This is a genomic window from Pyrococcus yayanosii CH1 (assembly GCF_000215995.1).
GTDB classification, from domain to species: domain Archaea; phylum Methanobacteriota_B; class Thermococci; order Thermococcales; family Thermococcaceae; genus Pyrococcus; species Pyrococcus yayanosii.
This window is the reverse complement of the sequence record NC_015680.1, coordinates 595,874-652,614: the sequence shown is the minus strand read 5'-3', so window position 1 is coordinate 652,614 and position 56,741 is coordinate 595,874. Positions and strand designations below refer to the sequence as shown.

General features: G+C 52.7%; 52 protein-coding genes, 2 tRNA genes and 2 pseudogenes (2 of these 56 running past the window's edge). 36 read left to right on the top strand and 20 right to left on the bottom strand.

Annotation, left to right across the window (positions count from 1 at the left end):
• A protein-coding gene (gene malP, locus PYCH_RS03705) for a maltodextrin phosphorylase (protein WP_013905499.1) crosses the window boundary here: on the top strand, nt 1-2,374 show its 3' portion. The gene continues 137 nt to the left of window position 1, outside the view; the window shows 2,374 of its 2,511 coding nt (coding positions 138-2,511); its start codon lies off the left edge, out of view; its stop codon occupies nt 2,372-2,374.
• On the opposite strand, the gene dph5 is transcribed toward malP, so the two are convergent.
• Complete coding sequence (gene dph5 / locus PYCH_RS03700; RefSeq protein ID WP_013905498.1) at nt 2,369-3,166, bottom strand: diphthine synthase; 798 nt, start codon at nt 3,164-3,166, stop codon at nt 2,369-2,371. The two genes, malP and dph5, sit on opposite strands and share 6 nt — an antisense overlap.
• Before the next feature lie 96 nt (nt 3,167-3,262).
• Here dph5 and PYCH_RS03695 point away from each other — a divergent pair, with 96 nt between their 5' ends.
• Together PYCH_RS03695 and PYCH_RS03690 are read left to right on the top strand one after the other, a co-directional pair.
• Nucleotides 3,263-4,405 carry a M20 metallopeptidase family protein gene (locus PYCH_RS03695; RefSeq protein ID WP_013905497.1) on the top strand — a complete coding sequence of 381 codons (1,143 nt, stop codon included), beginning with the start codon at nt 3,263-3,265 and terminating at the stop codon, nt 4,403-4,405.
• Nucleotides 4,406-4,524: 119 nt separating this feature from the next.
• Nucleotides 4,525-8,742 carry a S8 family serine peptidase gene (locus PYCH_RS03690; protein ID WP_013905496.1) on the top strand — a complete coding sequence of 1,406 codons (4,218 nt, stop codon included), beginning with the start codon at nt 4,525-4,527 and terminating at the stop codon, nt 8,740-8,742.
• A 54-nt stretch (nt 8,743-8,796) separates the two neighbouring features.
• On the opposite strand, the gene pyrI is transcribed toward PYCH_RS03690, so the two are convergent.
• Both pyrI and pyrB read right to left on the bottom strand, forming a co-directional pair.
• On the bottom strand, nt 8,797-9,252 hold the full coding sequence (pyrI, locus tag PYCH_RS03685) for an aspartate carbamoyltransferase regulatory subunit (RefSeq protein ID WP_013905495.1): 456 nt from the start codon (nt 9,250-9,252) through the stop codon (nt 8,797-8,799).
• Nucleotides 9,253-10,179, bottom strand: a complete 927-nt coding sequence (gene pyrB, locus PYCH_RS03680; protein ID WP_013905494.1) for an aspartate carbamoyltransferase — start codon at nt 10,177-10,179, stop codon at nt 9,253-9,255. It lies immediately after the preceding gene.
• Between the two features lie 99 nt (nt 10,180-10,278).
• On the opposite strand from pyrB, the gene PYCH_RS03675 reads away from it, so the two are divergent.
• The 3 genes from PYCH_RS03675 to PYCH_RS03665 are packed head-to-tail and all read left to right on the top strand — an operon-like array spanning nt 10,279 to nt 12,745.
• Nucleotides 10,279-11,433 (top strand): CGP-CTERM-anchored Cys-rich protein, encoded by a 1,155-nt coding sequence (locus PYCH_RS03675; RefSeq protein WP_013905493.1) that lies wholly within the window; start codon nt 10,279-10,281, stop codon nt 11,431-11,433.
• Nucleotides 11,430-12,320, top strand: coding sequence for a thiamine-phosphate synthase family protein (locus tag PYCH_RS03670; RefSeq protein WP_013905492.1), 891 nt, complete (start codon nt 11,430-11,432; stop codon nt 12,318-12,320). The genes PYCH_RS03675 and PYCH_RS03670 overlap by 4 nt, the downstream gene beginning before the upstream one ends.
• 11 nt (nt 12,321-12,331) lie before the next feature.
• Entirely contained in the window at nt 12,332-12,745 is a 414-nt protein-coding gene (locus PYCH_RS03665; RefSeq protein ID WP_013905491.1) for a secondary thiamine-phosphate synthase enzyme YjbQ, read from the top strand.
• Here PYCH_RS03665 and PYCH_RS03660 read toward each other — a convergent pair.
• The 3 genes from PYCH_RS03660 to PYCH_RS03650 are packed head-to-tail and all read right to left on the bottom strand — an operon-like array spanning nt 12,742 to nt 14,574.
• Nucleotides 12,742-13,506 (bottom strand): MBL fold metallo-hydrolase, encoded by a 765-nt coding sequence (locus tag PYCH_RS03660; protein ID WP_013905490.1) that lies wholly within the window; start codon nt 13,504-13,506, stop codon nt 12,742-12,744. The two genes, PYCH_RS03665 and PYCH_RS03660, sit on opposite strands and share 4 nt — an antisense overlap.
• Complete coding sequence (locus PYCH_RS03655) at nt 13,503-14,159, bottom strand: M48 family metallopeptidase (RefSeq protein WP_013905489.1); 657 nt, start codon at nt 14,157-14,159, stop codon at nt 13,503-13,505. Before PYCH_RS03655 ends, PYCH_RS03660 begins: the two co-directional genes overlap by 4 nt.
• Nucleotides 14,140-14,574 carry an OsmC family protein gene (locus tag PYCH_RS03650; protein ID WP_013905488.1) on the bottom strand — a complete coding sequence of 145 codons (435 nt, stop codon included), beginning with the start codon at nt 14,572-14,574 and terminating at the stop codon, nt 14,140-14,142. Before PYCH_RS03650 ends, PYCH_RS03655 begins: the two co-directional genes overlap by 20 nt.
• 56 nt (nt 14,575-14,630) lie before the next feature.
• Between PYCH_RS03650 and PYCH_RS03645 the strand changes: the two genes are divergently transcribed.
• On the top strand, nt 14,631-15,464 hold the full coding sequence (locus tag PYCH_RS03645) for an SPL family radical SAM protein (RefSeq protein WP_013905487.1): 834 nt from the start codon (nt 14,631-14,633) through the stop codon (nt 15,462-15,464).
• Nucleotides 15,465-15,478: 14 nt separating this feature from the next.
• On the opposite strand, the gene PYCH_RS03640 is transcribed toward PYCH_RS03645, so the two are convergent.
• From PYCH_RS03640 to rqcH, 3 genes are all read right to left on the bottom strand, one after another.
• On the bottom strand, nt 15,479-16,237 hold the full coding sequence (locus PYCH_RS03640; protein ID WP_148236190.1) for a hypothetical protein: 759 nt from the start codon (nt 16,235-16,237) through the stop codon (nt 15,479-15,481).
• A gap of 149 nt (nt 16,238-16,386) precedes the next feature.
• The gene (locus tag PYCH_RS03635) at nt 16,387-16,833 is read right to left on the bottom strand and encodes a hypothetical protein (RefSeq protein WP_013905485.1); all 447 of its coding nucleotides are present in this window, start codon (nt 16,831-16,833) and stop codon (nt 16,387-16,389) included.
• Nucleotides 16,830-18,776: a ribosome rescue protein RqcH gene (rqcH, locus tag PYCH_RS03630; protein WP_013905484.1), complete on the bottom strand. Its 1,947-nt coding sequence runs from the start codon at nt 18,774-18,776 to the stop codon at nt 16,830-16,832. Before rqcH ends, PYCH_RS03635 begins: the two co-directional genes overlap by 4 nt.
• A gap of 188 nt (nt 18,777-18,964) precedes the next feature.
• On the opposite strand from rqcH, the gene PYCH_RS03625 reads away from it, so the two are divergent.
• Nucleotides 18,965-20,659, top strand: a complete 1,695-nt coding sequence (locus PYCH_RS03625) for a 1,4-alpha-glucan branching protein (RefSeq protein ID WP_013905483.1) — start codon at nt 18,965-18,967, stop codon at nt 20,657-20,659.
• A 5-nt stretch (nt 20,660-20,664) separates the two neighbouring features.
• Here the strand turns inward: PYCH_RS03625 and PYCH_RS03620 are convergent, their stop codons facing one another.
• Genes PYCH_RS03620 through PYCH_RS03610 form a run of 3 tightly spaced genes read right to left on the bottom strand, consistent with a single transcriptional unit; the run spans nt 20,665 to nt 23,141 of the window.
• Complete coding sequence (locus tag PYCH_RS03620; RefSeq protein WP_048058190.1) at nt 20,665-21,585, bottom strand: D-2-hydroxyacid dehydrogenase; 921 nt, start codon at nt 21,583-21,585, stop codon at nt 20,665-20,667.
• Nucleotides 21,586-21,589: 4 nt separating this feature from the next.
• Nucleotides 21,590-22,234 (bottom strand): TIGR00153 family protein, encoded by a 645-nt coding sequence (locus PYCH_RS03615; protein ID WP_013905482.1) that lies wholly within the window; start codon nt 22,232-22,234, stop codon nt 21,590-21,592.
• Nucleotides 22,206-23,141 carry a 2-dehydropantoate 2-reductase gene (locus PYCH_RS03610; protein ID WP_048058358.1) on the bottom strand — a complete coding sequence of 312 codons (936 nt, stop codon included), beginning with the start codon at nt 23,139-23,141 and terminating at the stop codon, nt 22,206-22,208. The genes PYCH_RS03615 and PYCH_RS03610 overlap by 29 nt, the downstream gene beginning before the upstream one ends.
• 95 nt (nt 23,142-23,236) lie before the next feature.
• Here PYCH_RS03610 and amrS point away from each other — a divergent pair, with 95 nt between their 5' ends.
• The 4 genes from amrS (at nt 23,237) to PYCH_RS03590 (ending at nt 28,072) form a co-directional block, all read left to right on the top strand.
• On the top strand, nt 23,237-24,283 hold the full coding sequence (gene amrS / locus PYCH_RS03605; protein ID WP_013905480.1) for an AmmeMemoRadiSam system radical SAM enzyme: 1,047 nt from the start codon (nt 23,237-23,239) through the stop codon (nt 24,281-24,283).
• A 1-nt stretch (nt 24,284) separates the two neighbouring features.
• A complete protein-coding gene (locus tag PYCH_RS03600; RefSeq protein ID WP_013905479.1) occupies nt 24,285-25,091 on the top strand; it encodes a hypothetical protein in 807 nt (268 codons plus the stop codon).
• A 185-nt stretch (nt 25,092-25,276) separates the two neighbouring features.
• Entirely contained in the window at nt 25,277-27,340 is a 2,064-nt protein-coding gene (locus tag PYCH_RS10140; protein WP_013905478.1) for an S-layer protein, read from the top strand.
• A 45-nt stretch (nt 27,341-27,385) separates the two neighbouring features.
• Nucleotides 27,386-28,072 (top strand): hypothetical protein, encoded by a 687-nt coding sequence (locus tag PYCH_RS03590; RefSeq protein ID WP_013905477.1) that lies wholly within the window; start codon nt 27,386-27,388, stop codon nt 28,070-28,072.
• Here PYCH_RS03590 and PYCH_RS03585 read toward each other — a convergent pair.
• Nucleotides 28,043-29,083, bottom strand: coding sequence for a deoxyhypusine synthase (locus PYCH_RS03585; protein WP_013905476.1), 1,041 nt, complete (start codon nt 29,081-29,083; stop codon nt 28,043-28,045). The genes PYCH_RS03590 and PYCH_RS03585 overlap by 30 nt on opposite strands.
• 94 nt (nt 29,084-29,177) lie before the next feature.
• On the opposite strand from PYCH_RS03585, the gene PYCH_RS03580 reads away from it, so the two are divergent.
• From PYCH_RS03580 to PYCH_RS03545, 8 genes are all read left to right on the top strand, one after another.
• Complete coding sequence (locus PYCH_RS03580) at nt 29,178-29,987, top strand: FKBP-type peptidyl-prolyl cis-trans isomerase (RefSeq protein ID WP_013905475.1); 810 nt, start codon at nt 29,178-29,180, stop codon at nt 29,985-29,987.
• Between the two features lie 23 nt (nt 29,988-30,010).
• Nucleotides 30,011-30,907 (top strand): hypothetical protein, encoded by an 897-nt coding sequence (locus tag PYCH_RS03575; RefSeq protein ID WP_013905474.1) that lies wholly within the window; start codon nt 30,011-30,013, stop codon nt 30,905-30,907.
• A 5-nt stretch (nt 30,908-30,912) separates the two neighbouring features.
• Entirely contained in the window at nt 30,913-31,500 is a 588-nt protein-coding gene (mrtA, locus tag PYCH_RS03570; RefSeq protein WP_013905473.1) for a CPBP family archaeomyxosortase MrtA, read from the top strand.
• A complete protein-coding gene (trmY, locus tag PYCH_RS03565; RefSeq protein WP_013905472.1) occupies nt 31,500-32,108 on the top strand; it encodes a tRNA (pseudouridine(54)-N(1))-methyltransferase TrmY in 609 nt (202 codons plus the stop codon). Before mrtA ends, trmY begins: the two co-directional genes overlap by 1 nt.
• A 78-nt stretch (nt 32,109-32,186) precedes the next feature.
• The gene (gene psmB / locus PYCH_RS03560; RefSeq protein ID WP_013905471.1) at nt 32,187-32,801 is read left to right on the top strand and encodes an archaeal proteasome endopeptidase complex subunit beta; all 615 of its coding nucleotides are present in this window, start codon (nt 32,187-32,189) and stop codon (nt 32,799-32,801) included.
• Between the two features lie 10 nt (nt 32,802-32,811).
• On the top strand, nt 32,812-34,758 hold the full coding sequence (locus PYCH_RS03555) for a beta-CASP ribonuclease aCPSF1 (RefSeq protein WP_013905470.1): 1,947 nt from the start codon (nt 32,812-32,814) through the stop codon (nt 34,756-34,758).
• A 4-nt stretch (nt 34,759-34,762) separates the two neighbouring features.
• Nucleotides 34,763-36,094 carry a pyridoxal-phosphate dependent enzyme gene (locus tag PYCH_RS03550; protein WP_013905469.1) on the top strand — a complete coding sequence of 444 codons (1,332 nt, stop codon included), beginning with the start codon at nt 34,763-34,765 and terminating at the stop codon, nt 36,092-36,094.
• A 33-nt stretch (nt 36,095-36,127) separates the two neighbouring features.
• Nucleotides 36,128-36,213 (top strand) — tRNA-Ser (locus PYCH_RS03545).
• A gap of 11 nt (nt 36,214-36,224) precedes the next feature.
• Here PYCH_RS03545 and map read toward each other — a convergent pair.
• Complete coding sequence (gene map, locus PYCH_RS03540) at nt 36,225-37,112, bottom strand: type II methionyl aminopeptidase (protein WP_013905468.1); 888 nt, start codon at nt 37,110-37,112, stop codon at nt 36,225-36,227.
• Between the two features lie 150 nt (nt 37,113-37,262).
• On the opposite strand from map, the gene asnB reads away from it, so the two are divergent.
• Nucleotides 37,263-38,711 (top strand): asparagine synthase (glutamine-hydrolyzing), encoded by a 1,449-nt coding sequence (asnB, locus tag PYCH_RS03535; RefSeq protein WP_048058189.1) that lies wholly within the window; start codon nt 37,263-37,265, stop codon nt 38,709-38,711.
• A gap of 56 nt (nt 38,712-38,767) precedes the next feature.
• Here the strand turns inward: asnB and PYCH_RS03530 are convergent, their stop codons facing one another.
• Nucleotides 38,768-39,679: a DNA-methyltransferase gene (locus PYCH_RS03530; RefSeq protein WP_013905466.1), complete on the bottom strand. Its 912-nt coding sequence runs from the start codon at nt 39,677-39,679 to the stop codon at nt 38,768-38,770.
• Nucleotides 39,669-39,830, bottom strand: coding sequence for an AbrB/MazE/SpoVT family DNA-binding domain-containing protein (locus PYCH_RS09600; protein ID WP_013905465.1), 162 nt, complete (start codon nt 39,828-39,830; stop codon nt 39,669-39,671). Before PYCH_RS09600 ends, PYCH_RS03530 begins: the two co-directional genes overlap by 11 nt.
• Before the next feature lie 234 nt (nt 39,831-40,064).
• On the opposite strand from PYCH_RS09600, the gene PYCH_RS09765 reads away from it, so the two are divergent.
• The 9 genes from PYCH_RS09765 to PYCH_RS03490 all read left to right on the top strand — a co-directional run bounded on the left by PYCH_RS09765 (nt 40,065) and on the right by PYCH_RS03490 (nt 49,571).
• Nucleotides 40,065-40,613 carry a hypothetical protein gene (locus PYCH_RS09765; protein ID WP_158306785.1) on the top strand — a complete coding sequence of 183 codons (549 nt, stop codon included), beginning with the start codon at nt 40,065-40,067 and terminating at the stop codon, nt 40,611-40,613.
• Nucleotides 40,614-41,066: 453 nt separating this feature from the next.
• Nucleotides 41,067-41,471, top strand: a complete 405-nt coding sequence (locus PYCH_RS03525) for an ArsR/SmtB family transcription factor (protein WP_013905463.1) — start codon at nt 41,067-41,069, stop codon at nt 41,469-41,471.
• Nucleotides 41,468-42,754 carry a DMT family transporter gene (locus PYCH_RS03520; RefSeq protein ID WP_013905462.1) on the top strand — a complete coding sequence of 429 codons (1,287 nt, stop codon included), beginning with the start codon at nt 41,468-41,470 and terminating at the stop codon, nt 42,752-42,754. Before PYCH_RS03525 ends, PYCH_RS03520 begins: the two co-directional genes overlap by 4 nt.
• Before the next feature lie 31 nt (nt 42,755-42,785).
• Nucleotides 42,786-43,442 (top strand): DUF4097 family beta strand repeat-containing protein, encoded by a 657-nt coding sequence (locus PYCH_RS03515; RefSeq protein ID WP_013905461.1) that lies wholly within the window; start codon nt 42,786-42,788, stop codon nt 43,440-43,442.
• The gene (locus tag PYCH_RS03510; RefSeq protein WP_013905460.1) at nt 43,432-44,094 is read left to right on the top strand and encodes a DUF4097 family beta strand repeat-containing protein; all 663 of its coding nucleotides are present in this window, start codon (nt 43,432-43,434) and stop codon (nt 44,092-44,094) included. Before PYCH_RS03515 ends, PYCH_RS03510 begins: the two co-directional genes overlap by 11 nt.
• A gap of 63 nt (nt 44,095-44,157) precedes the next feature.
• Complete coding sequence (locus tag PYCH_RS03505; protein WP_048058188.1) at nt 44,158-45,390, top strand: MFS transporter; 1,233 nt, start codon at nt 44,158-44,160, stop codon at nt 45,388-45,390.
• A gap of 60 nt (nt 45,391-45,450) precedes the next feature.
• The gene (locus tag PYCH_RS03500; protein ID WP_013905458.1) at nt 45,451-46,872 is read left to right on the top strand and encodes a TldD/PmbA family protein; all 1,422 of its coding nucleotides are present in this window, start codon (nt 45,451-45,453) and stop codon (nt 46,870-46,872) included.
• A gap of 10 nt (nt 46,873-46,882) precedes the next feature.
• The gene (locus tag PYCH_RS03495) at nt 46,883-48,205 is read left to right on the top strand and encodes a TldD/PmbA family protein (protein WP_013905457.1); all 1,323 of its coding nucleotides are present in this window, start codon (nt 46,883-46,885) and stop codon (nt 48,203-48,205) included.
• A gap of 85 nt (nt 48,206-48,290) precedes the next feature.
• Nucleotides 48,291-49,571: an MFS transporter gene (locus PYCH_RS03490; RefSeq protein ID WP_013905456.1), complete on the top strand. Its 1,281-nt coding sequence runs from the start codon at nt 48,291-48,293 to the stop codon at nt 49,569-49,571.
• On the opposite strand, the gene thyX is transcribed toward PYCH_RS03490, so the two are convergent.
• Nucleotides 49,568-50,287 carry an FAD-dependent thymidylate synthase gene (thyX, locus tag PYCH_RS03485; protein ID WP_013905455.1) on the bottom strand — a complete coding sequence of 240 codons (720 nt, stop codon included), beginning with the start codon at nt 50,285-50,287 and terminating at the stop codon, nt 49,568-49,570. The genes PYCH_RS03490 and thyX overlap by 4 nt on opposite strands.
• A 68-nt stretch (nt 50,288-50,355) precedes the next feature.
• On the opposite strand from thyX, the gene PYCH_RS03480 reads away from it, so the two are divergent.
• Together PYCH_RS03480 and PYCH_RS03475 are read left to right on the top strand one after the other, a co-directional pair.
• Nucleotides 50,356-50,433: transfer RNA gene (locus PYCH_RS03480), tRNA-Arg, on the top strand.
• Between the two features lie 126 nt (nt 50,434-50,559).
• Nucleotides 50,560-51,003, top strand: coding sequence for a Tfx family DNA-binding protein (locus PYCH_RS03475; protein WP_013905454.1), 444 nt, complete (start codon nt 50,560-50,562; stop codon nt 51,001-51,003).
• Nucleotides 51,004-51,043: 40 nt separating this feature from the next.
• Here PYCH_RS03475 and PYCH_RS03470 read toward each other — a convergent pair whose 3' ends face one another.
• From PYCH_RS03470 to PYCH_RS03460, 3 genes are read right to left on the bottom strand one after another with little or no spacing between them, the layout of a single operon-like run.
• A complete protein-coding gene (locus PYCH_RS03470) occupies nt 51,044-51,652 on the bottom strand; it encodes an indolepyruvate oxidoreductase subunit beta (RefSeq protein WP_013905453.1) in 609 nt (202 codons plus the stop codon).
• Nucleotides 51,649-53,583, bottom strand: coding sequence for an indolepyruvate ferredoxin oxidoreductase subunit alpha (iorA, locus tag PYCH_RS03465; protein ID WP_013905452.1), 1,935 nt, complete (start codon nt 53,581-53,583; stop codon nt 51,649-51,651). The genes PYCH_RS03470 and iorA overlap by 4 nt, the downstream gene beginning before the upstream one ends.
• A gap of 51 nt (nt 53,584-53,634) precedes the next feature.
• Entirely contained in the window at nt 53,635-55,002 is a 1,368-nt protein-coding gene (locus PYCH_RS03460; RefSeq protein WP_013905451.1) for an acetate--CoA ligase family protein, read from the bottom strand.
• Nucleotides 55,003-55,208: 206 nt separating this feature from the next.
• Here PYCH_RS03460 and PYCH_RS03455 point away from each other — a divergent pair, with 206 nt between their 5' ends.
• The 4 genes and pseudogenes from PYCH_RS03455 to PYCH_RS10330 all read left to right on the top strand — a co-directional run.
• Nucleotides 55,209-55,787, top strand: coding sequence for an energy-coupling factor ABC transporter permease (locus tag PYCH_RS03455; protein ID WP_048058187.1), 579 nt, complete (start codon nt 55,209-55,211; stop codon nt 55,785-55,787).
• A pseudogene (locus PYCH_RS03450) lies at nt 55,784-56,031 on the top strand (PDGLE domain-containing protein). The gene PYCH_RS03455 and the pseudogene PYCH_RS03450 overlap by 4 nt, the downstream one beginning before the upstream one ends.
• A gap of 1 nt (nt 56,032) precedes the next feature.
• The gene (locus PYCH_RS10315) at nt 56,033-56,191 is read left to right on the top strand and encodes a hypothetical protein (RefSeq protein ID WP_013905448.1); all 159 of its coding nucleotides are present in this window, start codon (nt 56,033-56,035) and stop codon (nt 56,189-56,191) included.
• Nucleotides 56,136-56,741: pseudogene (locus PYCH_RS10330) on the top strand (ATP-binding cassette domain-containing protein) (it continues 536 nt past the right edge of the window). Before PYCH_RS10315 ends, PYCH_RS10330 begins: the two are co-directional and overlap by 56 nt.

Below are 56,741 nucleotides of genomic sequence, written 5' to 3'. Positions count from 1 at the left end.
TGAGGAGCACTGGAGGGAGTATAAAAATCCCGTCAAGCTCCTCCTTGAAATACCGGAATCCAAGCTAAAGGAACTCTCCCGCGACGACTCCTTCCTCGACCTCTACGAGCTCGTTATGGAGAGATTCCAAGGCTATATTAAGGAGAAGACGACCTGGTTCTCAACGAACTATCCCAAGTGGGATAAGCCGATAGTATACCTCTGTATGGAGTATGGCATAAGCAAGAGCCTGCCCATTTATTCGGGTGGCCTGGGAATACTGGCGGGGGACCACCTTAAGACCGCGAGCGACCTTGGCCTTCCCTTCACTGCCATAGGGCTCCTCTACAAGCACGGCTACTTCCGCCAGGAGATAGATAAGGACGGCCGACAGATAGAGGTCTTCCCGGAGTACAATCTAAGTGAGTTACCCCTCAGGCAGGTTCTCACCGAGAATGGCAGGCCACTTCTCATCGAAGTTCCCATAGAGAACAGAACCGTCTATGCAAGGGTCTTCCTCGTCGAGGTTGGCAGGGCGAAGCTCTATCTTCTCGACACCGACGTGCCGGAGAACAACGAGGAGGACAGGAGGATATGCGACTACCTCTACAACGCTGAACCCGACAAGAGGATAAAGCAGGAGATACTCCTTGGAATCGGCGGCATGCGCCTCCTAAGGGCCCTTAAGATAGAGCCGGGCGTCGTGCACCTGAACGAGGGTCATCCGGCCTTCGCAAACTTCGAGAGGATAAGGTGGTTCATGGAGAAGGGCCTGAGCTTCGAGGAGGCCCTTGAAGTTGTCAGGGGGACAAGCATATTCACAACCCACACGCCCGTCCCTGCTGGTCACGACGTCTTTCCCGTGGACTTCGTCAGGGAGAAGCTCGCCAAGTTCTTTGAGGGCCTGCCTGCTGAGAAGTTCCTCGACCTCGGGAGTGCCCGGGAGAATGATTCGGTATTCAACATGACCGTTCTGTCAATAAAAACCTCTAACTTCGTCAATGGAGTAAGCAAGCTCCACGCTCGCGTGTCGAGGAAGATGTGGGCGGAGCTCTGGGAGGGCGTTCCGGTAGATGAGATCCCAATAGAGGCCATAACCAACGGTGTCCACACGGCTACCTGGGTTAATGAGAACATCGCCAGGCTTTATGACACCTACATGGGCAAAGTGTGGAGGGAGCACGTAAACCTCGAAGGAACATGGTACGCGGTGGAGAGAATACCAGATGAAGAGCTCTGGGAGGCACACCTTAAGGCCAAGAAGGAACTCATCGACCTTATAAGAAGGAAGATCATGAGGAGAAACGAGCGCCTTGGGCTTGATGAACCCCTGCCCACCATAGATGAGAATGCCCTAATTATCGGGTTTGCTAGGCGCTTCGCGACCTACAAGAGGGCCATCCTCCTATTCACCGATCTTGAGAGGCTTAAGAAGATCCTGAACAACCCGGAGAGGCCTGTTTACATAATCTTCGGCGGTAAGGCCCACCCAAGAGACGAAGCCGGAAAGGAGTTCCTCCGTAGAGTCTACGAGGTCTCGAGGATGCCCGAGTTCAGGGGCAAGATAATCCTTATTGAGAACTACGACATGGGAAGCGCCCGTATTATGGTTGCAGGCGTTGACGTGTGGCTCAACACCCCTCGCAGGCCCCTTGAAGCCAGCGGAACGAGCGGGATGAAGGCGGGCCTTAATGGCGTGATAAACCTCAGCATCTTCGACGGTTGGTGGGTGGAAGGGTATAATGGAAGGAACGGATGGGTAATCGGAGACACTACGACGGAGCCAGAGACCGAGGAGGACGATTATCGGGACGCGATGAGCCTCTACGACCTCCTCGAAAACGTCATAATCCCCCTCTACTACGAGAACAGAGAGGCCTGGATAAGGATGATGAAGGAGAGCATCAAAAGCATAGCGCCGAGGTTCAGCACATATAGGATGGTGAAGGAGTATATGACGACGTTCTACTCAAAGGCTATGGAAATGGGCATATACCTCATGAGAGACAACTTCAGGTGGGCAAAGATACTCGCCCAGTGGAGAAAGAAGGTTGTGGAAACCTGGAAGGACGTGAAGATAGAGGACGTCAGGGTGGAAGAAAAGAAGGCCATCGAGGTCATTGTTAGGCTGGGTAGTCTAACCCCAGACGACGTTAAGGTCGAGCTCTACTACGGACTAACCGACGAGGAACAGAGGATAACCGTTCCTAACATCGTGGAACTCAGAAACGTCGAGGCTCTGGGAGACGCCCGCTATAAATACAGGTATAAGGGCAGGGCGCTGGCGAAGCTCGGTGAGCCCTGCTGGCACTACGCCATTAGAGTTTACCCACACCATTCCATGATACCCCAGCGCTTTATTCTCGGTGGCTTCGTGAAGTGGAGGCCTCTATAGCCTCTTCTCCAATATTTCTTCTGGGGCACCTGCAAAGGCCACGAGGTATTCCGCCTCAACTATGTGGAGACGGCCGGGTACTATAAGAACGTGTGGGGGCGAACCGAAGTCCTCACCGATTAAATCCTTCACATATCCGGCTCTGAGCGTTGGGTTTAGGGAGCCTGCCCTTGCCAGAATAACTACTAGGGTGTCCGGTGTGAATACGCCGCCTTTCTTCATTTCCTCCACCCTGAGGAGGATCTCCATGGCCTCGTTGGCCCTCATGTAGCGGTTCTGCTCAGCCTTTATGTCAAGGAACAGGAGCGTGTGGAGTCCCCTTTCTTTGTTCTCCTTTATCACGTCGTAGTGGCTCGTGGGGAACCAGTTCTTCTCAGGATACGCCACGGTGGCGCTCTTCCCGAACTTGTATATCTGAAGGCCGGTTATGGCAACGGCCGAATAGATGCTTGGGGCGTGGATTACGTAGCTCTCGACACCCATTTGCTTCGCCCTTATCCTCAGTTCCGCGTGGGTCGTAGCGACCATGGGGTCGCCTGCCGTCAGAAAAGCCACGTCTCCCTCTTTTGCCTTGGGTAAAACTATATCCTCAAAGTGAAGCTCCACTTCCTCCCTGCTCAGAACCCGTATGGGCTTCCCAATTAGCCTTTCGATTCTCTCTAGCGTCGTTCCGGCCATGAGGGAGGTGTAGAACTCGGCGAATATGTAGTCGCACTTCCTCGCGGTCTCGATGCCCTTCAGCGTTATATCGCTCTCATCGTAGAGGCCGAGCCCTATGAAGTAGAGGGCCATCTCGCACCACCCCACAACCCTAGCCACCGACGTTTAAGGATTTTGGGCAGCGTTAGATATTTCAATTATTATGAACATGTTTAGATGGTGATGGCAATGAACTTCGACCCCCTGAAGGAAGCCCTTGCCATAAAGGACCAGATAATAAGCTGGAGAAGGGACTTCCACATGCACCCCGAGCTCGGCTATGAGGAGGAAAGGACGTCAAAAATTGTGGAAGAGCATCTGAGAGAGTGGGGCTACAGGATTAAGAGGGTCGGCACTGGCATAATAGCCGAGATCGGCGAGGGAAAGGTGGTTGCCCTCAGGGCCGACATGGACGCCCTGCCCATTCAGGAAGAGAACGACGTTCCCTATAAATCCCGGGTTCCTGGGAAGATGCACGCCTGTGGTCATGATGCCCATACCGCCATGCTCCTTGGAGCTGCAAAAATAATCGCGGAGCATTCCGATGCCTTGCCAAACAGGGTTCGCCTGATATTCCAGCCGGCTGAGGAGGGAGGCAACGGGGCCCTGAAGATGATTGAGGCTGGAGCCCTGGAGAATGTCGAGGCTATATTCGGCATTCACGTCTGGGCGGAGCTAGAATCGGGCCTCATCGGCATTAGGGAAGGCCCCTTCCTCGCTGGTGTAGGCAAGTTCTGGGCTAAGGTTACGGGCAAGGGCGGACACGGTGCAGCCCCCCACCTGTCAAACGACCCGATTCCGACAGCAGCTGAAATGGTTTTGGCACTTCAGAGGATAGTGAGCAGGGAAGTGGACCCGCTTAAGAGTGCCGTAGTCACGGTGGGTAGGATAAGTGGCGGGACAGCCTTTAACATCATACCGGAGAGCGTCGAGCTCGAGGGCACCTACAGGTTCTTCGAGCCCAAGGTCGGCAGGCTGGTGGAGAAGAGGATAAGAGAAATCCTTGAGGGAATAGCTAGGGCTCATAACACGAAACTGGAGCTTTCCATTGAGGAGCTTGGCCCGCCCACCGTAAACGACCCTAGTATGGCCGCTTTCGTCAAGAAGGTCGCGGAGGGGCTTGGGCTGAAGACGAGCGAAGTTAGGCAAACGATGGGGGCTGAAGACTTTGCATTCTACCTCCAGAAAGTTCCCGGGACTTTCATAGCTCTGGGAATAAAGAACGAAGAGAAGGGAATAGTGTACCCACATCACCATCCGAAGTTCGACGTGGATGAGGATGCCTTGCCCTTTGGAACAGCGCTCGAAGTTGGGATAGCTTTCATGCTTTAAGTCACTCCCGCTCAATTTTTGACATCGGTAGTTGTAAAAGGTAATCATGGGCCGAAACTTTTATATCCCTGCCGCTATGTAGGGTAATGATGAAACTACTAGCTGGGGGTGTGCGATAGATGAGTAAAAGGGCACTAAGCGTTCTCGTGGCACTACTTATGTTGGTCTCAGCGGTGCCCCTCTTCACCCCGGCGGCCGCCAATGAGCAGTCATTCAACGTTCAAGAATCCCCAGCCGATAACATCCTTGACCTGCAGATACAGAGGCTCAAGCTGTCCCAAGAGGACACGCTAAGGCTCATAGTGGCTCCGAAGGACGGCTACGAGATGGAGGTATACGAGGCCCTCAAGAAGCTCGGTCACGTTGACCCGATAAGCAAGCCCGAATACAAGTTCATCGTCGTTGAGCTCCCAAAGGATAAGCTTGACGCCCTCAAGAGCATTCCAGGAATCTTCAGGGTGTGGAAAGACAGGATCGTTAAGCTTCCAGAACCAGAAAAGAGGGAGGAGTACCTTGAAAAGCTCGCCGTCAACTCCGAAGATATGGAGAAGCCAAGCATGTTCATGAGCGTTTACACGATTGATGCCGTTAAGGCGTGGCAGGACTACGGTGTCTACGGTGATGGCGTTATCGTCGCTGTTCTTGACACGGGCGTTGACGTTGCTCACCCCTTCCTCCAGATTGACCTCAACGGCGAGAGGAAGATAATTGATATATACGATGCCAGTGACGAGGGAATTGTCGAAATATACTACAACACGAGCACTGTCACGGATGGTTATATAACTGTTAACAAGATCGTTCAGATTGACTGGGGGTCCTACTATCTCTATTACGGTCACCAGACAAGGTACACTGAATATACTCTGACAAGCTACTACGTCGGCAACATCCCAGGAAACAGGTACTACATTGGTCTCCTGCCTGAGAGGTACTTCGACTTCAACAACTTCAACGCCGCTCCCAATGACCCCTATAACCTCGGGCTCTTTGGCGACCTCAGCGACGTGTATCCGGTTCTCATAGTTAACCAGAGCGGTAACTTCATAGCCTACATCGACACTGACCTCGACAACAACTTTACGGACGAAACCCCGATGAGGCTCTTCGACGACACTGGGGACTACATTCAGTTCCCAGAGACGATGGTCACCGTAGCCTTTGCCCGGTTCTATCCCGAGGATGGCTACGCCATCTTTATGTGGGATAGCCACGGTCACGGAACCCACGTCAGTGGTACCATAGCTGGAGTTGGCCTTTCGAACGACCCTGTATTCAACGGCGTCTATGGCGTTGCCCCCAACGCCAAGCTCATTGAGGTCAAAGTCCTTCCTGGTGAGGGAGGCTTTGGTCGGACGAGCTGGATAATAAATGGAATGATATACGCAGCCGTTTACGGCCCCGATGAAGTCCCAATGAGCGGCGATGAAGCTGATGTCATAAGCATGTCCCTTGGCGGCCTTAGGGAGTACAATGATGGACTTGAGACTCCTTACAGTTTCTATGTCAACTACCTGACTGACTACTATGGCGTTGTCTTCAGCATAGCCGCTGGAAACGAGGGTCCAACGACAAATACAGTCGGAGCTCCAGCAGATAGCGACTTGGCTATAACGGTTGGAAACTATTGGGAGAGCGAAAGGTGGGAGCTCTTATATGGATTCCCTGGAGTAGTTAATGGACCTGCAATGAGCTCATCCAGAGGTCCTAGGATGGACGGTCTCCTCGATCCAGACGTCATAGCCCCAGGAACTGCTATCTTCTCGAGTCTTCCGATGTGGTACACGGTTCTCTACGGGGACCCATACAGGTATTACGGATTCTGGAGCGGAACCTCGATGGCCACCCCGCACGTCAGCGGTGCCGTTGCCCTAATGATAAGCTACGCGAGGGAGAAGGGCATCAGGTACGATCCGATAATGATAAAGCGTGCCCTCGAGCTCACCGCGAAGCCCGTCAACGGAACACTCATAGACCAAGGCTTCGGTCTCATTCAGGTTGACAAGGCCATAGCCAAACTCGAAGAGCTCAGCCAGGAGCCGACCACGTACATCTATGCCGGAACTACCTTCACGAGCTTCAAGGACATTATGGGAGAGAAAGAGATACCGCTCTCCAAGTATCATGTCCAACTTGGCAGCTACTTCTACAACCTCGGCCTGCCGTACCTCTACCGTGGTGTCTACATAAGGAACGAGAGGCCGCGCGTCGTGCCTATATACTTCTACCCGATGGACTACATCCCCGGCCACGGACTTAACCTGACGAAATCTGTCAAGGGATACAGGATAAGCACAAGCGTTGACTGGATAATCCCGAACGTCACTTGGGTCGAAGCAGGCGGCTCGACGCCCGGAAGGTTCTCCATATTCATAGACTATTCCAAGCTCCAGAAGAGCGGAACGTACGTCGGCCTCATATACATCGATGACCCGAGCACCAGCTACATCGATGGTTACGTCGCCGTCACCGTGGACATACCCATGAACCTCAACGGCGAGAGCTCCGCGAAGCTCAGTGACACCGGAAGACCTGGTGAAGCAAAGCACTACTTCTTCGAGGTTCCAAGAGGAACCCAGGAGCTCCGCATTACACTTCGCCTCAAGACGGATGAGAACGGCAACCCAATGGGTAGAACAAAACTCGTCATTGCAAGTCCAACGGGCAGGGTTATCTACGATGGGCCTTATGTTGGAGCTATAGAGGAAACAACCGAATATACGTGGGTAGTCAGGAATCCTGCCGAAGGCGTCTGGGAGATAACGGCCTACACGAGCGTCATAACTAAGTATTACACTGGCCTTGACGAATCCTATTACGAGATTGAAGTGCAAGCATACTCAGTCGCACTTAAGCCAGAGCTTATAAAGACGGACATAAAGGAGCCTGGAACCGTTGAAGTGCCGGTGGAGGTAATGAACTTCAACGGTGCCCCAATTAGCGTGGATATCGCTGGATACGGTCTCAATGTAGCGGATCCTGAAATAATGCAGCTCCAAATAACACCAGACAGTCCAATACTACAGGGCCCATTCCAGGTGAATGAAAACGACTACTACATAGAGTTTGGCATAACATCGCCGGAAGACCCATACAACGCGGACCTTGACCTTATAGTCTACTACTTCCCAACTTTAGCTGACCTTAACAACTTCCTCAATGGCCAAGAGGCCGAGTACACGGTCTACTACGACCAAGTTGGTCCAACGAACGAAGAGGTATTCAGAATGTTCAAGCCTGCTCCCGGGTATTACCTCGTCGTCATAGACCCATGGTACTTGGCCTATCCCATGGAGTTCACGTTCTACTACCGTATCCTCAGCGATAATGGGGATGTTGTCGTCAATCCAACGAGTGTAAGTCTTGAGCAAGGAGAGTCCGTGACCGTCACGGCTGAAGTAACGGCACCAAGCGAAGGAACGTTCCTTGGCATAATTGGAGTAAGCGAGGCTGGAACGGGAACACCGCTAACTTACGCTCCAATGATCATCCAGGTCGGCAAGCCCGAGATGGTCGCAGTGCTCTACGGAACGCCCGTACTTGGCGAAAAGAGCAAGATGACCCTCGTGCTCCTCGACAGGGCCACCCTTGAGCCCGTGACTGGGCCCACCACCGTCGTGATAAACGGCGAGACCTATTACACCGAGAACGGCAGGGTTGATTTCTACTACACGCCGACCAACCTAGGTGCAGTCACCTTCGACGTTCAGGTGATCAGCGATGAGTACAAGGATGTCCATAGGGTAATCACCAGAACCGTCGCCGAACCCACCGCAGTCAGGGCGGCTGAGGGACACATAGTCCTTGGAGCCGGTCAGATAACCAGCGTTGACTCGGCCCCGGGAAGAATCACCATGACGCTTAATGGAGAGACCGGCGAGTGGAGCACCGTCATCATCACGCTTCCGAGGGGCTCCAGGGTTACGGGCGTCAGTGGCACTAACATCGTTGACTACCAAGTTATCTACGGTAGCAACAACGTCTACGTAATCGCCACTGTGAAATTCGCCTCCACGGCCACTGTAACGGTTACCTACAAGACGCCCGAAATGGTTCTGCAGGGCATGATTCAGATATGGTACATGAAGTACCTCGCATACAGCAGGAGGTTCAACGACCTTTACGAAGAAGCCAAGGCGCTCGGCGTCAGTGAGGACATCCTCGAGCAGGCCGTCAAGTACAAGGCTGAGGCCGAGCAGTACTTCGAGGAGTTCATGAAGTACGGTTCACCATACAGGGCCGGCATAGTGGGCATCAAGTACATCAGGAAGGCCTACCTGAGCATGAGGGAGGCCATAAAGATACTGGAGCAGGCCATAGAAGAGGCCAAGAGCTGATTTCTCTCCCCTTTCTTCTTCAAAAATTTTGAAGCCAAAAATTTCGAAAAAAGTTTAGAGGTTTGCCAGAATCTCGTCTTCTTCCATTGTCCTCTCGCAGTAGTAGCACCTAACCTTAAGGGGCTCCTTGTTGATGACGTAAAATTTCGTGGTGACGTATTCATGGTTCGTTATGCAGTTAGGGTTTGCACACCGGAGTATTCCCTCTATGACGTCCGGAACCTCAACCTTGAACTTCTCCACGACCTTGTAGTCCCTTATGATGTTCACGGTAGCGCTTGGAGCGATGAGGGCTATCTTGTTAACCTCCTCCTCGCTTAAAAAGCGGCCTTCAACCTTGACTATATCCTTGCGCCCAAGCTTCTTGCTGGGGACGTTCATGGCGAGGAGGACAGCCCCGCCGTTGAGCCTCCCAAGTCCCAGTATCTCTATAACCTTCAGCCCTTTGCCCGCGGAGATGTGGTCTATCACGGTACCTTCCCTAATGGCCGAAACCTTGAGCTCGGCCATTCAAATCACCCCCAGAACGAGCCCGAGGAGGGCCATCCTAACAGGGACACCGTTGAAGACCTGCTTGAAGTATATCGCGTGTGGTGTCCCATCTACCTCTGGGTGAATCTCATCAACCCTCGGGAGCGGGTGCATGACCTTCAGGTTCTCTTTGGCCTTCGCGAGGATCGCAAGGTTGACCTGGTAACTCCCCTTAACCTTGAGGTACTCCTGCTCGTCTGGGAAGCGCTCCTTCTGAATCCTCGTCACGTAGAGGACGTCCAGCTCGCCTATGACAGCCTCAAGGTCGCTCGTCTCCTTAACCTTAACGCCCCTCTCGCGGAGCTCCTCAACTATATGCCTCGGCATCCTGAGGAGCTCGGGCGATATCAGGTACAACTCAACGTCGTAGAAGCTCAATGCTTCGGCGAGGCTGTGGGTGGTCCTGCCATACTTCAGATCTCCGAGGAGCCCGATCTTGAGACCGTCTATCCGGCCGAACTCCTTCTTAATCGTGTAGAGGTCGAGGAGCGTCTGGGTCGGATGCTGGTTGCTACCGTCGCCAGCATTTATAACGGGGATTTCGGCAACCTCTGCTGCTAAGCGGGCGGCACCCTCCTTGGGGTGCCTTATCACTATGACGTCACTGTACTGTTCCACGGTCTTTATCGTGTCCCTCAAGCTTTCTCCCTTCTTGACACTGGTCGTAGAAGCCTCTGCGAAGCCTATAACTGCCCCACCTAGCCTATGCATGGCACTCTCGAAGCTCAGCCTTGTCCTCGTCGAAGGTTCAAAGAACAGCGTCGCCAGGATCTTGCCCTTCGCGTATTCGAGGTGGCCCTTCTCCCTGAGCTCTCTCTCAAGCCTCTCTGCAGTCTCAAGAACGAATTCTATGTCCTCCTTCGAGAAGTCCCTAATGCTTATAATGTCCCTACCCTTCCACTCCATAAGAGCCCTCCCACACTGGGATCTCAGGCGTATTTAAGCCTTTCCCTTTGAGATAGTTACTTAAGGAATGGGTGAAAAATAACCTCTTGGTGAGAACCCATGCGTCGACCCTACATCCTGATATTTTTCCTGCTCCTCAGCATCCTCCGGCCAGTATCAGCTTGCATTTCCCCAGCGGACCCTTATGCCGTCGAAGTTGAGCTAAACAAACCCGGAATAACCTTTGATCTCACGCCCTTACTTCGGGCCGAGAACATCTTACTCGATAACGGGCGAATAGTCTACCGGTCCCATTACGATCCCCGCCTCATAGTGATCTTGTGGAATGATACATATCTCCACCTTCGCATCCAGATACCCCTAGAGTTGAGAAACACCACGGATTTGAAGGCCGAAGTGGAGATTATAGCCCCTCTCGATGATTCCGTAAGGGAGAAGGCCAAGTCCCTAGGGTGGGCGGTTGATGGATGGAGATTCACGAAGGGAAGGTACCTCGTGGAGCTGAGTCCTATCCAAGGGGGGGAGTGCAGGAGCGACGCGGACTGCGCAACGGGCGGTTGTTCTGGAGAGATATGTACCACTCGGAAGGGGGCAAAAGAGATTGTATCCATATGTGTTTATAGGGAATGGTACGACTGCCTCAAGCTGACGACTTGTGGTTGCTACAATGGCTATTGCATGTGGAAGCCCACTCCGGAGTTCCTTTCATGCTTACAAGAAAAGGGCCTAGACCCAAAGAAGATAGTTAAGGCAAGGTACAATGCCATCGTGCTCATCATGGACAGGGAAGAACCCACGGATGAAGATTACAGAGAGATAGAGACGCTTTTGTCCGTCATCGGGTGCCACGCAGAACTTAGGTTCGAGCCCGTGAAGAGAGAGGGTCTCCGGCCTATCGCTGACCCCTACTCCCTTAATGCTTCGGAGGCCCTTAGAATAGAGCTCGAATGGCTTAGGGATATTGGAGTCCTAAACGTTTCGGAAGATGACATCGCGAAAATCTCAAAGGTTGCTGAGTTCGGACGTGCGGGATACAACTCCAGGATTGGGTGGTTTGACGGCGAATGGAAGCCGTACTTCGAGAGCGAGAACGCTGTCCTAGTTAAGTGTATTAGTTCTGAAGCTTGGACCTACGATGCTCCTGAGAATCCTCCTGTCCTCCCAAGTTCTGCGACTCCGACCGAGACAATCGTTTGTGGGCCTGGAATCATGCTCCTGCTTGTAATCTTGGCGGCGGGGGTGGGGAAGAAGTGAAAACGCCTTCCGTCTTCTGGGCAGAGGTCATCATGCCATTTTTAAGGGCAAAGATAGCGGAAATACTTTATTCAAAGGGGATGCCACAATCGAAGATAGGGGAACATCTCGGGATAACCCAGGCGATGGTCAGCAAATACCTCTCAGGAAGCTACAAAAAGCTGGAGGGGAGCCTAGGGGAGAAGGTTGAGAGGATCGCAAATTCTGTCGCCGAAATGATTTTTGAGGGGGCCAAAAAGGAAGATCTTGTGAAGTTCGTCGAAGCGAAGTTCTTCGAGATGCTTGCAGATCCTGACTTCTGTATGGCCTACGAGAGGTATTCCGGGATATCGGGGATAGTCTGCCAGGAGATAATACCAAAGGGTAGGGAAAGGAGAGAGATCCTTGAACTTCTTTCAATTGCCCTCCGCTCCCTTCTTGAGGATGAAAAGTTCCCAAGCTTAATCCCTGAGATAAGGAGCAACTTCGCCTACGCCCTGCCGAACCCCCGAGGACCCGAGGATGTGGCCGCAATTCCTGGAAGGATAACGGTCGTGAGGGGAAGGGCCTTCGCGATGCCTCCCGAGTTCGGGGTCAGCAGGCATACCGCTAGGCTCCTCGTAAAGGTCTCGAACGTGAGGCCTGAGGTCCGCTCGGTGCTGAACATAAGGGCAGGGGGTGATGTTGAAGAGGCCCTAAAGAGGGCCGACCTAAGGGTGGCATTCCTCAAGAAGGAGAGGAGGAGTGAGGAGGAAACTGAGGACGCTATAGCGGCCCTCTTCCGAGAGAGGGAATTGGACGCCGTCGTTGACAGGGGAGGGTTTGGGATAGAGCCCTGCGTTTACATATTTGGCTCGGACCCGTTTGATGTCTTGAAGAAGCTCAGGAGGATTGAGGAGAACCTTTAGGGGGTGGAAGGATGAGGGTGGTAAGGAAGGAGCTCCGGTTCTCGACGAGGGGAGAAATAGACCTAATAGATATAACGGACGAGGTCGAGCGCTTCGTGGCTGAGAGTGAGATCACCAACGGCCAGGTTCTGATATTTGTTCCCGGAGCCACAGGGGCTGTGGTTGCGATAGAGCACGAGGAGGGCCTTCTTGAGGACTTTAGAAGGCTCCTGAGAGAGCTGGTGCCCAAAGAAAAGGGCTATCTGCATGGCCGGATAGACGACAACGCCCACTCTCACCTTAGAGCCACCCTCCTCGGCCCAAGCCTAGTCTTTCCCATAATAGACGGGGAGCTCGTGAGGGGAACTTGGCAACAGATATTCTTCGTGGAGCTCGACACGAGACCGAGGAAGAGGAAGGTCATACTGCAGGCTATCGGTGATTAAATGTCGAGATGCAGAAAGTCCCTCCCGACGATCCCCCTTATCCCTCTCTCCATAACCTTCCTTTCTAAGATCTCGTGCGGGTAGTTGTTGTGACTTATGTGTGCGAAAACGGCAAGTTCTGGCTTTGTCAGCTCGACGAGCCTTAAAGCATCTTCGACGCCGAGATGCGTGCCTGGAATGGATTCCCTGTGGGTCATCTCGACGACAAGCAGGTCGAGGTCTGTGAGTGATTCGAGCGTCTTCTCGTCCTTGAGGATCTCGGGTCCCGTGTCGCCCGTTATTCCTATCTTCTTTCCTCCGATCTCAATCACGAAGCCACCCGCGACGTCGCCCGGCTTATGAGGGGTTCTAAAGTGGAGGACATTAAAGTTTCCAAAGCTTTTCCACTCGCCAAAGCTTAAAGAGACATGCTCCCACCTCTTCTCCCCGACGAAGGCCTCCTGCAGCCACTTCACGACCCTGAGCGTTTCTTCATGAGAGTAAAAGGTAAGCTTCTCGAATATCTGAAGCTCCGGGACGCCGGCAATGTGGTCAAAGTGGGGGTGTGTTATTAACACCTGCTCAACTTTCTCGTTCAGGTGCTCGAGGTGGTAGTGAAGGTCCGGCGAGGGATCGACTATCGCCTTAAGCTTCCCTAGGTAGAGAGAAAATCTAGTCCTTCTATAGATGGGAAACCTCCTAGCTCTAGTGCAGTTCTCACAGCCACAAAAGGGTTTTGGCGTTCCGCTGTAGGATCCGGAGCCAAGGAGAATGATCCTCATCCCAGAACCTCCCTCCAGAGCTCGTGGACGTGAACCACAACCCACCATACCTTAAGAACTCCCCTCTTCTCCCTGTAATCTGGGTGAAGCTTTGCCACGGCTGACCAGAACTCTCCGTCATGCCTGGGGCTTATCAGGTGCGCTACCTCGTGGGTAACGAGGTAGTGAAGGAGGTCAAAGGGAAGGGCCGCGGCCGCAAGGTTTATCGCCACGTTTCCCCTCCCCGAGCAGCTGCCCCACCTCGTCCTCATGACCCTGATGAAGACCTTCCTTGGTCTCACGCCGAGAACCCCTGAGACATCCTCAACGATTTCCCCTATCCTCTCCTTAAGGGAGTTCCTTATGAAATTCTCAAGGGCCCTCAATGAGGAATAGCAGAGACTCTCGCCCTCCACTCCCGTTCTCTCACATCTTACTGGTTTGTAGAAGCGGCCAAAGAGGGGGAAGCCCTGAGAGGCTAGCCTCTTCCCTTCTTCCACTACTGCAAGCTGCCTCCGTATCCACCGAGCCTTCCTCTTTAAAATCTCATCAACGCCTTCGACTGGCGAGACCACCGTGAGACTACCATTCGGGTTAACCCTGATGGTAACGTAGCGGGTCGGCCTCAAGACAACTTCATATTCAACCTCCACGTCACCGATCCTGAGCCTCAATCCCCTCCCCTGCCGCTGGGATTATCTCATAGGAATACGTGACCTCGGCGCCGCTAAGCTTAAGGTGGGCTGATGCGGAGCAGTATTTGTCCTGACTGAGCTCTATTGCTCTCCTTGCCTTATCCTCATCCACGTTCCCGTATATCCTGTAATGAATGTGAATCCTCTTGTATATCCGCGGGTGCTCCTCCCTGCGCTCTCCCTTAATATCAACTTCCAAGCCCTCTATTGGCTGCCGCATTTTCTTGAGGATCATCACCACGTCGTAGGCGGTGCATCCAGCGACGCTAAGGAGGAGGAGCTTCATGGGGCTAATGCCGCCTTCTCCAAGGATTACCGAGCACTTATCATCCTCTATCCTCCCGATGAACTGCTCCCCTTCGACCCACCTAACGCGCCCCCTGACTTCCGTCATGTTCTCACCCCTCAAGAGAACGCAACCGATTTTAAGGCATTTTCGTAGGGAGTAGCATGTACATCCGGCCCTTTGACCCTTGGAGGTCAAGGCTCTGCACGTGCCCCTTTAAGTACACCCTCAATCCCTACACGGGTTGCGACCACGCCTGCGTTTACTGCTACATAACGGGCTACATTCCAAAGGCATTCCGCGTTAGGGTAAAAGAGGATCTCCTGCCCAAGCTTGAGAAGGAGCTTAGGAGGTTCGACAAGCGCCATATCATAGCACTTTCCTACTCCTCCGACCCCTATCCGACGATTGAGAGGGAGCTCGGCATAACCCGGAAGGTGCTCGAACTCTTCAGGCGTTACGACATTCGTTGCCTGCTTCTCACGAAGTCGGACATGTTCGAGCGAGACCTTGACATACTGAGGGAATTGCGCTGTGCCATTGGGATAACGGTGACGACTGCGGATGAGAGAAAGGCGAAGCTCCTAGAGCCAAACGCGCCGCCGCCAAAAGCAAGGATAAGGGCTCTGAAGAAGGCCTGGAGGGAGGGCATCCCTGTATACGCGCGTATAGACCCCGTGATCCCCTTCTACACCTGGGAGGACTTCGACAAGACTCTCGATGCCTTGAGCTTCGTTAGGCACATTACAGTCTCGACTCTCAAGCTAAGGCCCGACATAAGGGCGAGGATGCGGGCCAAGTTTCCAGAGCTCATGGAAAAGTTAGAAACTCTATACACGGAGAGGCATGAGGGCTACCTCTACATCCGAAGGGACATGAGATTTAAGATACTTGAAGAGGCAAGGAGGAAGATAGAGGCAAAGGGCATTACCTTCGGCTCGTGTCGTGAGGGTTACTATTCGTGGCCGACCTGCGACGGTTCACATCTTGTTCCATAACCTTTGCGCCCGTCTCATCTAAGTTTAACCATGAGTGACTTAACATCTTCGTCTTCAATAATCTCATCAACCTGAGCAATAATACGCTCCTTCTGCGCTAGTATTCTTGCTGGCCAGGGCTTGATCTTACTTGTTATCACCTCGACGCCGTCTAGGGATACCTTGATGTTCTTAAGGGTATATCTCAGGAAGCCCATGTACTTTTCGGCCAGCCCTCTTAGGGTTTTTTCGATACCCTCGAACTCTTTTAATGGCACCAGCACAACCCTAAGGCCAAGCCTTTTGCCATCCTCATAAACCGAGACGACGAGGGTCTCAAACTTTATCCCCCTTTCCCTGAGGCCTATTGCTATTCCCTGGGCGTATCTCCTAAAGGCGCTCTCGAACTCGGGAGGAGCGTCCACGACAACGTTTCCCAACTTATCAACTTCTTTCTTCAACGGTACTATCCTGATATCCTCAGTCCTGATGTAGGGAACAACTCCGATGGGGTAAAGCTCCCTCTTAAGAGCTTCCCTGAACCTATCTACCAAGGGGTAAACTATCTTCTCAAGCTGAGACCTCATCAACCCGCTCTCCTCAACATTGACCTTTATCTCCATGACCACATGAAGAATAAGCCTCCCACCTATGGCAAGCTCCCTCGCCCCAACTTCAACCTCCTCAACCTTTATCCCAAGGGATGAGAGGCCATCAACAATGATGTTAGAGTGAGCGTTGATGAGCGGGAAGTATCTCTCGGGGCCAGAATACCTAACCTCCATGTCTCTCACCTCACCTCCCCATTTTGTTTGGAAAATATTTAAGTCTTTTTATAGAATTCATACAATAACCAGAAACTTAGCCATGTAATTGGAAACTATTCAAGAGAGTTTGTTTGTTTGTTGGAAAATTTACAACAAGAATTGGGAAATTTACAAAGTCAGGCAACCTCAACTTGTTCGTAGGGAGTAATACCCCTCCTATGCCTCATCAGGATGTCGTACATCGCCTCCTTCAGGTCGGGGGACATATTGTCGTCGAGGAGCATGTCTCCGGGACCTGCATACTTAACTTTCTTTGCCTCTCTTATCAGGGCATTGACGTCGGGTATTAGCTGAGCTATCAACGTCCGAACGACCATTGGGTAGGCCTCTTCCTCAACTTCGTCATCTGCTTCGATTCCTAGATAGACCATGTAACCTCCCATCTGGATGGCTAAGATGAACTCCTGTTCTGTGACCTCGAAAAAGGAAAAGTTGTAGTTATCGGAGGGTATCTTTACCAGGAGCACTCCCTTCACTGAGAGAGTAACGACTTCTCCATCTATTTCAAAGACAAGGTCCCTCGCGAGCTCTCTTGCCAGAGCGTAGAGCTTCATGAGGCTCATCCTACCACCTCCACTATCTCCCCGCCGCCCGGCGGCAGGATAGCCATCAAATCTTCTTCAGGAACCTTATAGCCCCAACCCTCGAGTATCTTCTTTATTCTCTTCACGAGCTCGCTCTTCTTGAGGTCGCCGGGTCTTATGACCACGTATCTGTTAGTGTGGGCCTTCACGGCATCCACGGGGCCGCACATGACAAGCTCATCACCCTCGTACTTGACTACCCCCACGGCGAGCTTCAGGGGAATGCCGTGGAACCAGTTCCTCTTTCCGTACACCATGAAAGCTCCCTTTGGCAGGTATTCTCCGGCCGGGCTCTTTTTGCTAACCTGCTCGGGATAAACCCAGTAGGCGTCCGCGCTGTAGAGCCCTTGACCCCACGCCCTGCTCATGGAGACGGCGAACTGACACGCCTCGAATATCGTTCTCTCCCCGGCCTTCCTCCCGTCCTTGATAACTACGTGGGGGGCGCCGTAAACGTCGGCGTGGCAGTAAATATCGTTTTCCTCCATGTGTCTCTTCACGACCATCTCGTTTGTGGTAGCGTCCTTGCCCCCGATGACGAGGAACCCCTCGCTGCTGATGAACCACCTGAACTTCTCGAACCACTTCTTCTTTCTCCTCTCGAGCTTCTTCACACCGACCTTCTTTCCTTCCTCTTCTATAAGCCGCTCTAGCTCCTCAATCTTAATCTTCGTCTCTTCGTAGGCCTTCCTAGCACCCTCCAGTTTGGCCTTCGCTCTCTTGGCCCGCTCGTAGTAGAGCTCCGCGTTCTCCCCCAAACTCCTGTTAAGGTACAGCTTTATGGCCTTTCCATCTATCTCAACCGTTACGGCGTTCTCCGAGGGATGAATTCCCTTAATAACCTCGGCGGCCTTGTTCCCTGTCTTTTTTCCCTCTTCAACGCGCCTCTCGAGCTCTTCCCATCCCAGCTTCTTGACGGCGGCCCTGAGCTCTTCCAGCAACCTCTCCACAAGGGAATAGTTTGCATATATAAGATCACCTAATTCTTGGTTCTTTTTAGCCTCCTCCTCGAAGGCCATCATCTGCTCGCGGATCCTTTCGAGGGATATTTCGAGCGCCTTCCTCTTTTCCTCAAGCTTCCTTGTCTTTTCGGCCTTAGCCTTCTCCACCGTTAGTTTGCCGAAGTATTCATCAAGAGCTTCGCTGAAAGTTTCGAAGTATTTCCGCTCGTATCCATCGTACCATTTGAGTTCTATTGGAACTACGTCAACCATTTGCCCATCCTTGTAAACGATGCTGGGTCTTTTAGGGGCGGAAAAGAGGCCCTTCATCGTCTCAAAGATCTTTCTGAGCTCGTCCTCGGTTAGCTCCCTCGCCTTTCTTCCCTTTTCGATACCAGCTCTCAGAAGAATTTCCTCGGCGTAGAGGCCGCCAATGCTGAACTTTCTCGCCAACACCCTTACGATCTCGGAATCATCGGAAGCTACAAGTTCCCTAAACCTCTCCCAAGAGACCTCAAGCGGGCTCTCTCTGCTCGGTGGAAACTTGTACTCCACCTTCGGCTTTATTGCCCTATCCCTAAACTCCTCATAGCGGAGGGCCGCTATTATGAGACCATCTGGCCCCACGAGCACGAGGTTGCCCTTGCCGAAGAGCTCCACTACGAGCGTGTAGTCTCTAAAGCTCAACTTCACTATCCTATCAAAGTCGTGCTGCTCTATTCCGCTCAGAAAAGCCCCTCCGAGGTGTTTCCTGAGAAGCATGGCAAAGGAAGTTGGAGTGGGAATCTCCTTTATGTATGTGGTCAGATGAATCCTTTTGCCCGCCTCAATTATCAAATCCTTCCTGCCCTCACCCGCCTTATGGAATTTTATTCTTATCTCGTTACCCTCATGATAAACCTTGTCGACCCTTGCGCCCACTAGCTCCCTAAGCTCCTTCACGATGTACCTGATGTCCACGCTCGTCATGGCTTCCTTCATATTTCCACCCCCGCCCTCTGGGATTCAATCCTTAAATAACTTTTAAGTCCTAATCCACAAATCCTGCTGGGGGAGATCACGGCGCATTTTGTTTCATGCTGGTAAATCATTTTTTGGAAAACAAAGGCTTGATAAACCCGAAATAGTTAAATACTCCCGGTAGAAATCTCGTCACAGGTGTTGCCGTAATGAAAGGATACTTCACCTTTGTTCTACATACACACATACCTTACGTCAGGAAGCACGGCAAATGGCCCTTCGGTGAAGAATGGCTTTACGAGGCGATCGCCGAGAGCTACCTCCCGCTCCTTATGGAGCTGGAGAGGCTCAAGGAAAAGGGAATTAAATTCAGGCTTGTCATTGGGATTACTCCGATTCTCATGGAGCAGTTAGCCGACGGAGACATAAAGGCAGGCTTCGAGGAGTACATGGAGAGGAAGCTGAAGAAGATGAGAGAAGATCTTGAGAAATTTAATGACTTCAAGCTCAAGAGGGCAATCAGATTCATGATCGGCTACTTTGAGGATGTTTACGACTACTGGAAGAAGATTGAGGGAGACGTAATCGGAAAACTCAGGAAGCTTCAAGACGAGGGCTACGTCGAGGTCATAGCATCTACAGCGACCCATGGCTATCTGCCTCTGCTGGAAAGGGATGAGGCCATAGAGGCCCAGATAGTAAATGGGATAGCGACTTATGAGAAACACTTTGGGAAAAGGCCGAAGGGGATATGGCTTCCTGAGTGCGCCTACAGGCCAGCCGGCTTCTGGAGGAGTCCAAGCACGGGGGAGGTAGTCTGGAGGAAGGGTCTCGAGGAGTTCCTTAAAAAGCATGGGATAGAGTTCTTCTTCGTCGAGAGCCACCTCATAGATGAAGGACCTGCGACTCAGCAATATGGGGTCATTCTGCCTGCAAAGAGCAGAAAATCGACTCTTAGACCATACTTTCTCAAGAACGGTATCGCGGTCTTTGCAAGGAACAGGGAAACAAGCATGCAGGTGTGGAGTGGTGATATAGGATACCCGGGAGACTTCTGGTATAGAGAATTCCACAAAAAGGCCGAGGGAAGCGGTGGGCAGTACTGGAGGGTCACCGGGAAGCACATTGACCTTGCCCATAAGGAGCCCTACGAACCAGAGAAAGCCCTGGAGAAAGTTGAGGAGCACGCGAGGCACTTCGTATCACTCGTTAAGTCTCTGCTGGAGGAGTTTGAGAGGGAGACCGGTGAGAAAGGCATCGTTGTGGCTCCCTATGATACGGAGCTCTTCGGCCACTGGTGGTTCGAGGGGGTTAAGTGGCTCGGCCGTGTCTTAGAGCTGATGGCTGATGAAGGCATAGCCACGACGACCATAAGCGAGTTTCTCAACGACTACAGAGGGCTGAGATACGAGATCGAACTTCCGGAGGGCTCGTGGGGAATGTTCGGCAACCACTACACTTGGTGGAACCCCAAGGTTGAGTGGACTTGGTCTCACATCCATCTGGCTGAGAGGAGGATGGTGTACCTCGCCAGCAAGTATCTCGGGGAGGACAGGTTCGGGGACAGGGTTCTCGAACAGCTTGGCAGGGAGTTATTGCTTATGGAAAGCAGTGACTGGCAGTTCCTTATAACAACCGGTCAGGCCAAGGAATACGGTGAGAGAAGGGTTCTCGAACACGCCCACTATTTCCACCGCATCGCCAACGCCCTAGAGGAGTACTTCGAAACCGGGGACTTTAGGGAAATGGAACTCTTAGAGGAGCTCGAGAAAATGGACAATCCCTTCCATCCCATAATCTTGGAGCCCTACGTCAGTGAGGAGCCACCCGAAGTCCCCACTTACGTGGAGCCTCCAGAAGTCCCAACTGGCGGTGAGGAGGCTGAGGTTGGTAAAAATGTTTGAAAAGCTCAGGAAGAACCCTTAAGGATTTCCACAACCTTTTTTGCAACCTCCACTCCAGCCCTCTCCTGAGCCTCAACCGTCGATGCTCCAATGTGAGGCGTCAGGACGACGTTATCGAGCTTAGTGAGCGGGTGGTTCTCAGGCAGGGGTTCCTCTTCGAAGACGTCTAAACCAGCGCCGGCAATCCAACCTTCCTTGAGGGCCTTGACAAGGGCGTTGGTGTCAACTACGGCTCCTCTGGCGGCGTTGATTAATATGGCGGTCGGTTTCATGAGCTTCAGTCTTTCCTCGTTTATGAGGTGGTACGTGTCCTTAAGGAGGGGCACGTGGAGCGTGACGATGTCACTTTCCCTGAGGAGTGTCTCGAGGTCAACGAACTTCCCATCAACTTCCTTCGCCTTCTCCTCGTTCTGATAAACGTCATATAAGAGCACCTTCATGCCGAGGGCCTTTGCTATCTTTGCAACTTGATAGCCTATCCTACCGAAGCCGACAATTCCAATCGTTTTGCCCTCAAGCTCGAAACCCATGGCCTGCTTCTTGGCCCAGACGCCCTCGCGCATCTTCCTGTCTGCGAAGGCTATCTTCCTGGCAACGGCGAACATCAGGCCAATAGCTAATTCGGCAACGCTCCTGCTGGAAGCTGTGGGAGCGTTCACAACCTGTATTCCCCTCTCCTTGGCCGCCTCGAGATCGATGTTGTCAAGCCCGACGCCAGCCCTAGCAATGACCTTCAGCTTTGGGGCGGCCTCAATGACCCTCCTCGTTACCTTTGGCTTGCTCCTGACGATTATAGCCTCGACATCCTTCACGAGCTCGACGAGCCTGCCCTCCTCCGGGTACTCCTCATAGATTACTTCGAGGCCGGCATCCTTCAGAACCTGAAGGGCCTTCTCATGGAGAGGCGCGGCGACCAACACCTTCATAGTATCACCTCCTTTTTATAGCCATCAGCATAACCTGGTCGGAAGCATCTTCCGCCCTGTCGGCAACGTCGCCGATCTTCGTAATGACCTGATTCCAAATAAGCTTTGCGTAGGTGCTTAGGGTGGAGGACTCAAATATCTTTCTCAGCAGGTCGTACTCTACCTTATCTGCCTTTTCTTCTTGCTCCTCCGTCTTCTTAGAGAGCCTCAGGGCATCGTCAACGTCCCTGTTAAGAGACAGAACGGCCTCCTTCAAATAGTCAAACGTTTTCAGCGATTCCTCCACGAGCTCCCAGATTTCCATCTTCAGATCAGCTGGAACATCTGGCTTGGCGAATATCAGAACGTGAGCCGCGCTCTCGGCGGCATCCGCCACGTTGTCTATTAGTTCGCTCAGCCTCGCATAGTCGCCCCTGTTGGCGGGAATGAAGGCACCTCCATAGAGCATTAACTCTACCTCCCTTCTAAGCTCATCAGCCTGGCTCTCCTTCCCCTCCACGGCTTTCACAAGTTTCTCGGCACTCTCCACGTCCCCGTCGAGGTAAGCCCTAATGAGCTCTTTGAGAGCTCCCAGCGTCTCCCCGACGACCTCTACGTGCTCCTCAATCTTCTCGAAAACCTCATCCTCCTTTCCTCCCAGTATCGGCATTTTTCCCACCCGCCGCAAGAGCTTCCTTCCCCCTTATCAGGGCCCATAGAAGTTCGTTCATCGGAGCCTCCAGCCCGACGGCCCCCGCGTACTCGACTATTTTACCATTTATGTAATCAACCTCCGTCCTCTTTCCCCTCCATATGTCTTGGAGCATGGAGTTGTAGTTTTCCCTTGTCCTCTCAAGGGTCTGGAAGAGAAGCTCCATCGGGGGAACCTCGAATTCAATTCCGTTCTGGAGGGCCACCCTGCATCCTTCCTTCACGACCTCCATCACGATGGAAAGCAGACTCTCGTTTTCGAGGAGATAACCGTTTTTGACCTCTAAGAGCGCCCCTATTGGGTTTACGGCCGAGTTCACTATGGCCTTGGCCCACTTCCATCCAGCGGCGTTTTCCGTTACGAAGGCTTCCAGACCGGCCCTTCTCATCTCTTCCTTAACCTCCTCCACGAAGGGGTGTCTTCCCCTCGGGTAAAGCCCGAGCACCGTTATACCCTTTCCCGTCCATTTAACCCGTCCCGGTGCCTCCAGCATCGCCCCGTTCGTGGTTACAGCTCCGATAACGTTTTTCGTATATTTAAGAGCCTTCTCCTCATTTCCGAGCCCGTTCTGAATGCTCATTATCCACGTTCTCTCCCCAATGGCCTTCTTAGCGGCCTCGAGAGCCTCGGCTGTAGAGTAGGACTTCGTTGCCAATACTATAAGATCGGGCGGCTCCTCAGGAATCTCCACCGCCGCATCGATGTCAACTGTGAACTCTTCCACCCCAATGACCTTGAGACCATCCCGCTGGATTGCCTCGACGTGAGGCCTTCTACCCACCAGGAGAACGTCGTTTCCAGCCCTCGCTAGAAGGGCTCCGAACAGGGAACCTATGGCACCGGCACCGAGCACGTATATTTTCATGGCTATCCCAGATAACTTTCCCCTTGGGTCCTTTATACCCTTTGTCATGATAAAACATTAAAGGCTTAGGCATTACAAGGTATGTCGGTGAGCTTATGAGAGAAGCCATGTATTGGGAGCCCCTCGAAGGGGGCAGGGTGAGGTGTAGGTTGTGTCCCCTCAACTGCATCATAGACGATGGCCAGAGGGGGTCGTGCAAGATTAGGAAGAACATTGGCGGAAAGTTGTACACCCTAAACTACGGAAAGGTTTCCTCAGTAGCTCTCGATCCCGTTGAGAAGAAACCCCTATTCCACTTCTGGCCTGGTTCTTGCGCCTTTTCTATAGGGACTGTTGGATGCAATATGCATTGCAAGCACTGCCAGAACTGGGAGATAAGTCAGGGCGAGGAGAGGTTTCCATACTTGGAGGATGCTACGCCCGAGGGATTAGTTGCAATGGCAAAGCACTACGGTTGTGAGAACATCGCTTACACTTACAACGAGCCCACGATATGGTACGAATTCGTCCTCGAAACGGCGAGGCTGGCAAAGAGGGAGGGTCTCAACAACATCCTCGTGACGAACGGTTACATCAACGAGGAACCCTTCAGGGAACTCGCCCCATATATAGATGCCATGAACATAGACATAAAGGCTTTCGATGACCGCTTCTACATGAGGATAGCGAGCGTTCTGGGCGGTGAGCCAAGCAGAAGGACGGCTGTTATAGCGAAGAAGGAGTTTGGCATCCACGTCGAGCTGACTTACCTTATAATCCCGACGCTTAATGACGAGGAGGGGGAAATAAGAGCATTCGCCCGCTGGGTAGTTGAGAACCTCGGCGACGATACCCCCGTTCACTTCTCCCGCTTCTATCCCCACTACAAGCTCCTTCATTTATCGCCCACACCTCTCGAAACGCTGGAAAAAGCTTATAAGATAGCCAAGGAAGAGGGATTGAAGTTCGTATACCTCGGCAACGTACCTGGGCACGATGGAGAGAACACCTACTGCCCGAGGTGCGGCCGAATAGTCATCGGACGTTGGGGCTTTGCCATAACTGAGTATCACGTAAAGGATGGGAAGTGCCAATACTGTGGGGAACCCATACCGATAGTGGGAAGGTACCTTGGAAAGTCGTACAGGGGAATGTGGTGGTAGTATGCTGGCCTTGAGGGTTATATTTTATATTGAAGCCATAGGAAACGATAAGAAAGCCGTAGAAACTTCTATATCAGAGATCGAGAAGAAGCTCAAGGATGAGAAGATTACCCTCCACAGGCTGGAGAAAGGGGACGTGATCGAAGTCGAGGAGGGGCCCCTGAAGTACTCGGCCATGCTGGAAGTAGAGCTCGAGGGAGAGTTTGGAAAGGTTGTGGAGCTAATCATGAAGTACGGCCCTACTTTAGTAGAGCTTGTTGACATCAAGGGGACCGAGATCAATGCTAAGGAACTCATGGAGACCCTTGGGAAGGTGTCGTACTTTATGGGCAAACTCATGAAGGAGTTCGGAGGTCTCGCCGTTTATCCTTCCTTGGAGGGGATTCCCGAGCCCAGGGTTGGTTATTCTGAAGATGAAATAGAGGAGATGATACTCGACGAGGGGATGGTTCGGTATCAGTTCGTCATAAAGGTGTACGGAAACGACTACAAGGAGCTTGAATCCAACATAAAAAAGGCCCTCTCCCTGGAGGGTTGCAGGATAAACAAGTTTGTTCTCCAGCCTCAAGGGGAGTTTGAGGTTAACGGAAAGAAGAGGGTTGAAGCCCTCGTTGCTGCCGAGCTGCTCTCCACTTTCGAGACGCTCTTTGTTCTGACGGCAAAATATGCTCCGATCGGCATCGCCATCGTCGAGCCTCAGATAGTGGAACCTTCTCCCTCTGAGATTCAAAACGCCCTTTCGGACCTCGCAGCCCTCATCAACGAGCTCGTTCATAGGCCACTGGCCAACCTTCAGTTTGGAGAGTGATATTATCGGCAAATACCGAAGAGCCTGTAGACACAAGGGGAAGCCCCTCTTTTCTTTTACGGCAATAAGCGAGCTCTTTTAATCGTAAGAAAGGGTCTGGAACCGAAAAGTATTTATACCCCCGCGGCCAGGAAGATAGTGAACTAACACTAGGGATACTCCACAACGTAGGGAGGTGTTGGAGAATGAAAGTGAAGAAGATCGCGGCACTCGCCGTGGGTGCCGCGATGGTTGGAGCGACCCTCGGAGCTGTAAGTGCCCAGCCCGAAATTGGCCAGCTCCCAGCGAAGGACTTCTTCGTTAAGGACGGTAAGCCAAACGTGAAGATCGTCGTTGGTAGTGGCGCCGCAGCCGAGGATGTTGTGGCAGCCGCAGACATAGCCCTCGCCATCGGTAGCCTGCTCTACACTGAGGAGGAGGTTAAGGCCAGCGCCACCGCCGTCTTCACTGAGATCCTTCCGAAGACCCTTGAGACCGTGCCTGTCTACAGCTTCGCCGGAAACTTCACAACTGAGACCGCCGCCGCTAATGCCCTTCCGAACTACTGGTGGAACGGCGCCGATTACGCCGGGACACTTGATGACTGGAGGAACTGGTGGAACACCTACGATGTAAAGCTTGACATAGGCCTCAGGGAGAAGATACTCAACGAGGGAGACAACCCAAGCTCCGACTGGTCTGACAAGCTTGATGACGTCAACCCCAACGCCTACGTCAGTGTCATCATTGACAAGATTGACATAAACCTTGGCCCAGACGAGAACGAACCTGAGTGGCCAGACGGCGATGAGACCATAACCGTCCCAGCAGGAGCCTTCCAGTACATAGTTGACTACTGGCAGTGGTCCTCCACCACAGTGGTGACGGTTAACATACCAGACTGCTGTGGCCTTGGTGGCGACTATCAGGAGGTCACCTACTACACGCTTACCGACCCAGGTATCGAGCCCGGAGACTCCTTCACGCTGCTCGGCCACAAGTACCACGTCGTCTGTGTCTACGGCACCTACACGCCCGGAACGCCCAACCTCGCCAGCATCTGTCCGACCTGTGAGGCCACCAAGGCTGGCGACTACGTCCTCCTGCTCGCTGACCAGACCATCGAGGGCGAAGAGGGCTGGGTCCAGGTCGGAGACAGCCTCACAATCGGGCCCTACAAGATAACCGTCGTTGACATATCGCCGACGGGAGACAAGGTCCTCCTCAACGTCGAGGACACCACTGGACAGAGGCCCGCCAGGCAGGTTACCGTTGCCCTCGAGAGTACCGAGATACCACAGGGTGTCAGCGTCTGGGGTGACTACGACGGTGATGGTGCTGACGACCTCGTCGTTGCCCTGGCAGACTCCTTCATAGGCCTCAACACCGAACCCAAGGTCAGGCTTGTCGCATACACCAACCTCAAGGCCGTCAACGAGGGAGATGCCTGGCCGACCGCGGACTGGACCGTCCACTTCATGGGTCTCGTTGACTACAATGCCGACGGTGGCTGGATACAGGACACGGCCGCTGAGGGTCTCCTGGACACCAGCGATGACACGACAACGTATGAAACCTACTATGGTTTCGGCTGGTACACTCAGAACGTTGCAAACATAATCAACCTTCCGGGCACCGCCTATGCCAAGGCCGTCGCCAAGATCAAGCTCGTCAACGCTGACGACATCGGAGGAACAACTGACATCGAGATACCCACGCTCGACCCGATTTACAGGCTCCACTATGCCGTCGACTACTGCGGTGGTCAGTGTACCGTTGAAGGGAACGACTATTATGGCCAGTACGTCTACAACATCTACGCCGAGATCCAGATCCAGCAAATCGCCAACCCGGACATCATGAAGTTAGAGGTTGGAGACAAGCTTGACGTAAATGGTGACTATGTCCCCGACTACGAGCTCACCAGTGCCGAGGCCACCGTCACGACCTACAAGATCGTCAAGCCCAGTGAGGGAATTACCGTCCTTGACACCGACATCCAGATACCTGACGATGTGAACAGCAACCTTATAGTCGTCGGTGGTCCCGTCATTAACAAGGTCGCCGCCGCCCTCGCTGAGGCCTTTGGTGTACCCACCACCTACGACGAGTGGAAGTCCAAGTACGGCACCGGCAAGGAGGCCTACGTCCTCAAGGTCGCCCAGATACCCGGCACTGACTATGAGGCCCTCCTCGTTGCAGGTACCGACAGGGAGGGTACGATGGAGGCCGCCAAGTACCTCCTCGAGTACCTTGCCAACCTCAGCTGATTTCTCTTCCCTTTTCATTAATTCCACTCTTCTGGAGGCTCAAAAGTGAAAAAGGCGCTTGTAGTTCTCCTAGTCCTGCTACTCGCTCTGCCCCCAGCAGTTGTTTACTACGGATACTCGAGATTTCCTGCGGTTCTTTCACCGACGGATGGGCCTCAAGCTAAGGACGTCATATACGTTCCATGCCATGGCAAGCTTATCAGGTTCGAAGTGGAGAGTTATATGGCCCACAGCTCCGGAAACTTCTTCAAGGACCTTAACTGGACGGTGCGCTTCGCTCACTATAAGGAGCCCTACAAGAGCATAACCATAATAGTGGGCTCCACAGACTTCGAGGAGTGTGCGAATGTGGATAAGGAAACGTGCCTACTCAGAACGGAGTCGGCTGGCGACATAAGCGGATGCATTGGGGCTATAGCAACCGCACCCTTCTACCTTCAGCTCGTTAAGGAGCTAGGCAACGAAACGGAGGCACGGCTAGAGGCCTCTAAGAAGGCAATGGGCATAACTCACAACACCTACTTAACTTTCATGCAAAAGGTCAAGCTGGGATTGGGGATTATAGGCAATGACAGGAATCTCGTTATAATCCTAATAGGACCAAAGGAGGGTGCCAAGGAGAACAAAATATACATTCCAAGGGATGGTGTCCTGGTCGTTGAGGCTACAGGAGAGCGGGAGCTAAACTGCGCCGTGGGGGCCCTACTGACACTCCTCAAGTGCCCCGGTTGACGTTTTTCTTTTCATGACCATCCACACAAGTATCGGGAATACAAGGGTCGCGTCTGCCCATATCTCAACGTAATCGGCTCTTGCCTTTATCTTCCCCCAGCTGACGCCTTCACTCGGCGGCGCACCGCTCAGAGAGCCGTCCCATGGGATTGCTGTCGTTATGTAGATGGCGTAATCAGTCCCACCGCGGAAGAGGTTTGCGTTTATTATCGCATGCTTCGGCAGTGAACCGCCCAGAATTATCGAGGCAGTCTCCTTGGCGGTAACCGCGAGGTTGTTGAGCTTGACGATGTCGTTGGCGATGTCGATTATTAGTTCCTTGTCCCCACGTTCCTCCTTGAAAAAGTAAAGCATATCACCGATCGAACCGTCCGTTATCGCCGGGCAGAATATCGGCACGTTCCGCTTGTAGGCCCAGTAGATTATCGAGTGCTCTTTCTCCTTCCCAAGCTTCTCATCCATGTATCTACCGAGCTCATAAATGAGCTCGCTCGCAGTGAGAGGCTTTCCTCGCTCCTTCTCAAGCTCAAGAACCCGCTCGAAGAATGGTATCATGTACTTCTCGAACTCGATGTATCGGTCGTTAGGCACGAAGATGTTGCCTATCCTGTTTATGCCCCTCCTGCGCAGGTCGGCATCGTCAACGTGCCAATCCCCCAAGATAAACGGCTTCAAGGTTTTTATAAAGTCCTCCTCGACGCCACCAGCCGTCGTTACGATGACGTCCACCTTGCCCTCCTTAACCAGCCACGCTATAAGTTCCCTGAGGCCCGATGAGACGATATTCGACGTGTAGCCAAGGAAGATCCTAACTTCCTCACCCTTTGCCCTCTTCGCCTCCACCTTCCGCCAGATCTCGACGGCCTTTCCAAGATGGGTTGCCTGGAAGCCAATCCGGTGGTAATATTCAATGACTTCCTCAAGTGTGTTCACATCGTCGAGCCAGGGGCCTTCGATGGGTGTTCCCCCTACCTCCTCGGACTCCTTGAGAACTATATCCTTCGGCTTCATGGGTGATCCTTGAGGGGCTCCCCTTAAATCCTTTGGGAAAGCTTAAAAAGAGCCCGCGGCAACCGGGTGGTAGAGCTCAAAGGAGGTCAGGCTCATGAAGGTCCAGAAGGGTGATGTCATCAGGCTGCACTACACGGGCAGGGTTAAGGAGACGGGTGAAATCTTCGACACGACCTATGAGGATGTCGCAAAGGAGGCCGGCATATACAACCCCAAGGGAATATACGGGCCTGTTCCCGTGGCCGTCGGTGCGGGCCACCTTATAAGCGGTCTCGACAAGAGACTAGAGGGGCTCGAGGTTGGTAAGAAGTACACTATCGAAGTTCCACCCGAGGAGGGCTTTGGCCTTAGGGACCCGAGGCTCGTGAAGGTTTTCACGTTGGGCCAGTTTAGGAGGCAGGGTATAATCCCCTTCCCGGGCCTCGAGGTAGAGATAACGACCGAGGACGGGAAGAAGCTAAAAGGGAGGGTCCTCACGGTCTCGGGTGGCCGCGTCAGGGTCGACTTCAACCACCCGCTCGCCGGCAAGACCCTGGTCTACGAGGTCGAGATTGTCGAGAAGGTTGATGACCCAATCGAGAAGATAAAGGCTCTCATAGAGCTCAGGCTCCCGATGGTTGACAGGGACAAGATAATGATAGAGGTCGGCGAGAAGGACGTCAAAATAGACTTCGGCGACCAGCCCGTGGACAGAAACACCCTCATACTCGGAGAAATCCTTCTTGAGAGCGACATAAAGTTCCTAGGTTATGAGAAGGTCGAGTTCAAGCCGGGCATGGATGAACTTCTAAAGCCGCCAGGAACGGAGGGAGAGGCAAGCGAGGAGAAAGAGAAGGCCGAAGGAGAACCCCAAGAGCCTACTGAGGAGCCTCAGGGTGAGGAGGCTAAGCCGGAATCTTCTTAAACCCCTATCTTCTGTTTTTATCCATGGACAGGTTTGAGCTCCTCCTTAAAGACCTCTCTCTGAGGCTTCCTGAGAGGGAGATAAAAAGAGCGGGCGAGGTTATAAAGGCCTTCCGTGAGCTTGCTTCAATTCCAATTTCTCCTATAAACCCAAGCAGGACGCATCCGCTCGTTCTGCTTAAGAAGAGGCTTGGGGGCATTGATAGAGAGGTCCTTGTGTCCCCAATAGAGCTCAAAATAATCACCAAGGCCAACATGCCCCCTTGGCATAGGGTGTTCGAGTTCCACCTCGATAAGCATCTCGTCGAGAGAACCCAGATTATGGGAGTCCCATTGCTTCTCGTTGGCGACGAGAGAGCGGTGAGGCTCGTAAAGAAAATCCTCTCCAACATCCTCCCCGCCATGAGGGAGAGGCCCCGGAGAATATCATCTTTTGGTAACGAGATATACATGGACTTCGGAGGCGACAGGTTCGTTAAGCTCATGATGGTGGGTTCAACGCTGGAGCTAGCTACCCACAACGTGCCTCTTTCCCTTCTCCCCCGGCTCCTGGGAAGGGCGACCTTCATCCTTGACTCAATGTTCCACTCCAAGAATGCTGAGTTCTACAGGCTGCTGTTCGCCGCTTCTCTCGATACCTTTGGCCACTTCTACGAGTTCTTCATGAGGCATGTATATCCGAAGCTCCCCCTCGAGCACAGGGAGTTCCTCGAAGAGATGCACGACTACAGGAACTTCCTCCAGCTCCTTTACTTCCACCTCTCAAGGATAAACCTCGACAGAATAGGGAACGAAGTTGGAATAATCATCAGACGACGTTCGAGGCCCGACAGACCCCTTGAGCTCGCGATAGTGTTCAGGGAAGGAAAGGTGGAGGTCAGGGACAGGGTGAAGAGATCACAGATAAACCTGCTGGTGTGATTGAAATGAAGACCCTCCTGCTCTTCTTGCTCCTCCTTCCGATACCATATGTCGCTTATTTCCACGGGAACTTCCTTCCTTTTCCCTTAGGTTACTTGTTCCTTTACGTTCTCGTGCCCTTCCTCGCGGCGCTCATCCTAGGCTTCCATCCGAAGGATTTGGGGCTTTCACGAGGAAAAAGGGAAGGATATAAGCTAGCCCTCATCCTTCTTCTCCTCTCCATCCCCTTGAGCCTTGCCGGTACGTTAATTCCTGAGATGCGCTCCTACTATCCAATCTTTCCTTACGAGACGCCGATTGAGTTCATCGCAGGGGAACTGAAAATGGCCCTTTTTATGTTCGCCCACGAGTTCTTTTACAGGGGTGTCCTTCTCTTTCCCCTAGCCAGGCGGAACAAGTGGGGCACGATACTGGCTCAGAACGTTCCCTATACGCTTGTCCATATCGGTAAACCGGCCGTTGAGATTCCCTATGCCTTCGTAGCCGGCATAATTTTTGCGGACCTCGACCTAAGGGCTGAGAGCATCTTTCCGAGCTTCCTTCTTCACTGGCTGGGCTCCATGATATTCGACGTGATGTGTGGGGTGATGTGATGAGGGTGTTCATAATTAAGGCAAATGAGGCCCGCACGGATGCCACCTTCAGCTTCAAAGACCTGCCCGGGACGAGCGGCCGCATAGATCTCCTCTGCAGGGCGTTGAACGCCGCGTTCCATATCTCCCATGGCTTCAGAAAGAACGTAAGGGTCTGGCTCTCCCTTTACGGACCTCCAAATCCCCCCAAAGCCATAAGGTTCGAGGGGCAGATAATGAAGCCCAAGACCTTGAACCCCGATGAGCTAAGTACCGCGAAGCTCATCGCAAGAGCCCTGAAGGGGGCGAAGGGACTTAGGGAGCCTTCGAAGGAACTGGAAGTTCTACCCGGGATTTACGTGAGTAACATGACGTTCGAGGACATCGTAAGGAGGACAATTAAGGGGGCCACCCTCTACTACCTCCACGAGGAGGGGGAGGATATATCAAAGGTGAAGTTTTCAGGCAACGTAGCCTTTGTCCTGGGAGACCATATAGGGCTTCCGCCAGAGGACGAGACATTTCTCCGGCCTATAGCTAAGAGGGTCAGCGTCGGACCCCGTTCCTATCTCACTTCCCACGTTATCGCCTACGTGAACATACACCTCGACAGGCTCGGAGTACTATAGCGAAAACTTTATATAACTGCTCGCTAACCTTTCCATGAGAGTTTCTTCTGTTCTAAGCAACTCAAAGGGGTGTTGCACTTGACAGAAAAGTTTAAGGGCACAACCACGGTGGGCATTGTATGTAGGGACGGCGTGGTTCTGGCGGCAGACAGGAGGGCTAGCCTTGGCAACATGGTCTATGCAAAAAACGTCACTAAGATATACCAGATAGACGAGCGTCTGGCTATAGCTGGGGCAGGGAACGTTGGAGACATCCTCAGCCTCGTCAGGCTCCTCAGGGCAGAGGTTAGGCTCTACAGATCCAGAGTCGGGAGGAGTATGAGTGCCAAGGCCCTCGCAACGCTTCTGGCCAACATACTGAACGGCACTCGCTATTTCCCTTACCTTGTGTGGTTCCTCGTGGGAGGTTACGACGACGCCCCCCGGCTTTATTCGGTGGATATGGCCGGTGGGATTACGGAGGATAAATACGTGGCGGCTGGCTCCGGTATGGAGTTCGCCTTCTCGATACTTGACTCCCAATACAAGCCTGAGATGAGCGTGGAAGAGGGTGTGAAGCTCGCCGTGAGGGCCATAAACTCCGCCATAAAGAGGGATGTTTTCACGGGTGAGGGCATAACCGTGGTCACGATTACCGAGAAGGGCTATCGCGAGTTAAGCGAGGAGGAAGTAAATACCATTCTGAAGGGCTGAGGTGGTGCTGGTGATTAAGAGAGAGACCAGGGTTGACGAGATACTCAAGGAGATTAGGGAAATCGTCAGTCAAATGGTCCCAAAAGAGGCGAAGATAACGGACATAGAGTTCGAGGGGCCGGAGCTCGTCATCTACGTGAAGAACCCCGAGGCCATAATGAAGGACGGGGAACTCATCAGAGACCTCGCCAAGGTGCTCAAGAAGAGGATAAGCATTAGACCTGACCCAGAGGTTCTCCTACCTCCTGAGGAGGCTGAGAAGCTCATAATGGAGATAGTGCCAAAGGAGGCCGAGATAACGAGCGTAAGCTTTGACCCCTCCGTCGGTGAAGTCTTAATAGAGGCGAAGAAACCTGGTCTAGTCATAGGAAAGAACGGCGAGACTCTTCGCCTAATAACGCAGAAGGTTCATTGGGCACCCCGCGTCGTTAGGACGCCGCCTCTCCAGAGCCAGACCATCTACTCAATTAGACAACTACTCCAGACCGAGAGCAAGGACAGGAGGAAGTTCCTCAGGCAGGTGGGCAGGAACATATACAGAAAGCCGGAGTACAAAAGCCGCTGGATAAGAATAACCGGGCTCGGCGGTTTCAGGGAAGTCGGAAGGAGCGCCCTCCTTGTCCAGACCGACGAGAGCTATGTCTTAGTCGACTTCGGTGTAAACGTTGCGGCGATGAACGACCCCTACAAGGCCTTCCCCCACTTCGACGCCCCCGAGTTCCAGTACGTCCTCAAGGAGGGTCTGCTCGATGCGATAATCATAACACATGCCCATCTCGACCACAGCGGCATGCTACCTTATCTCTTCCGCTACAACCTCTTTGATGGGCCGATATACACGACGCCACCGACGAGGGACTTGATGGTGCTTCTCCAGAAGGACTTCATAGAGATACAGCAGAGCAACGGCCAGGAGCCCCTCTACAGGCCAAGGGATATAAAGGAAGTCATAAAGCACACCATAACCCTCGACTACGGCGAGGTCCGTGACATTTCGCCCGACATAAGGCTCACGCTCCACAACGCTGGCCACATTCTCGGTTCTGCAATAGTCCACCTCCACATAGGGAACGGGCTCCACAACATAGCGGTTACGGGCGACTTCAAGTTTATCCCCACGAGGCTTCTTGAGCCAGCAAATGCGAGATTTCCCCGCCTAGAGACGCTCGTGATGGAGGCTACCTATGGAGGAAGCAATGACATCCAGATGCCCCGCGAGGAGGCCGAGAAGAGGCTAATTGAGGTCATTCACAGAACAATAAAGCGCGGCGGAAAGGTTCTCATCCCAGCGATGGCCGTCGGAAGGGCCCAGGAGGTCATGATGGTTCTCGAGGAGTACGCCCGCATTGGCGGCATAGACGTCCCCATATACCTCGATGGCATGATCTGGGAGGCAACCGCAATTCATACGGCCTACCCCGAGTACCTCAGCAAGAGGCTTAGGGAGCAGATATTCCACGAGGGTTACAACCCGTTCCTCAACGAGGTCTTTAAGCCCGTCGCCAACAGCAGGGAGAGGCAGGATATAATAGACAGCAATGAGCCCGCGATAATAATAGCCTCATCGGGCATGCTCGTGGGAGGGCCAAGCGTCGAGTACTTCAAGCAGTTGGCCCCAGATCCAAAGAACAGCATGATATTCGTCAGCTATCAGGCCGAGGGAACTTTGGGAAGGCAGGTACAGAATGGTGCGAGAGAGATACCGATGGTTGGCGAGGGCGGAAAGACCGAGGTCATAAAGGTGAACATGGAGGTATACACGATAGACGGCTTCTCTGGCCATGCGGACAGAAGGGAGCTTATGAACTACGTGGCACGCGTGAAGCCTAGGCCCGAGCGCGTTATAACGGTTCACGGGGAGCCCCAGAAGTGTCTCGATCTTGCCACGAGCATTCACAAGAAGTTTGGCCTATCGACGAGGGCACCAAACAACTTGGATACCATAAGGCTGAGGTGAAGCCATGTTCACCTGCCCGAGGTGCGGCAGGGAATATTCCTCTGTAATTCCTCCCTTTTGCGTCTGCGGCGAGTCCCTTGAGATTAGGTACGACTACTCGGCCGTGGACGTGCGGAAATGGAGGAGGAGAGAGAAAGGAGTATGGCGCTATAAAGAATTGCTGCCCCCCGTAAGAAGGATCGTTAGCCTAAGAGAGGGTGGGACCCCCTTTATAAAGGCGAAAATAGGCGAGAAACTGGGATTCGACGTCTTCATAAAGGATGAGACAAGGAACCCCACGGGTTCCTTCAGGGACAGGCTGGCCACAGTTTCAGTTTCCTATGGCCTCCCATATGCGGGAAACGGCTTCATAGTGGCTAGCGATGGCAACGCGGCTGCATCCCTTGCCGCTTATGCCGCAAGGGCTGGGAGAGAGGCCTTCGTCGTCGTCCCTAAGAAGGTTGACAAGGGCAAGCTCGCTCAAATGATAGCCTTCGGGGCGAGGATCATCCGGTACGGAGAGAGCGTAGACGAGTGCATAGAGTACGCGAAGGAGCTGGCAAAGCTCAACGGCCTCTATGATGTTACTCCCGAGAACAACGTGATCGGACTGGAGGGCCAGAAGACCATAGCCTTTGAGCTCTGGGAAGAGGTAAACCCGACGCACGTTATCGTTCCGACGGGGAGCGGGAGCAACATCTACTCCATCTACAAGGGGTTTAGGGAGCTCTTCGAGCTCGATCTCATAGGAGAGCTCCCGAGGCTCATAGCAGTTCAGGTTGACAGGTGCAACCCGATAGCGGCCGAGATCCTTGGTCTCAAAAAGAACTGTGGGCTAACCAAGGCCCTCGGCCTCTTCGTAAAGGAGCCCGTAATGAAGGAGGGGGCAGTTGAGGCCGTGAAGAAGAGCGAGGGAACCGCCGTCATCGTGGGTGAGGATGAACTCGACCTGGGCGAGAGGATGCTTGCGGCCGAGGGGATATTCGCCGAGTACGCCTCCGCGGTCGTCATGCCCGCCCTCCTGAAGCTAGCCGAGGACGGGTACTTCGAGAGGGGGGACAGGGTCGTCCTCGTCGTGACGGGCTCTGGCCTTAAGGGATGGTCTGGGGAGAGGGAAAGGTTCTCCATAGGGGGCACGAAGCTGGAGATATTACGACTCCTTGCCGAGAAGGAGATGTACGGCTACGAAATTTGGGCCTCTCTGGAGAGGCCCCTGAAGTATCAGGCCGTTTATCAGCACATGAGGGAGCTTGAGGCCCTTGGTCTGGTCGAGGTCGCCTTCAAACGTGGTAGGAGAGTCTATTACAGGCTCACGGAGAAGGGAAGAAGGCTTCTGGAGAACCTGGAGGCACCGTGAAGTTTATAAAATGGACGAGGTAGTATCTCGCAGGCCGGGGTAGCCTAGCCAGGGAAGGCGCGGGACTCGAGATCCCGTGGGCGTTGCCCACCGGGGTTCAAATCCCCGCCCCGGCGCCACCTGCCGAGCCTCATTCGGTCGTTACAATGGCTCCATCCTTCTCAACAACCACGGTGTGCTCGAACTGTGTCACTATGCCGTTCCTTACCTCCTTCAGTATGGGATAGCCATAAATCGCCCCCGCTTTCTCCAGCTGCTTCAAGGCAATCTTCAGCTGACCTTCCGGCATCTCTCCCTGAAGCCACCGGTAGGCGAAGGGGAGGGTCTTAAATTCCCTCTTTATTCTCGCCAGCAAAAACCTCGCCTGGGCCATCCTCACGGGGGCATCCCTCACGTACATGTATATCAGCGTGGGAGGGACCTCTATCACCTGGCCGGCCCCAGTTGTTGCGAAGGGCTCAATGGCGAAAACGTCCCCTTCCCTCAGAACATAGTTGTCGTGCGGTCTATAGATGTTGGGGACGCTTATGCCGGCGTGGAGCTTGTAGGGCTCTATCTTGTGGCCGCTCAGGTTCACTATCGGGTTGAAGCCGCGAGCCCTTATCGCCTCCTCTATAGCCCTCCCGAGCTCACTTATCTCAACGCCAGCCCTCACGGTGGCTATGGCATTATCAAGTGCCTCTCTGGCCGCCACCATAAGGTCATCCTCCTCCATTCCCACCCTAATTGTCACGGCTGTGTCTGCAATGTGGCCGTCTATGTGGACACCAATGTCTATCTTGAGGTAGTCCCCTTCCCTGAGAGTGGTCTCATCTTCCCTGTAAGGAGTGTAATGGGCGGCGATCTCATTCAGGGAGAGGTTGCAGGGGAAGGCGGGCTTTCCACCCAGTTCCCTTATCCTATTCTCTACAAACTCGGCAATCTCAATGAGCTTCACGCCCGGCTTAACGAGCTTCACAACTTCCTCTCGAACCTTCTTCGCTATCTTCCCGGCCTCGATAAACTTCTCGACTTCCATTAGACCACCCTAATTAAATCAGGCGTCCACTTAAAAGGGTTATCCGTGAACGGCAGTTCAGGATAAGTCATTCCAAACAGAAAACTAACCCAAGAGGGAAAGGAAAAGGCTTTTCGTGAGGTTTGACAATTCGGGATGAGGGGAGAAGGCATGTGCCTCGTGGTGGGAGGATTACATCTTGGGCGAGAGAAGCTCGTGAGGATGATGCTCACGGGAAAGCACAGGGGGCCTGATTCTTTCGGAGTGTGGGCCGACGGAAGCGTGTTCAAGTCCTCCAACTTCTCCGACTTAGATGATGTCCCATCTGGCAAAATAGTTCTCGCTCAATGCAGGCTAGCCATGACGGGCTCGAAGGATTTCACCCAGCCGTTCTATAATGACCTCGTCCTTGTCCACAACGGCGAAATCTACAACCACATCCAGCTGAGGGCATATTTAGTGGAAAGGGGGCACTCCTTCGAGAGTGACGTGGACAGCGAGGTAATCCTGAAGTTGCTCGAACATCTCCTTTTCGATAAGGGCCTTTCTGTAGAAGAGGCCGTGAGGAAGGCTATGCTAATGCTCAACGGTGACTACGCGGTGGCCTTCTTCGACGGGCAGAGGATATACCTCTTCCGCGACCCTCTCGGCATAAGGCCGCTCTACTACTCGCCCAACGGATTTTTCGCCTCCGAGAAGAAGGTCCTCTGGGCCATTGGTGAAGAAGCAATTCCCGTGAGGCCGGGGGAGCTCGTAGAGGTGGCCGAGGGGGGAATAAAGAGGTTCCAGCTAGTCAACCCGCTCTCCTTTTCGGGAAAGCTCTTCACGGAGGAGCGGGCCCTTAAGGGTATTTTAAACGTCCTCCCTCACGCCACCCGGATAAGGACTACGAAGAGGACGGGTGTCCTGTTCTCAGGTGGCCTCGACAGCTCCCTCATAGCTCTCCTCGCGGCGAGATACTCGGACATCACGCTATACGCCGCCGGCACGGAGGACAGTCCTGATATAGAAGGGGCAAGGAGGGTCGCGGACGAGCTTGGCCTTCCCCTTAAAGAGTTCATATTCACGCGGGAGGACGTCGAGGAGGCCCTTCCAAAGGTGGCCTTCGCTATAGAGGAGCCCAACGCGGTGAACCTTGCCATTGCCATTCCCATATATTTCGCCACCCTTCTGGCGAGAGAAGATGGTGTGAAGGTTCTCCTAAGCGGGCAAGGTGCGGACGAGCTCTTCGGGGGCTATGCGAAATACCTTCAGAGGCCAGAGCTCATGGAGAGGGACATTCTAGAGATGGGCGAGAGAAACCTCGCTAGGGATGACAAGGTCTCGATGCTCAATGGCGTGGAGGTTAGGTACCCCTACCTTGACCCGGCGGTTGTTAGGGTTGCCATAAGAACCCCATTGGAGCTGAAAATCAAGGAAGGCATCAGGAAGCTCATCCTGAGAAGGGCTGCGGAGCAGCTCGGGCTTCCAAGGGAGGTCGCCTGGAAGGAGAAGAAGGCGTGCCAGTATGGAAGTAGGTCCCAGAAGCTTCTAGAAAAGATCGCGAAGGCAAGAGGAACGACGCTCAGGGGGCTTGCTGAGATGCTCTTTTCGGAAACCTTTCAGCGCTCGACCGCGTGAAGTTTCAGCTCATGTTGTATGATAATGTCTTGAGAACATAATTACTTCTGCTTTTGTCACTTCATATATTTCAACGCGTTAAGATATTTATCCAATGTTACTCTCCTATCCTTAATGTTATGGCCAGCAGCTTTAATTTTTTCAATTTCTCTTTTTATCCTCTCTTCGGCGATTTTTATATAATATTCATCAATTTCGAATCCTATGTAGTTTACTCCAAGCCTAATCGCGGCAATTGCAGTACTTCCAAGACCCATAAACGGATCTAATACTAAGTTTGTTCTATGTAATCCATGCAACTTAATACACATTTCGGGAAGTTTTGTAGGAAACGTTGCTGGATGGGGCCTCTCTTTTTCTTTAGACTTTATTGTTTCATAAGGTATAAACCATACATTACCTCTATCTCGAAGATCTTTTTTTGCGCTCTTCCATCTCCCTATATTGCTTTTATCCTGATAAGGAACGCCAATGGCTAATTTATCAAGTTCAACATCACCATTTTTTGTAAAGTGAAATACGTATTCATGCATTATGCTTAAATATCTTTTACTATTAACTGGCTTATAATGTCCAACTGCAATGTCTCCCAGAATATTTGGATAATTCCCAACATCTTCTTTCTGAATAGCAATAGATTTTACCCAATGAATAACATTTTGAAGAACAAAATGCTTTCTTAACTTGAATACTACTTCCCATGCAATCCATGGATCTTTGTTTGTATATCCTATATTTAAAAAGAATGAACCATCGTCTTTTAGAACTCGTTTTATTTCCTTTCCAACTTTCTCGATCCATTTTAAATATTTTTCTCGTGGGATGTTGTCTTTATACTTGTTGTATTTAATCCCTATGTTATATGGAGGCGACGTCACTACAACGTCAACTTCTTTATCCTCCAATAATTCGCGCATTCCCTTAAGACAATCCATGTGATATATTTTGTTATATTTCTCACTCAACATTATCACCTCTTTTTATTACGATCTCTCCATTATCTGTAAGTTTGAAAACAACTAAATCGCCTCTTGATAACCTTAGGAACTCTCTTACCTTTTTAGGAATGGTTACAGTGCCTTTACTTGAGAGAACCGAAACTCCCAAAATTTTTCCCATTCTATCACCCAGATTTTCTAAATTTTTAGAATATTTAAACTTTTCTGAAATTTTTCAGAAAGGCCTTAAAAACCCATTATAATTAAATGTACAATTCGGTGGTTCAAGATGTACCTACGGGATGTAATTTATAGCATAACGGGACATAGAATTATCCCAATAGATACTAAGAACGATCCTCTCCATCGTGATATGATTTCATATCTCAAATGTAGTTTGGATAATATCAGGAATATGATATTCTATGCTAAACGTCCAAATGATGTTAGTAATAATACTTGTCCAAGTACTCCATGTCTAGAGGAGAGTATTGTTAGACAATTTAATACAGTTTCGTCGAGATTGCAAGCCAAGTGGTTATCCAGCTCAGGATATCCGGATATTGAAATTATAGACTCATCTACAGGAAATCCCATAGGATATATCGAAGTAAAAGCAACTGCCCGAGAAGACATGCGTTCCCCGAGAGATTTCTATGTAAGTCCCGGCAAAGTAATTTCTGTTGTTCCAATTAGGGAAGCCAATGGAGATGTTAAATTTAATGTCCGAGTCCGTCCAAGGCTTACTCGCTATAAAATACGAAATGACGCTCCACATATCATGGTGTTAGTTAAGATTGAAAGGGCTGAAAAGTGCCCACGGCCCCCCGAAATTCCACCGGAGTGTATATGCTGGCGAGTAACATGGTGGAATTTATATGACTTATATTACTTAGAGCTGAGAACTAAGATTGAATTTAATACAGATTATTATGAAATAATAAACATGTGCCCGAGATTATGAAAAAGAATTTAATACTAAATTAGCTTCAGAAGAGTTGGGGCATGATATAGAGACAGAAAGTTAAGAATTAAAAGAAAAACAAAACATTTCTATCAAGTAAAAATACCAAGTCTAGTAGAAAAGTTAATGTGAAAAATTTAAAGGCGAATTGTCAAAATTGGGGGTATAATAAGTAACACTTAACTTATCTCCTTTTCCTATAGTCTCAGTTTGGCTCATTAAACCGAAATTTGGATGAATTCTTACTACCAAAATAGCATTGCCAAATGGTAATATGACAAAAATGACAAAGACAAAATATCAATCAAAAAGTATGATATTGCTTGATTAGAATTAGGGGAACTATAATCGAATGTAGTATGTAGTACCAGGTGATGGGTAAATTTTTTATATACCTTCGACCCCATATAGGTACAGAAAATCATACTACAAAAGTCTGTACCAGGTGGTAACATGGAGGATCTCAGGGCACAGCTGGAGGAACTCAAGAGGCGGCTGGAGCTCCTTGAGAAGAGCATAGACCCAGTTGACGAAATTATGCTCTCCATAAAAGCCCTACTAAGGAAGAGACTCGAAACCTTGCCCGAGCTCGACGAGGAGAAATCCGCCAAGACCTTAAAGGCGCTCGCAAACCCGGACAGGATTAGGATACTAAAGATGCTCTCGGAAAGGCCGATGGGCTTCAAGGAGATAAAGGAGGCCTTAGGGGTTGAGAGCCCCACGGTTTCGCACCATCTCAAGCTCCTTAAAAGAACTGGGATGGTTAGGAGTGAGGATAAGTACGTGATAACGGAGAACGGCCGCCTGCTCCTCCGCCTGCTCACCATAATAACCGCCCTCGGGGAGGTGGAAGAATGAGCCTCTATTATGAGGAGAGTTTTTTGAGGTTTAGGATTAGGGACTACCTGAAAGGTTTGACAGCTCTCTTGATAGTCCTCTGGCTGTTCAAGGGATGGCTCAGGCTCGAAGCCTACAACGAGTACATGGTATGGGCGATAATCGCGCTCATAGTCATCATCGAGTTGCTCGGCGTCGGCAGGTGGTTCGGCGTAACCGTTAGTGGTGTAATCTTCGCCCTCGCGAAGGCCGCATTCTTAATAGCGGTCTTCCTGTTCTTCGGAAAGTGGCTCGGTCTCCCAGAGGGCTTCCCGATAACCGCGGGAACGGCCTTCGCCTATGCCGTCGTGCTTGCCATAGCAGCTCTGCTGGTGGCCAAGTTCGATAAGGGTGAAATAAAGGCCAAGGTCGAGAGCAAGGCATACGAGTTCACCGGGGCGCACTTTGGGAATGTGGAGCTAGTAGGCAGAGGAAAGGCGTATCCCGTGAAGTTCGGTCGGAGGATGGTGGGATGGGTAATAGATGGCTCGGTTGAGGTTGTGGCCGAGACCCCACTTGGCACGGTGAGGAAGAAGCTAATACCACCTATCGCGGTCTGGACTTCACTCAGCATCGTCGGAAAGAAAACTTCTCCGGATCCAGCCTTCGTGGAGATGGCCAACCGCCTCATGCATCATGATAGGCTCTACAAGAAGAACAAAGCAGACACCGTTGTCGACTTGGGCTTCCTAAAGGTTTACGAGGGGGAAGACTTCGAGTACGTTAAGCTACCCTTCCTTGAGGTCATCGAGACACCAAGTGGGGAGGAAGTCAGAATTGGGCCAATAAGGATACGCGAAGGACATCCGGAGAGGCCACCAAGCGAAATGCTCACGATTAGGGAGCTCACCAACGGCTTCCAGCTCACGAAGATCGGCGACAGGTTGAGGATTCAGACGGAAGATTACTCCATAGAGGTCAGCGGTGAGAGGGTAACCTACAGGAGCGGGGGAGAGAGCCTGTCCCTTGGTAAGGACCACGTATCCTTGAAAGCCGGTGACGTTTCAATTACCGTGGGGAGAGGCAGGGCGAAGATACGCATTGAAGATGTTGTGATTTCGGCTAAGGATGGAAAGGTTCGCATAAGGGTGGGTGGCAAAATCCACACTATAGAAGATGCCGAAGCATGCCAGCTCGTCATCGAGAAGGCGAAGGAGATAGTGGAGGAGCAAAGCGCCGAGCTCATAGAGGGCCTCGGTGTGGACAGGGCAAGGCTCAACAAACGCGTGAAGGAGCTCCTCGAGGAGTTGATGGGTCATATCTAGTGGGGTCTCCCTGTTATTCGGAGGGGTGGCCGTGAGATTTGAAGGCATCGAGAAGGTCTGGATAAAGCTCATTGATACGGACGTGCAAATACTGCCCTCTGAAGATGGAACGGTTCACGTTTATGTCGAGCCCGAAGATGCGTTTACATTAAAACGAGATGGGAGTACCCTTAAGGTGCTGACCTCTACCGGCTGGAAGCTCAAGAACCTGTTAAAGAAAGAGAAGGAACGCGCGAGGCTCAGCATGAGGATTCCAGATGACTTCTGTATCGAAGGAAGCATGAAGAGAGGCTCGCTTAAAGCTAAGAGAACAAGATTTGATTCCATTGCAATCGGCGAAGCCACCGCAGAGCTTGAGGAATGCGAAGTCAAAAGCCCCTCCGTAGGCCCGTCCAAGGTTAAAGGGTCCATGTACATCCGGGAGGAGGCAGAGGTAACCGTTTCTATGGGGAACCTTGAGCTTAAGATACTGGAGCTTGGGGGAGACCTTGAAGTCTTAGCTGTGATGGGCTCAATAACCCTGAAACTTCCCGAGGATTGCGATGCCGTGATAGAAACTGTCCAGCAGGGCGGAGGGGTGGTTGTAAACTCCGGAAGGCTCCTCGGGAGCGGTGATCATAGAGTTAAAATTTCCAGCGTGAAAGGCGTTGTTATCGTTGACACGTGGGGTGAGCTTGATGAAGTTTGAAAACGTCCGGGAAGTTGAGATAAGGGCCACCAATGGTCGGATTGAGATAGAGGGCTGGGAAAACGACCACGTCGAGGTGAACTACACCGTCCACGGCGAGGCAAACGTTGAAGTCGAGCAGAAGGGAAGTAAACTCATAATCAGGGAGGAACCGAAGAAGAGAAGGGTGCTAGGCCTGTTCGAGAAGTCATTAGGCGGCTGGGCCGAAATAGAGATGAGGATTCCACGGAGCGTTTTGGTAAGGGCCAGAAATGTGAACGGAGAGCTCAAGGCTAGAGGCGCGTGCTTTGGGGACGTCACGACGGTAAACGGTGAAATAAGCATAGAGAACTGCGAGGCCGAAAAGCTCAGCTCCGTGAACGGTGGGATAAGGGCCCATCTAACGGTCGCCGGACCGCTTCAAGTAAAAACCGTGAACGGGGAAATCGAGCTTACCATTGAGGAGCTTGAGGGGGATGTCGAGGTAAGCTGCGTTAACGGAGACATAACGCTTCGCTTGACCGAGTTCTGCGATGCCAGGATAATCATCAAGAGAGTCAGCGGAGACGTCAAGTTTGTCGGCATAGACCCGGACGAGCCGGTTATAGGAACGGGGGAATTCAGGGTTAAGGTCAGCACTGTGAATGGTGATGTAAGGGTTGAACTGATTTAATTCTTTAATTCTTCAATTAATTAATTCGGTAATTAAGTTAGAGGATCACGGGGGTTAGGGGAGATGCTCGGCGCTAAGTTGGGCCGGAACTTCTGGCTCTTCGCTATCGGAAGGTTCATCTCCCAGCTTGGCTGGGCTGTTCAGGAAGTTGCCCTACCCTTATACGTCCTCGATAAGACGCACAGCGGTGCCATGATGAGCCTCTTTGTTTTGGCCGATGTAATCCCCTCCCTAATATTCATGCCCTTCGCCGGCGTAATCGGTGATAGGTACAATAGGAAGACGTTGATGGTTGGCCTCGACCTACTCAGGGGCGTCCTGCTGTTTGGGGTCATAACCTTTGATTTGCTCGACATCTACGAACTGCTGGCTGTTCAGGTAGTCATGGCCATTATGGGAACGTTCTTTGGAGCCGCGACGGGTGCCATGTTTCCAGACCTCGTCGAAGAGAGGGAACTCGAGAGGGCCAACTCGGTCGTTTCGTCCTTTTCAATTGTAGCGAGGCTCGTCGGTCCGGCCCTCGGCGGTGTTATTTATGCAATCGGCGGAATAAGACTTGCCCTCCTCATAAACGCCGTCAGCTTCTTCGGTTCGGGGCTGTTCGAAGCGTTCATAAGGTACGAGTGGAAGACAAGGCAGCTTGAAAGTATTCGGCAGGTCATTGAAGACATACGCGAGGGCATCACCTTCCTGCGCTCCAGCAGATATCTCATGGTTCTTATGAGCTTCGCGCTCTTTATGAACGCCCTCGGCCAGCCGTTTGGCATGGTGCTGATGCCTTACGCATTTAGAGAAGTGCTAAAGTTCTCAAGTCGGCAGTTTGGCCTCCTCCAGAGCGCATTCATGGGTGGGATGCTCCTTGGCAACCTGCTGATAGCGGTTAAACTGAAGAACCCGGGAAGGCTGTTCTTCAAGGCTTTGGCCTTCAACGGGGCGATGATGCTGGTGTTCATAGCCCTCATTTCGCCTTACACGAACCTTTCGAAGTGGGCCGCGTTCTTCACGCTCGCCGGTGTGGCAATCCTCTGGGGTGCCAGCAACGCAATCATAAACGTCCCCCTCAATGCGAAGATACAGCGAGCCATACCAACCGAGCTTCGTGGCAGGGTTTTCTCGGCACTGGCGCTCCTAATAAACATATCTGCTCCAGTTGGCCTCGCGGTTGTGGGCACGCTGATGAAGATATTCGAGGCATGGGAGATTAGCCTTGCCCTTTGGCTCTTGATGAGTGCCGTGGTTGCCCACTACTACTTCCGGCATAGAGAAGTACTGCTGAATGGTTCGACGCACATCTGAGCGGAAAGGCTTTTATACTTTCATGCCCCTAACAGGACGTAGTAAGTTGGGGTGGTGTGTATGCATGATCTTGTAGAGTTCGCCGTTGAAAAGGCCCTTGAACTCGGCGCTTCCTATGCGGAGGCCCGCTTCGAGGAGAAGACCGGAACTAGTATTGCCATGAAGAATGGCGTCCCTGAGGGACTGAGCATCCTGGCGGACAAAGGTATAGGAATTAGGGTCCTGGTCGATGGAGGAATGGGCTTCGCTTCAACAAACGTCCTCACGAAGGAGAGCATAAGTGAAGCCGTCAAGAAGGCCGTCAAGCTGGCCAGAGCTGCATCCAAAGTGAGAAATGAGCCAATAGTTTTCAGCGAAGAGGATTTCCACCGCGTCTCCTACAAGGTCAAGATGAAGAAGGACTTCAGAGATTTTTCACCGGAGGAGAAGCTCGAACTCCTCAGGAAGGTCGAGGAGGAGGTTAAGGCAACGGGCGTGAACGTGCCGATGCGCTATCTAAGCTACTCCGACCAGCTCTGGAAAAAGGTCTTCCTCAACAGCGAAGGTGCCTACGTCAAGAGCAAAATCCCGCGCGTTTCCATAACCTACAACCTCGTGGTTTTTGAAAACGGCCAGATGGAGCAGGCACCCTTCGTTCAGAGGGCCTTCTCCGGTGGGCTGGAGCTCATCGAGAAGGACGAGCCGTGGAGCTGGGCGGTTAAGGACGTACTGGCGTTGAAAAAGCTCATCTATGAGGGACAGAAGCCACCCGAAGGGAGAGTTGACCTCGTAATAAGTCCAGAAGTTGTGGGGATAGCGGTTCACGAGAGCGTTGGGCATCCCTACGAGGCCGACAGGATTTTCGGAAGGGAAGCGGCTCAGGCCGGAGAGAGCTTCGTAAAGCCGGACATGCTCGGCGAGAGGATCGGGAGTGAAGCCGTCACCGTCATCGAGGACCCGACGATACCGAACAGCTGGGGGTTCTACCTCTACGACGATGAAGGAGTAAAGGCGAGGCCGCGCTACCTTATCAAGGACGGAATAATCACAGAGTTCCTCACCAATAGGGAATACGCGGCAAAGCTGGGCCAGAGGTCGAACGCTTCAGCCAGAGCCATCAACTACAACCGCGAGCCGATAGTGAGGATGGCCAACACCTACTTGGCTCCCGGCGATTACTCCTTCGAGGAGCTGATTGAGGACATCAAGCTCGGCGTCTACATGGTGTCCTTCAACGAGTGGAACATCGACGACAGGAGATACCAGCAGAGGTACATCGGAAGGGAGGCCTACCTCATCGAGAACGGCGAGATAAAGCACCCTGTCAGGAGGCCTATCCTTGAGATAACGACGAGGGCGCTCTGGAGCAGCGTCGATGCCGTCGGCAAAGAAGTCGAATTCTTCCCGGGAACCTGCGGCAAAGGCGAGCCCGGGCAGGGAGTGCCCGTCTGGATGGGCGGGGCGCATGCAAGGCTCAGAAACATACCGCTGAGGAGGCCGTGAGGTGGTGGAGATGTTTGACGTTAACGAGTTCATCCTTAAGAAGGCCAAAGAGCTCGGCTTCGGCGACGTCGTCGTTTTGAGCCATGAGATGAACAGGCGCCAGATTCGCTTCGCCAACAACGAGATAACCGTCGCCAAGAACTGGCACGAGAGGAAGGTCGAACTCTTCGTGGAGCTGGAGAAGAGGGTAGCTGGTACAACTATAACCGAGCTGAGCGAGGAAAACATCGAGCGGACCCTAAAAACGCTCCTGAGCAACATGAAGGGCATGTCTCCCAAGGAGGACTACTACGGCATCGCCGAGGGGCCGTTCCAGTATAGGGATATCCCGGAGACCTTTGATAAGGCGATAGTCGAGCTCGATGAGCTTGGCGAGTACGTTGAGAGGGCAATCAATGCGGCCCTTGAGGAGGGAGCCAAAAGAGTTGCCGGTGTTCTCTACACAGACCACAACAGGCTCTACCTCACCACGAGCAACGGGGTTGAAGCTTTTGACGAAGGCACCGGGATAGAGATAAGCGTTAGGGCATTCATTGGAGACCTTGAGAGCGGACACGGGACAAACTCTGTCAGGGTTCTCAAGAAGTTTGACCCCGAGAGCGCAGGCAGGAAGGCTGGTGAGATAGCTTCTTTGGCGAGGAACCCGGAGCAGGGGCCGGAGGGGAAGTTCGACGTCATCTTTGACCCCTTAGCCTTCGCCAACCTGCTGAGCTACATGAGCTTTATGACCTCAGCTTACGCGGCAGAGGCCGGTTTTAGCTTCCTGGTGAACAAGCTTAACCAGAAGGTCGCGAGTGAGCTGGTTACCATCAAGGACATTGGAAACCTGCCCAACGGCTACGGTAGCAGAAAGTTCGATGACGAAGGTGTGCCTACGAGGGAGACCACTATAATCGAGAACGGAACCTTCAAGACGTTCCTTCTAAACACGAGCTTAGCCAAGAAGTACGGGACGGAGACGACCGCCAACGCTGGTCTTATAATGCCTCGCGCCTGGAACATCCTCCTCGAGCCGGGTGATTACACGAGGGAGGAGCTCTTCGAGGAAGTCAAGCGGGGCATCTACATAACCAACGTCTGGTATACAAGATTCCAGAACTATGTAGCTGGAGACTTCTCGACCATCCCGAGGGATGGAATATTCCTCGTGGAAAATGGAGAGCTGAGGCCGATAAGGAACATTCGCGTCAGCGACAACTTCCAGAGGATCCTTGAGGGAATCAAGGCCCTCGGAAAGGAGAGCCACCACATCCACTGGTGGGAGGTCAGGACGCCAGTTTCGACACCCTACGTCCTCGTGAAGGACGTGGGAATAACGAGGGCTACGATTTGAGTCTTCTCTTTTCCCATCCCTTCTTACTGGAAGAGAATGCTTAACTTCTCCTTCAAACAAAAGAAAATCCGTCACGGTGATGGGGATGGAGGCCATCGAAAACTCCCGGTTGAATAAGTTCCACTACACGCTTTTGGTCATCCTCGGAACGGTGTGGGCGTTTATAGCGGTGAATACCATCTCGGCCGGATTCGTCATAGCGCTCCTCAAGAACGACCCGGCCTTCCAGGGGAGCCTTACAAAGCTCGGCTCCCTCGGTTCGGCGGCCCTCTTTGGTATGCTCTTCGGCGCGTGGCTCTTCGGCTACCTCGCGGACAGGATTGGAAGGAAGAAGACGCTCACCCTCGCAGTTGCCACCTTCTCCCTTGCCTCGACAGTCAGCTCCTTCGCCGGAAACCTCGACGCCCTCATAATCCTGCGCTTCATCGTCGGCCTTGGACTGGGCGGCTCCCTGCCGGTCGCAAGCTCCTACTTCGCCGAGTTCATGCCAAAATCCGTGAGAGGCGCGATGATTTCAGTCCTTGAGAGCTTCTGGGCGATAGGCACGGTAATCATAGGCGTAGTTGCGATTCTCGTAAAGGCCGACTGGAGGGGCATACTGCTCTTCGGCGGCGCGGTGATACTTATTTTGCCGCTTCTTCTAACCCTGCCTGAATCGCCTCGCTACCTGCTCATCAGGGGGCGCGTTAAGGAAGCCGAGGAGACCATCAGAAAAGCCCTCGGGGTGAGCGTTAAGCTTGAGGCCCCGAAAGGGGAAAGGAAAGCCTCGGTCGGAGACCTCTGGAGGCGCTATGGTAAAACGACTCTCATGCTCACGATAGCCTGGTTCAGCATAGCCTTCGCCTACTACGGCTTCTTCATATGGCTTCCTAGGTTTCTCTCGGCAACGCTGGGAATCACCGTCTTCAGGAGCTTTCAGTACTTCATAATCACCGCCATAGCCCAACTGCCCGGCTACTGGAGCGCCGCTTACCTGCTTGAGAGGATTGGGAGGAAGAAGACCCTCTCCTACTACCTCCTGCTTTCTGGAATAGCTGGAGTGGGCTTCTACTTCGCGGCCAACTCAGGAAACGAAACTGCAATAGTCGCGAGCGCGGTAGCCTTCAGCTTTTTCAACCTCGGTGCCTGGGGGGCGATATACGCCTACACGCCGGAGCTTTATCCGACTGCCATCAGGGGCACTGGGACAGGATGGGCTGGAGCGATGGCAAGGATAGGCGGGGGACTGGCCCCCATAGTTGCAGGAAAAATCATGGAAGTCAGCGGTGTCGCCCTGGCGGTTCTAGTCATAGCAATCGTGTCTATAATCGGCGCCATAGACGTCCTGGCACTAGGGGAGGAGACCATGGGAAAGGAACTCGCCTAACGCGTCATCCTCTCCCACTTCTCTTTCGTCCTCTTCCAGCAGCCGGGTGGCATGAGCTCACCCTCTGGGCAGTAGCCGAGCTGAATGCACCGAGGCCCAAGCTTGGCCCACCTTATTATTGGCCTCAGCTCCTCTCTCTTAGCTATCTCTTCCAGCATCTTCCATGCGACCTCTCTAATCTCCCACTGGGCTCTCTCGCACAGCCTCAGGCCGAAGAAGTGCTTCAGCTCCCTGAGGTTCATGGTAACGACGATTTTAGTCTTAACTGCCTGTGGGAGGATGTATCTCGCGTCCTCCTGCGGAACTCCCGCCCTGATTAGCTCTTCATACAGCTCCCCTGCCAGTTTCAGAAACTCCTCCACTTTCTTGCCCAGCTTCTCCCTCTCCGCTCTCCCAACGCTCTCAGGAATAACGAAATCAACACCGTCCTCCACGATGTACCTCTGGCTCCTCTGGGTGTAGCTCGCTATCCTGTGCCTCACCAACTGGTGCGTGCAGACCCTTGAACAGCCCTCGATGGCAAAGGTGAGGACGGCATGCTCAAGGATGCTCTCGTGGCCATAGCCAAGGATTCTCGGCAGGTGCCGTTCAACGTCTTCCCTGCTCATTCTTTCAAAGGCCTCGCTCTCCCACTCCTCCCAATAGCTTATCAGGGCCGCCCATGTAATTGTCTCGAGAGGCCTTGGGGTGTAGTTGATGAGCCTGACGTCGACCATGGAATCACCGGATGAGCTATAGACCGCAAAGTTTAAAAATACTCACCCTCCACCAATATCCGGGCCGTGGACCGGTAGCCTAGCCAGGACAGGGCGGCGGCCTCCTAAGCCGCAGGTCCGGGGTTCAAATCCCCGCCGGTCCGCCAAAACTCTGTTCGCTCTTCTTGGGTGCGATGATGAGGGGTGGCGTCCCCGAATCCATGAGGAAGCCTGCGATGACCGAGCACCACTAAGGTTTTTTAACTTATGCAAAGGATTAAGTTAGGGTGTTTATGGTGAAGACCTTCCTCACGGACCAACAGATTAAGGTCCTTGTTCTTAGGGCTAAAGGGCTTAGACAGAGCGAGATAGCCGAGATGCTTGGTACTAGTAGGGCAAACGTCAGCATCCTTGAAAAGAAGGCTCTCGAAAAAATAGAGAAGGCCAGAAACACCCTCCTACTCTGGGAGCAGATAAACTCTAAGATTAGGGTCGAGGTCAAGAAGGGGGAGGACGTGTTTGAGGTGCCCGAGAAGCTCTTTAGGAAGGCAGACGAAATGGGAATAAAAGTTCCATACAGCACGGCCGAGATAATAACTTTCCTCGTAGAGCATGCTCCCGTTGAGAACAGGCTTGTAAAGAGGGACTTCACGCTCTTCTTGGACTCGAGGAACAGGTTAAGGATCAGCGAGTGCATTCTTGATGACATAACCATTGAGGGGGATAGGAAAGGTTAAACAGATTTATTTCAATGAACTTTTTGGAGAAAAAGAAAAGTCAAAGCCCCAGCATCTCCCTAGCGGCCTGGACACCGAGGTCAAAGGCCTTCATATTGACTTCGACCGCCTTCGGGGGCACGCTGACCTTGATGACTTCCTTGACGTGGTCGGCCGAGAGGGGGAAGCCCGGCGTTTGCGTTAAAGCTCCTATCAACACGACGTTCGTGGTGATGACGTTGCCTGCCTTAATCGCCAAGGCCTCGGCATCGAATGCCAGGAACCTGCCGCCAAAATCCTCCTCGACTATCCTCCTAATCTCATCGAGGCTGGGGTATTTTGCCAAGCCCATTGAGACCTGAACTGGTGGAATTGGTCTCGCGTTCGTGAAAACTAATCCTCCTTTCTTGAGGTAGTTGATGTAGCGCAAAGCTTCAACGGGTTCGAAGCTGAGGATAACGTCGCCCTTTCCCTCGGGCACCATAGCGCCGTAAACGTCCTCGCCGAAGCGAACATAGGCGATGACGCTACCAAAGCGCTGGCTCATCCCATGAACCTCTCCAACCCTAACCTTATAACCAGCCCTTAAGGCAGCCCAGCCAAGAATGTTAGCGGCGGTAAGCACTCCTTGGCCTCCAACGCCCGTGATGACGATGTTATACTCCCTCATGCTCCTCCCTCCTTCACGGGCTCGAAGGCATCGAAGGGACATACCTGAGCACATCCGCCACAACCCCAGCACATGAGCGGATCAACCCTCGCCTTCTTCTTCTCGGCGTCCCAGTAGATGGCCGGACAGCCGTAGGCATTGATACAGACCTTACAGCCGGTGCACTTCTCCTCGACGACCTGGTAGATGGGCCACTTTTCGCCCTTGCGCCTCATCTGGCCTATCCTGTGGAGGGCACACATCTGCCTCGCGACGACGACGCTGACGCCCTCAACTTCAAGGGCCTTCTTTATGGTCTCGTAGGTAGCCTTTATGTCGTATGGGTCAACGACCTCTACAAAGTCCGCACCCATCGCCTTGGCGACCTCCTCTATGAGTATCCTCTTGCCCGGCCCGTGTGGGGTCTCACCGGTTCCCGGGTTCGGCTGGTCACCGGTCATCGCCGTAACGAGGTTGTCAAGTACTACTATGACGACGTTGGAGCGGTTGTAGATGGCGTTGGCCAACGCCGGCAGTCCTGTGTGGAAGAACGTTGAGTCACCTATCGTCGCGACGATTACCTTCTTCTTTTCGGCCCTCTGCTCCTCGCTTACGGCGCCGTTGAGGGCCACGCTCAGGCCGTGAGCAACGCCCACCGAACCGCCCATTGCGATTGTCGTGTCAACCGTCTTGAGCGGCGGGAGCACACCGAGCGTGTAACAGCCGATGTCGCTCGGGAATATTGCCCTCGGGGTTGCGGCCTTCTTTATGGCGTAGAAGGTGTTCCTGTGCGGACAGGCTGGGCACAGGGAAGGCGGTCTCGGTGGGACTATCTCCTGGACTTTCTTATACCTCTCGTCTATCTCGGCAAAGTTCACCGGCGTCTTAAGGTGAGAAAACTTTGCTATCGCCTCGACGGCCCTCCTGGTGGTCATCTCGTGGACCCTGGGAACGAGGTCCTTGCCGTGAATAGGTATGTCCACGCCGTTGTCAAAGGCCCAGACTTTCACCTGCTCCTCCACGACGGGCTCCAGCTCCTCGACGATGAGCACCTTCTCAAGGCCGTCGAAGAACTTTTCAAGCAGGCCGTATGGGACCGGGAACGGGGAGCCAAGCTTGAGTATCCTGACGTTCTTGACGCCGAGCCAGGCAAGGGCCTCCTTTACGTAGGCATAGGCAAGGCCCGGCGCTATTATTCCGACCTTCCCGTCCCCCTCTATGCGGTTGAAGGGAGCATTCTCGAGCTCCTTCCTTATCTTTTCTATCGTCTCGAGCAACCAGGCGTGCTTCTTCCTCTGGAAGGCTGGAATGTCAACGTAACGCTCCGGATCCTTCTTGAAGTCGCCAAACTTCCTCTTTCCGAGCTTTATTTCCTCGGGAAGCTCTCCCAGTACTACATCGCCGCGCATGTGGGAGGTCCTCGTCGTCGTCCTGAGGATGACCATTTGGCCAAATTTCTCACTAAGCTCAAAGGCGTACTTCGTCATGTCCTTTGCCTCTTGAACGCTCGCGGGCTCAAGAACTGGCACGTTGGCGAACTTGCCTATCGCTCTCGTATCCTGCTCGTTCTGGCTGCTCCACATGCTCGGGTCATCCGCAACCATAACGACGAGGCCACCGTTGACGCCCATGTAAGAGACCGTCATGAAGCTGTCCATCGCAACGTTCAGTCCAACATGCTTCATCGCTGTCATAGCCCTGAGGCCAGCCCAAGAGGCACTTAAGGCAGTTTCAAAGGCGATCTTCTCGTTTGTGGAGTACTCCATGTAAACGCCGGCCCTCTTGGCGACGGCCGCCATTGTGTCGGTTAGCTCTGAGCTCGGGGTTCCAGGATAGGCGGCGAAGACGGCTATATTGGCCTCGAGGGCTCCCCTTGCTATCGCCTGGTTCCCGAGGAGGAGAACCCTCTCCCCGGGCTTATCCCAGAGGACTATATCCGTCACCTTCGCCATTCACACACCTCCCAAGCCTTTGGTGAAATTTGAATATCAAAGGCCAAAAATTCACTTCTCCAGAAGCCCCACGTTCTCGGCCTGCCTTACGAGAGCGTGGGCGCCGGCCGCGACATCCTCGGGCCTCTCGTAGGTTGGGATGCCATACCTCTCAAGGAGCTCCTTGGCGGGTTCGCTTACCCGGCCGGCCATGAAGAGGGCCAGAACTGGTTTGCCATTGTTCACTTCCTCAACTGCCCTTATAACCCCCTCAGCGTGCTCCGTGGGACTCATACCGGCGAAGGTCGGCACGACGCATATGGCTATGAGCATGTCCACGTTAGCATCGCTGAGCAGGAGCTTCGCCGTTCTGTAGTAGTCCTCACCTCTCGCCGAAGCTATCATGTCCACAGGATTCTTAACAGCCGCCATCGGCGGCAGGAAGGAGCGAAGCTCCTCTATGGTCTTCTCCTCCAGGTTAGCCAGCTTAAGCCCCCTCTTGTCAATCTCGTCCGCCGTGAGGACTCCAGGGCCGCCAGCATTGGTCATTATCGCAACGCTCCTACCCCTTGGGAGTGGCTGGGTAAAAGCCCTCGCCATGCTGAGCATCTCATCTATTGTCTCGGCAACTATAACACCGCTCTGCTTGAACGCCGCCTCGTATATTCTGTAGCTTCCAGCGAGGGAACCCGTGTGCGAAGAAGCCGCCCTCGCCCCGCTCTCGCTCTTCCCAGCCTTGAGAACGATGACGGGCTTCTTCTTCGTAACCCTCTTAGCGACCTCCATGAACTTCCTGCCATCCCTTAGACCCTCGATGTAGAGTGCCATCGCCTTATCCTCCTCGGTGTCCGCTAAGTATTCCATCAGCTCCGCGAAGTCCAGGTCGGCCATGTTGCCTATGCTTATGAACTTGGAGAACCCTATGCCCTCCTTCACGGTCTTGTAAACTATCCCGGCCCCAAGGGCTCCGCTCTGGCTTATGAAGGCTATGCTTCCCTTCTTGGCGTCCATTATAAAGGTGGCGTTGAGGTCGTTGTGGGTATTCATTATGCCGACACAGTTAGGCCCGATGATGCGCATGCCGTAGCTATGGGCGATTTCAACAAGCTCACGCTCTTCCCTCTTTCCTTCGGCGCCGGTCTCGCCGAAGCCCGCCGTTATTATGACGACACCCTTGACCCCCTTCTCTCCACACTCGATGAGGGTCTGCTTGACGAACTTCTTGGGAACAATGATTATCGCCAGGTCAACGTCGCCCGGGATATCCTTGACGCTCTTATACGCTTTAACTCCCTGAACTTTCTCCTCCTTGACGTTGACAGGATAAACATTGCCCCCGTATTTCTGGAGATTCTTGAAAACCTCATAACCGAGCTTCTTGGGATCATTAGAGGCTCCTATGACCGCGACACTCCTCGGCTTAAAAAAGTAGTCTAGCATCTCCGCACCCCCTTTTTACGTTCATAAAAGTTTTTATAAGGTTTCCCCGACGTCAATGGCCAAGAACTGGCATAGATGCTCAAACCTTTGGTTAGTAACACTCTCTTATGAAAACGCTTTTATTTCATGCTACTATTTTGGGAAATGATAACACCAAGGGGGGATTAACGTGCACATAACCGGATGGCCTACTTAGCGCTCCCACTATAGTCGCCACTTACGGGATAGCAATCCTTGGGATACTCTACTCTCTCAGGAAGCTCAGGGATCTTCCGGAGGAAAAGATATCGCTCCTCGGTCTTTTTGCCGCCGGAGTCTTCGCGGCCCAGATGGTCAACTTTCCGATAATCGGAGGCGTTAGCGGACACCTCCTCGGCGCGACGCTCGTGGCGGTGCTCCTTGGTCCATACGCGGCCGTGATCGTAATGACGGCGGTCTTGCTCATCCAGACCCTGCTCTTCGGCGACGGCGGGATAACTGCCCTCGGGGCTAATATCCTCAATATGGGACTAATTGGGGCGTTTATCGGCTACGCTATCTACAGCAGGCTCAGGGGCATCAATGAGGCCTTCGCAATGGGTATTGCAGCATGGACCTCCGTAGTTCTCGGGGCGGTGATGGCATCCATAGAAATCGGAGTAAGCAAGAGCGTGCCCTTCCTTAAGGTTCTTACGCTGATGACGGGATACCACGCAGTGAGAGGCATCGGTGAGGCGATCCTGACCGTGCTAATTGCCCAAGCCATTAGAATGAAGCTTCCCGAGGTTAAGGGGGTGCCGGCATGAAGGCGATCGCAAAGGGCATCCTCATAATTGTGATCATCCTGGCGGTCGTCCTCCCCTTAGCATCGAGCAACCCTGATGGCTTGAGGCTACGATGGAGAAGGTTAGCCTCGAGGAGGGTCCTATATACCACGCCCCACTCGACTACGGAGAAACATGGGGACAGGGCTTCGCGATGGGTTTGCTCGGAATTCTCCTGACTTTCGCCGTCGGCTATGGCATCGGAAAGCTCGCGAAGGGTGCCTAAGGTGTACCTCCCCTTCATCTTTATTTACGCCATCAGCGTCGTCACGAGAAAGAGCCTCGCCGAGCTGGCATACTTTACCCTGCTATTCGGATTAGTCCTTGCCTATGATGAGGCCCAAGAAGGGGACTTTACTTCACCTCGGCTTTCTCCTAGGATTTGAGGGGTTGGTCTTTTCTCTGACGCTCTTTAACCCCGGAAGGCCAATAGTCAACACCCCGCTTGGGCCAATAACCCACGAGGGCGTGCGTTCATTCCTGCTCCTGCTCGGCAAGGCATTCCTCTCATCGGGAGCCACGGTCGTCATCGTTAACTCGGTGGGCTTTTCGAGAATACTCGCCGAAATGGAGGCCCTGAAATTCTCCAATATTATAACGCTCACATTGGCTTTCACATACCGCTATCTCGACGTCTTCATCGGGGAGGCCATGAGGATGAAGCGGGCCCTTGACTCAAGGGCTTTCGGAATCGGCCGGCTGGAATATTACCGGAAGCTCGGTGCCCTTATCGGTGAAGTCTTCGTGAGGGCGTACATGAGAAGTGAAAGAGTTTATTGGGCTATGCTCTCTAGGGGCTTCGGTGAGTTCCCGAAGGTTGATGAAGGGGCCATACTCTATTTTGCTCCTTACTGCCCTCACCTTGGGGGGACTGCTCCTATGATAGAGCTCAGGAACGTTCACTTCTCCTACGGTGGAAGGGAAGTTCTCAGGGGT

Excerpts from the sequence above, each read along its gene's own strand:
- dph5 (WP_013905498.1), bottom strand. The coding sequence starts at position 3,166 with ATGGCCCTCTACTTCATAGGGCTCGGCCTCTACGATGAGAGCGATATA.
- PYCH_RS03695 (WP_013905497.1), top strand. The coding sequence starts at position 3,263 with ATGAACTTCGACCCCCTGAAGGAAGCCCTTGCCATAAAGGACCAGATA.
- PYCH_RS03690 (WP_013905496.1), top strand. The coding sequence starts at position 4,525 with ATGAGTAAAAGGGCACTAAGCGTTCTCGTGGCACTACTTATGTTGGTC.
- pyrI (WP_013905495.1), bottom strand. The coding sequence starts at position 9,252 with ATGGCCGAGCTCAAGGTTTCGGCCATTAGGGAAGGTACCGTGATAGAC.
- pyrB (WP_013905494.1), bottom strand. The coding sequence starts at position 10,179 with ATGGAGTGGAAGGGTAGGGACATTATAAGCATTAGGGACTTCTCGAAG.
- PYCH_RS03675 (WP_013905493.1), top strand. The coding sequence starts at position 10,279 with ATGCGTCGACCCTACATCCTGATATTTTTCCTGCTCCTCAGCATCCTC.
- PYCH_RS03665 (WP_013905491.1), top strand. The coding sequence starts at position 12,332 with ATGAGGGTGGTAAGGAAGGAGCTCCGGTTCTCGACGAGGGGAGAAATA.
- PYCH_RS03660 (WP_013905490.1), bottom strand. The coding sequence starts at position 13,506 with ATGAGGATCATTCTCCTTGGCTCCGGATCCTACAGCGGAACGCCAAAA.
- PYCH_RS03650 (WP_013905488.1), bottom strand. The coding sequence starts at position 14,574 with ATGACGGAAGTCAGGGGGCGCGTTAGGTGGGTCGAAGGGGAGCAGTTC.
- PYCH_RS03645 (WP_013905487.1), top strand. The coding sequence starts at position 14,631 with ATGTACATCCGGCCCTTTGACCCTTGGAGGTCAAGGCTCTGCACGTGC.
- PYCH_RS03635 (WP_013905485.1), bottom strand. The coding sequence starts at position 16,833 with ATGAGCCTCATGAAGCTCTACGCTCTGGCAAGAGAGCTCGCGAGGGAC.
- rqcH (WP_013905484.1), bottom strand. The coding sequence starts at position 18,776 with ATGAAGGAAGCCATGACGAGCGTGGACATCAGGTACATCGTGAAGGAG.
- PYCH_RS03625 (WP_013905483.1), top strand. The coding sequence starts at position 18,965 with ATGAAAGGATACTTCACCTTTGTTCTACATACACACATACCTTACGTC.
- PYCH_RS03620 (WP_048058190.1), bottom strand. The coding sequence starts at position 21,585 with ATGAAGGTGTTGGTCGCCGCGCCTCTCCATGAGAAGGCCCTTCAGGTT.
- PYCH_RS03615 (WP_013905482.1), bottom strand. The coding sequence starts at position 22,234 with ATGCCGATACTGGGAGGAAAGGAGGATGAGGTTTTCGAGAAGATTGAG.
- PYCH_RS03610 (WP_048058358.1), bottom strand. The coding sequence starts at position 23,141 with ATGAAAATATACGTGCTCGGTGCCGGTGCCATAGGTTCCCTGTTCGGA.
- amrS (WP_013905480.1), top strand. The coding sequence starts at position 23,237 with ATGAGAGAAGCCATGTATTGGGAGCCCCTCGAAGGGGGCAGGGTGAGG.
- PYCH_RS03600 (WP_013905479.1), top strand. The coding sequence starts at position 24,285 with ATGCTGGCCTTGAGGGTTATATTTTATATTGAAGCCATAGGAAACGAT.
- PYCH_RS10140 (WP_013905478.1), top strand. The coding sequence starts at position 25,277 with ATGAAAGTGAAGAAGATCGCGGCACTCGCCGTGGGTGCCGCGATGGTT.
- PYCH_RS03585 (WP_013905476.1), bottom strand. The coding sequence starts at position 29,083 with ATGAAGCCGAAGGATATAGTTCTCAAGGAGTCCGAGGAGGTAGGGGGA.
- PYCH_RS03580 (WP_013905475.1), top strand. The coding sequence starts at position 29,178 with ATGAAGGTCCAGAAGGGTGATGTCATCAGGCTGCACTACACGGGCAGG.
- PYCH_RS03575 (WP_013905474.1), top strand. The coding sequence starts at position 30,011 with ATGGACAGGTTTGAGCTCCTCCTTAAAGACCTCTCTCTGAGGCTTCCT.
- mrtA (WP_013905473.1), top strand. The coding sequence starts at position 30,913 with ATGAAGACCCTCCTGCTCTTCTTGCTCCTCCTTCCGATACCATATGTC.
- trmY (WP_013905472.1), top strand. The coding sequence starts at position 31,500 with ATGAGGGTGTTCATAATTAAGGCAAATGAGGCCCGCACGGATGCCACC.
- PYCH_RS03550 (WP_013905469.1), top strand. The coding sequence starts at position 34,763 with ATGTTCACCTGCCCGAGGTGCGGCAGGGAATATTCCTCTGTAATTCCT.
- map (WP_013905468.1), bottom strand. The coding sequence starts at position 37,112 with ATGGAAGTCGAGAAGTTTATCGAGGCCGGGAAGATAGCGAAGAAGGTT.
- asnB (WP_048058189.1), top strand. The coding sequence starts at position 37,263 with ATGTGCCTCGTGGTGGGAGGATTACATCTTGGGCGAGAGAAGCTCGTG.
- PYCH_RS03530 (WP_013905466.1), bottom strand. The coding sequence starts at position 39,679 with ATGTTGAGTGAGAAATATAACAAAATATATCACATGGATTGTCTTAAG.
- PYCH_RS09600 (WP_013905465.1), bottom strand. The coding sequence starts at position 39,830 with ATGGGAAAAATTTTGGGAGTTTCGGTTCTCTCAAGTAAAGGCACTGTA.
- PYCH_RS09765 (WP_158306785.1), top strand. The coding sequence starts at position 40,065 with ATGATATTCTATGCTAAACGTCCAAATGATGTTAGTAATAATACTTGT.
- PYCH_RS03525 (WP_013905463.1), top strand. The coding sequence starts at position 41,067 with ATGGAGGATCTCAGGGCACAGCTGGAGGAACTCAAGAGGCGGCTGGAG.
- PYCH_RS03520 (WP_013905462.1), top strand. The coding sequence starts at position 41,468 with ATGAGCCTCTATTATGAGGAGAGTTTTTTGAGGTTTAGGATTAGGGAC.
- PYCH_RS03510 (WP_013905460.1), top strand. The coding sequence starts at position 43,432 with ATGAAGTTTGAAAACGTCCGGGAAGTTGAGATAAGGGCCACCAATGGT.
- PYCH_RS03505 (WP_048058188.1), top strand. The coding sequence starts at position 44,158 with ATGCTCGGCGCTAAGTTGGGCCGGAACTTCTGGCTCTTCGCTATCGGA.
- PYCH_RS03500 (WP_013905458.1), top strand. The coding sequence starts at position 45,451 with ATGCATGATCTTGTAGAGTTCGCCGTTGAAAAGGCCCTTGAACTCGGC.
- PYCH_RS03495 (WP_013905457.1), top strand. The coding sequence starts at position 46,883 with ATGTTTGACGTTAACGAGTTCATCCTTAAGAAGGCCAAAGAGCTCGGC.
- PYCH_RS03490 (WP_013905456.1), top strand. The coding sequence starts at position 48,291 with ATGGAGGCCATCGAAAACTCCCGGTTGAATAAGTTCCACTACACGCTT.
- thyX (WP_013905455.1), bottom strand. The coding sequence starts at position 50,287 with ATGGTCGACGTCAGGCTCATCAACTACACCCCAAGGCCTCTCGAGACA.
- PYCH_RS03475 (WP_013905454.1), top strand. The coding sequence starts at position 50,560 with ATGGTGAAGACCTTCCTCACGGACCAACAGATTAAGGTCCTTGTTCTT.
- PYCH_RS03470 (WP_013905453.1), bottom strand. The coding sequence starts at position 51,652 with ATGAGGGAGTATAACATCGTCATCACGGGCGTTGGAGGCCAAGGAGTG.
- iorA (WP_013905452.1), bottom strand. The coding sequence starts at position 53,583 with ATGGCGAAGGTGACGGATATAGTCCTCTGGGATAAGCCCGGGGAGAGG.
- PYCH_RS03460 (WP_013905451.1), bottom strand. The coding sequence starts at position 55,002 with ATGCTAGACTACTTTTTTAAGCCGAGGAGTGTCGCGGTCATAGGAGCC.